The organism is Cupriavidus oxalaticus, from assembly GCF_016894385.1.
GTDB lineage: Bacteria > Pseudomonadota > Gammaproteobacteria > Burkholderiales > Burkholderiaceae > Cupriavidus > Cupriavidus oxalaticus.
Map to the genome: position 1 here is coordinate 2,026,358 of NZ_CP069812.1, position 56,266 is coordinate 2,082,623.

Here is a 56,266-nt window from a genome sequence, read left to right on the forward strand (position 1 = left end):
CGGCCTACTGATCGGTCATTCCGCGATTGACGACGAACATCAACGGTTTGCGGCATGCATCCAGTCGTTGCGCGAAGCGCCTGCCGACCGCCTGGCGCAGAGGCTGGAAGAACTGCTGCAACTGGCACGAACGCATTTCCTGCACGAGGACAGGCTGATGGAGGCAACGGCCTTTCCACCGCGCAAGTGCCACATCGGCGAACATGCGGCCGTGCTGGCCTCGATATCCGGCGTGCAGGCAAGGCTCGAACGCGGGGAGGTGGCGGTCGCGCGCCGGCTGGCGGAAGAACTGGAGCACTGGTTCCCCGCGCATGTCCAGCACCTGGATTCGGCGCTGGCGCACTGGATCTGCAAGCAGCACGTCGGCGCCAAGCCGGTCGTCCTGCGCAGGAACCTGGAAACCCGTCGCACCGCGGAGCCTGCGTGAAGCACAGGCAAGCCATGGCAGAATACGCCTTTGCCCTTGCTTCCCGCCCTTATGTCGAAAGCCTCCGAACTCAGAGAACAGGAGATTGCCCAGCGCGTCCTGCGCCGCTGGCACGACGACGTGCCCAATGACCGCCTTGCACACCTTGTGAAAGACGCGACGCGGGTCTTCCTGCGCGCGCTGCAGCACCGGCTCTCCCAGCATGACGTGCAGCTTGGCCACTGGACCTTCCTGCGCATCCTCTGGGAACGCGACGGCATCACCAAGCGTGAACTCAGCATCGAAGCGGGCGTGATGGAGCCGACCACATTCGCGGCCCTGCAAGCCATGGAGGCGCTCGGCTATGTCACGCTGGAGCGCCGGCCGAACAATCGCAAGAACATCTATGTGTTCCTCACGCCGTTGGGCAAGCGGCTGCGCAAGACGCTGGTACCGTTGGCCGAAGAGGTCAATGCCGTGGCGGTCCAGCATCTCGCCGCGGATGATGTCGCCACCACGCGCCGCGCGCTGCTGGTGATGATCGACAACCTGACCCGCGACCAGCAGGGGATCGGGCAGGCTTAAGCGACTACATCTCCCAGCCGTCCCCCTCCCTTTTAATACCCAAGGCTGCGACCCGCTTCGCGGCCGCCGGCACGGCCGACAGCGCATGCCGGCGTACCGGGCGGCTGTTTGTGATAGTGTGCCGTTCTCATGGCGCGGCGCGATGCCGCGGCCGGCTTTTCAGGAACGACAAGGAAGCAAGACATGGCCGCAGAAGGGAATGCAAGCCAGCTGGTCGGCATTGTCACGCTGCTGGGCGCAGCAGTGGTGGCGGTACCGCTGTTCAAGCGCATCGGGCTGGGCTCGGTGCTGGGATACCTGGCCGCGGGGCTGGCCATCGGGCCCTACGGCCTGGGGCTGGTGACCGACGCGCAGACCATTATCCATGTCGCCGAGCTCGGCGTGGTGATGTTCCTCTTCGTCATCGGGCTGGAGATGAACCCCTTGCACCTGTGGAACCTGCGCGGCCAGATCTTTGGGCTGGGCAGCATGCAGGTGGGGCTGTGCGCGCTCCTGCTTACCGGCGTGGGCATGGCCTTCGGCTTTCCGTGGCAGGTCTCGTTCGTCAGCGGCGCGGGCTTCGTGCTCACGTCGACGGCCATCGTCATGCAGGTACTGGCCGAGCGCGGCGACATCCTGGCGCCGCGCGGCCAGCGCATCGTCTCCATCCTGCTGTTCGAAGACCTGCTGATCGTGCCGCTGCTGGCCGTGGTGGCCTTCCTGGCGCCGGCCGACGCGGCGCTCGCGCCCAGCTCGTCGCTGTGGCAGCGCATCGGCATCGCGGCGCTGTCGCTGGGTGCGCTGGTGGCGGCGGGGCTGTGGCTGCTGAATCCCATGTTCCGCGTGCTGGCCAGGGCCAAGGCGCGCGAGGTGATGACGGCCGCCGCGCTGCTGGTGGTGCTGGGCGCGGCACTGCTGATGGAACTGGGCGGCCTGTCGATGGCGATGGGCGCGTTCGTCGCCGGCGTGCTGCTGTCCGAGTCCACCTTCCGCCACCAGCTGGAAGCGGACATCGAGCCATTTCGCGGCCTGCTGCTGGGCCTCTTCTTCCTGGGCGTGGGCATGGCGCTCAACCTGGACGTGGTGGCGCGCAACTGGCAACTCGTCACCGCCGGCGTGGTGGCGCTGATGGTCGCGAAGGCGCTGTGCATCTACGTGGTGGCGCGGCTGACCCGAAGCGACCATGCCGAAGCGGTCGACCGCGCCATCCTGATGGCCCAGGGCGGCGAATTCGCCTTCGTGCTGTTCACCGAGGCGCTCAAGCTCCAGGTCATGAGCCCGGAGGTCAATGCCAGCATGACGGCCATCGTCGTGCTCTCGATGGCCATCACCCCGCTGGTGGTGGTTCTCCACAAGCGCTTCAGGCGCGCCGACGCGGTGCGGCTCGACGGCGTCGAGGCGCCGCGGGACCTGCAGGGCAACGTGCTCATCATCGGCTTCGGCCGCGTCGGGCAGATCGCCACCCAGGGGCCGCTCGCCAAGGGCGCGCAGTTGTCCATCATCGACAACGATCCCGACGTGATCCGCGCCGCCGAGCCCTACGGCTTCAAGGTCTACTACGGCGACGGGGCCCGCGCCGACGTGCTGCACGCCGCCGGCGCGCACCGCGCCCGTGCCATCGTGGTCTGCGTCAACGACAAGGACGCGGCCACCCGCATCGTCGAGAACGCGCGGCGCGAATGCCCGCAGGTCAAGCTGATCGTGCGCGCCTTCGACCGCGAGCACGCGCTGGAACTGGTCAGGAGCGATGCCGACCACGTGGTGCGCGAGACCTTTGAATCGGCGCTGCAGATGGGCCGGCAGGCCGTGCTGGCGCTGGGCGCCACCGAGGACGAGGCCGACGCGCTGACCGAGCAGGTGCGCAGCCGCGACGCCGAGCGCTTTGCGCTGGAAACCGCGGGCGCCGCCTTCGCCGGGCGCGCGCTGGTGCTGGGCAATATCGAATACATCGAGCCGCCGCGGCACGACAAGAAGCCGGCGGCGGCGAATCCGGCGGCGCAGGGAGCGTCCGAAGCCTGAAGACTGGCCCACCGGGCGACCGCACGGGGACTGTGGCTGGCAGCCCCGTTTCCTCCAACACATCGCCGGCCGCTCCCCTCCCCCTTTCCCCTTCCCCTCCCGATCTTCCCGGCTGCGACCTGCCTGCTTCGCGCCGGCACGTTTTCGCCCGTCCACCGAGCATCTCGCAAGCCGATACCTTGCGTCCCCGCCGGCCGCCTACGCCCTCCTTTAATTAGCCCCCTAAGTATTTTCCCTTGGTTTCCCAATCCAGCCTTGCCATCGATGTTCACGCTGATTATTCTTAGGCCACTAAGTATTTTTCAAGCAAAGCCAGAACGCCAGACCGGCCAGCGCCCGGGATGCGATGGCCAGGAGCCCCCCAATGATGACGAAGGAAGAAAACGATCTGCTGTGCCGTGTGGAAGGCGATGCCCCGATGGGGCAGCTGATGCGCCGGCACTGGACGCCGGTTTGCCTGCTAGAGGAAGTGACGGAGCCCGATGGCGCGCCGGTGAAGGCGCGCGTGTTCGGCGAGGACCTGGTCGTGTTCCGCGACAGCGACGGCCGCGTCGGCGTGATGGACGAGTACTGCCCGCACCGCAGGGCATCGCTGGTCTTCGGCCGCAACGAGGAAGGCGGCCTGCGCTGCCTCTATCACGGCTGGAAGATGGACGTGGAGGGCAACGTGCTGGAGATGGTCTCCGAGCCCGCATCCAGCGGCATGGCGGAGAAAGTCAAGCACAAGGCCTATCCCGTCAAGGAATGGGGCGGCATGGTGTGGGCGTACATGGGACCGGCGGACGCGGTGCCGGAATTCGTGCCGCCACGCTGGGCGCCGACCGAGGATGCCCGCGTCAGCATCGCCAAAGTGCTGCTGCCCTGCAACTGGGCACAGGTGCTGGAGGGCGCGATCGATTCCGCGCATAGCTCGAGCCTGCACAGCTCGGACATGGTGCCGGCGCGCGTGGACTGCGCCAAGGCAACCGACAGCCTGTGGCTGCGCCCTTCGACCGACAAGGCGCCGCGGCTGCAGGTGCAGCGCGGCGGCTACGGCTTCCGCTACGCCGCCATCCGCAGGCCGATCCAGCAGGCGCAGACGCATGACTATGTGCGCTCCACGGTCTTCGTTGCGCCGGCGACCGCGCTGATCCCGCCGAACAACCTCTACAACGTCGCCAACATCAACGTGCCGATGGACGACACCAACACGGCGTTCTACTTCATCGCCTGGGGCCATCCGGCACAGACGCCTGAAACGGAGACGTGGCGCAAGTTCCTGCGCCAGACCGTCGGCGTGGACCTGGACGCGTACTACCGCCCGCTGCGCAACGTCGACAACCGCTTCTGGCAGGACCGCCAGGCGATGAAGGCGGGCAACTTCACCGGGATTGCCGGCTTCCCGAACCAGGACGTCGCGATGTGGCTGACGATGGGCCCGATCGCCGACCGCAGCCACGACCGGCTGGGCGCGAGCGATCTCGCCATCGTCGAGTTCCGCAAGCAGATGCTGGACGCCGTCAGGGCCTTCCAGCAAGGCGGCGAAGCGATCGGCACGGGCGCCAATACGATTCCCGCCGACGTCTGCGCATTCCAGGCGATCGTGCCGAAGGCCGATGACTGGCGTACGTTCAACGTGCAATACGTCTGGGCCGGCGGGCAGGACCTGCCCGAGCTGGAGCCGTCGTACTCCGTCACGGCGTGAGGCGCCCATCTCTCCATATCCCCGCTGGGCACTACCCGCATTCCCCCGAGCCCCCACTCCATCACCGATGACCAGACTCCGCCTCTCCGTCGCCATGGGCGACTATGACCGTACCCGCGCGCTGCTCGATGGCCGCGTCCAGATCGACGGCGTCGATCCCGTCTACATGACGCTCAACCCCGAGGAAATGTTCTTCCGCGCCATGCGCAGCCAGGACTTCGATATCAGCGAGCTGTCTTTCTCCAGCTACCTGGTCAGGCACGCGCGCGGCGACTGCCCGTACATCGCGGTGCCCGTGTTCCTCTCGCGGGCGTTCCGCCACACCTCCATCTACGTGCGCAAGGACCGTATCGGACGTCCCCAGGACCTGAAAGGCTGCCGCATCGGCATTCCCGAGTACCAGCTCACCGCGATCGTGTGGGCGCGTGCGATCCTGCAGGACGACTTTGGCATCCACCCGTCCGATGTGACCTGGGTACGCGGCGGCATCGATACGCCGGGGCGTCCTGAGAAGGTGAAGCTGCAGCTTCCCGCCGATGTCCGCGTCGAGGCAGCGCCCGAAGGCCGCACGATCTCCGACCTGCTCGACAGCGGCGAGATCGACGGCTTCATCGCACCGCGGCCCCCGGGCGCGGCGGCCCTGCGCAACGAAAACGTGGGCTGGCTCTTCGACGATCCGACCGCCGAGGCGAAAGACTACTTCCGGCGCACCGGCGTGTTTCCCATCATGCATGTGGTGGGCATCCGCAAGACCCTTGCCGAGGCGCAGCCGTGGTTGCCGGGCGCCGTATTCAAGGCGTTCAGCCAGTCCAAGGCGTACGCGCTGGCGCAGTTGTCCGATACCTCCGCGACCAAGGTGACGATGCCGTTCGTGGAGGAGATGCTGAAGGCCGCGCGCGAGACGCTGGGCGAGGACTACTGGTCGTACGGCGTGCAGGCGAACCTGCGCACGCTGGAGACGTTCTCCCGCCATCACCATGGCCAGGGCCTGTCCGAGCGGCTGGTACCGGTGGCGGAAATGTTCCATCCCGCCACCTACGAGTCCTACAGCATCTGACGAACGCGCGGGCGCCCCCCTGCCCGCGCACATCCAGGAGCAAAGATGTTCGAGTACAACGAAACCCTCGAGCAGGCGCTGCGCCGCAACGTCGACGACGCGCTGCGCGAGGACATCGGGCGCGCCGACTGGACGGCGCAGCTCGTGCCTGCGGCCAGGCACGTGCAGGCGCGCGTGGTGGCGAAGGAAAACGCGGTGATCGCGGGCCAGCCGTGGTTCGACGCATGCGTGGCGCGGCTCGATCCGGACGCGTCGATCGCATGGCGGATTGCCGAGGGCGAGGCCGTGCTGGCCGGCGCCGAGGTCTGCCGCATCACCGCAGACGCGCGGGCACTGCTGTCCGCCGAACGCCCGGCGCTGAATTTCCTGCAGACGTTGTCCGGCGTCGCCACCGTGACGCGCCGCTACGTCGAGCGGATCGCCGGGGTATCGCCCAATCCGAACGGCTGCGCGATGCTCGACACCCGCAAGACGCTGCCCGGGCTGCGCCTGGCGCAGAAATACGCGGTCCGCGTGGGCGGCGGCGCCAACCATCGCCTGGGGCTGTGGGACGCCATCCTGATCAAGGAGAACCATATCGCCGCGGCCGGCGGCGTGCGCGAGGCGCTCGAACGCGCAGCGCAGCTGGGTGCCGGCGTGCCGGTGCAGATCGAGGTGGAAGACCTGGAGGAGCTGGCGGCAGCCCTGGCCGCCGGGGCCACCAGCATCCTGCTGGACGACTTCAGCCTCGACGACATGCGGCGCGCCTGCGCGCTGAACGCCGGGCGGGCGCTGCTGGAGGTCTCCGGTGGCGTCGACCTCGAATCGCTGCAGGCCATCGCCGCCACCGGCGTGGACCGGATCTCCAGCGGCAAGCTGACCAAGGACGTGCGCGCGATCGACCTGTCGATGCGCATCGTCGACTGACAGGAATGCGCATCATGACTACCACACCGCACCATCCCGAACCCCATGCAGACACGCCGATGCTGCTGCGCATCGCGCGCATCCACGACGCCGCGCAAGGCATCCGCAGCTTCGAGTTCGTGCAGGCGGACGGCACCGAACTGCCGCCGTTCACGCCGGGCTCGCACATCAAGGTGCAGGTGCCCAACGGCATGCTGCGCAAGTACTCGCTGTGCAACGACCCCGCCGAGCGTCACCGCTACGTGATCACCGTGAAGCGCGACGAACAGGGACAGGGTGGCTCGAAGAGCCTGTGCGACGACGCCGGCGAGGGCGACCTGATCCCGGTCGGCCTGCCTGACAACGCCTTTCCGCTGCAGGAGGATGCCAGGGCATTCGTCTTCATCGCCGGCGGCATCGGCATTACGCCGATTCTCTCGATGATCCGCAGCTTCGACGAGCTTTCCACCGCAAAGTGGCGGCTCTATTACTTCACGCGCTCGCCGGAAAGCACGGCTTTCCTGGACGAACTGCAGGCGCCCGAACTCAAGGGAAAGGTGAAGATCCACCACGATTTCGGCGATCCTGCCAGGGCCTTCGATCTGTGGCCGGTGCTCGAGCGCCCGTGCGACACCCACATCTACTGCTGCGGCCCGCGCGGCCTGATGGAGGCGGTGCGCGACATGTCGGGGCACTGGCCCGCCACCCGGATCCACTTCGAAAGCTTCAACGAGGGCGGCGGCGTGCGCGCCGATGACAAGCCGTTCGACGTGGTGCTCAGCCGCAGCGGGCAACGCTACGAAGTGCCGGTCGGGGCGAGCATCCTGAACGTGCTGCGCCAGCATGGCTGCAATGTGCCGTCATCCTGCGAGAGCGGCACCTGCGGCACCTGCCGCACCGGGCTGGTCTCGGGCGAGGCGGACCATCGCGACATGGTGCTGATGCCGGAGGAGATGGACCACCAGGTGATGATCTGCGTCTCGCGGGCAAAGTGCGCGGAACTGGTGATCGACCTATGAGCGCCAACGCAACCCGGCAAGTACGCCTGGGCGTGGTCGGGCTCGGCCGGGCCTTCTCGCTGATGCTGCCCACGTTCCTCGCGGACCAGCGCGTGCGGCTCGCCGCCGCCTGCGATCCGCGCGAGGCGGCACGCCAGCAGTTCGCGCGCGATTTCGATGCGCCTGTCTATGAGGATTTGGCGGCAATGGTGACGTCGCCCGACCTCGATGCCGTCTACATCGCGAGCCCGCACCAGTACCATGCCGCGCATGCGTGCCTGGCGGCGGAACACGGCAAGCACCTGCTGGTGGAAAAGCCGATGGCGATCTCGCTGGCCGAGTGCGACCGGATCATCGAGGCTTGCGGGCGCGGCGGCGTACGTGTGATCGTGGGGCATTGCCACAGCTTCGATTCGCCATACCTGCACGCGCGGCAACTGATCGCGTCAGGGCGCTTCGGCGCGGTGCGCATGATCCACGCGCTGAACTACACCGACTTCCTGTACCGCCCGCGGCGCCCGGAAGAATTGCAGACGGAGGCCGGCGGCGGCGTGGTATTCAGCCAGGCCGCGCACCAGGTCGACGTGGTGCGGCTGCTGGCAGGCGCTCCCGCCACACGTGTGCGCGCGACACTGGGCAGATGGGACCCGGCCCGTCCGACCGAGGGCGCCTATGGCGCCATGCTCTGGTTCGAGGACGGCGCCTACGCGTCGCTCACCTACAGCGGCTATGGCCGGTTCGACACGGACCCGTGGAACGGCGGCTTCAGCGAGATGGGATTCGCCACGCGCGAGGCGGACTACGGCCGCGCGCGCCGCAAGCTGGCGTCGATCGGCTCGGCGGACGCGGAGGCGCGCCTGAAGGCGGATGGCACCTATGGCGGCCCGTCGTGGCAGGCACCCGCCGGCGCCGAACGCGCCCTCTCAAACCAGCACTTCGGCCCCGTCATCGTGAGCTGCGAGCATGCCGATATCCGGCCGATGCCGGACGGCATCTGGGTCTACGCCGACTCGCAGCGCGAGCACATCCCCCTGCCGGCACCGGCGGTGCCCCGCTTCGAGGTCATCGACGAACTGGTCGATGCCGTCGTCCATGGGCGCGAGCCGCTCCATGATGGCGCGTGGGCACGCTCCACGCTCGAGGTCTGCCTGGCAATGCTGACCTCGGCGCGCGAGGAGCGGGACGTGACGCTCACGCGCCAGGCAAGGGCTTCGCCACATCCGGCCGACGTATCACCGGTCGCCTGAACCCATGGCTCGCCCAAGACCACCATCCGGATAACCCCAGCGCAGCGAGCCCACGAATGCCGTCGTCAGAACGGCATCGCCAGGGGCCGCCGCATGCACTACGATCGTAACGTGGAGACAACACATGAACCGCCCCCAAACCCGGCTTGCACGACGCAGGCTTTGCCTCAGCCTGGGCCTCGGCCTCACCGCAGCCTTCGTTCCCGCATTGGCCATGGCCAGCACCGATGCCTGGCCCGCCAAGGCCATCCGCTTCATTGTTCCCTATGCGCCCGGCGGCTTGCCTGACACCGTTGCACGCGTTCTGTCCCAGCAGCTCACCCAACGACTGGGCAAGCCGGTCGTCGTCGACAACCGGCCCGGCGCCAATGGCGTGGTCGCCGCCCAGGCGCTCATGACGAGCCCTGCCGACGGCTACACGTTCCTGGTGACCGACGGCTCGATGATGTCCATCAATCCGGCGATCTACAAGAACCTGTCCTATGAACCCAAGCGCGATTTCGTACCCGTCTCGCTTGCCGCCAGGTCCCCGCTCTTCCTCGCCGTCAATGCACGCGTTCCAGCCAACTCGCTCAACGATTTTGTCGCGCTGGCGAAATCCAGATCGGGTGCGCTGAACTACGGATCTTCCGGCATCGGCAGCACCCATCACCTGTCGATGGAAGCACTGAAAACCGCCCTCAAGCTGGATATCAAGCACGTGCCGTTCCGTGGCTCCGGCCAGTCCGTTCCGGCTTTGATCGGGGACCAGGTCCAGGTGGTGTTTGCCGCCTTGCCTTCGCTATCCGGCTTCGTCAAATCGGGGCAAGTCAAGATTCTGGGCACCAACTCGCTGAAGCGCTCCGATCTCGCGCCGCAGATTCCGGCGATCTCCGAGGTGGTGCCAGGCTACGACTTCGCCGTGACGGTCGGATTGCTTGCCGCAAAGGGAACCCCGGACGCCGTGGTCAAAAAAATGGCCAGCGCGGTTTCCGAGGCAGTCAAGATGCCCGAGGTGGTCTCGCAGTTCCACGTTGCCGGTATCGAACCCGTGGGAGGATCGAGCGCGGACTACGCGAAGGTCATTGCCGACGAGGCGGCTCGCTATGCGCAGACCATCAAGGTTGCGCATGTCATTGCCGAGTAAGAAGTAAGCGAAGCCCGTCCGCCGCTGTTCCTGAGCTGCCCGTCACGGGGCCGGCCGACCGTGCAATGAAGCCTCCCGATGCGCCGCCGCCCGGACGCAGTCCGCCAGCGCCTCGGCCATCGGCGTCAGCGTGCGGTCCTTGTGCCGCAGCAGGCCGACCGGTTCCTCGGTGCCGAGGGTATCGATCGGCAATGACACCAGGCCGCCTTCATCCATCGCGCGGCGGGCGGCGGACATCGGCGCTGCCCAGACGCAATCGCTCTGCTCGGCCAGCAGCCGCCCCAGGTAGGCGTCGGAGGTTTCCACGCATCCGTCCGGCAGGCGCAGCCCGTGGCGCGCCAGCAGGCTTTCGGTGTTGTGCCGGGGTATCGAACCCACGGCGGGAATCACCAGCGGCCACGCCAGGCAGTCCAGCATCGTGGGGCGCGAGGCCTGTGCCAGCGCATGGCCGGGACGCACGGCCAGCACCAGGGAGTCAGGCCCCAGCGACTCGAACCACAGGCTTTCCATGGCCATCGGATCGTCCATGCGGCCGATCACCAGGTCCAGCACGTCAGCCTTGAGCTGGTCGATCAGGTTGCGGTTCATGCCGGTCCGGATGTCCAGGCCGACCTCCGGAAAGCTGGCGCGAAACCGCAGCACGGCATCGGTGAGCACGGCGGGTACCACGCTCGGCAGCGCCCCCAGGCGGATGCGCTCGTGCGTCTGCGACGCTTCGCCCGTGACGCTGCCGGCGGCGGCATCGATGTCGGCCAGGATGCGCAACGCATGCTGCAGGAAGCGCGTGCCGGCGGTGGTCAGTTCGGTGCCCGCACGCCGCCGCACCAGCAGCCGGGTGCCGGCCAGCTCCTCCAGTTCGCTCAGTGTCTTGGAAACGGCCGGCTGGGTCAGCCCGAGACGGTCAGCGGCGCGTGCGAGATGCTGTGTTTGCGACACGGCCACGAAGCAATACAGGTGGCGCAGCCGCACACGGCTGCGAAAGATATCCAGGATGGCCTGCCCTTGCGGTTCCATATCAAAAATTCATCTAACTTTCCGAATATCTCAATTTACTTGAATTTAAGCGTGTCTTAAAGTCATTGCAACCCCCACAACACGGAGACGAACAGCATGCCCAGCCTTGCCCAGTACCGCCGTCCCTACTGGGACACCCAGCCCGAATACCGCTTCGATCCCTATGGCTCGACCGTGCTGCGCTCGCCGTCGCAGCCGCTGGTAAGGATTCCGCAGTCGTTGTCCGAAGTGACGGGGCCGACCTTCGGCGCCGAGTTTATGCGTGAGGGCGACAACGACCTGACCGTCGGCAATGGCGGCGAGCCGATCGGCGAACGGATCCTGGTCACCGGCCGCGTGCTGGACGAGAACGGCCGCCCGGTCCCCCATGCGCTGATCGAGGTCTGGCAGGCCAACGCCGCCGGCCGCTACGTGCACAAGCGCGACCAGCACGATGCCCCGCTGGACCCGCATTTCTCCGGCGAAGGCCGCACGGTGACCGACGCCGACGGCCGCTACCAGTTCAAGACCATCAGGCCGGGCGCCTATCCCTGGCGCAATCACCACAACGCCTGGCGGCCGCAGCATATCCACTTCTCGCTGTTCGGCAACGCGTACGCGACGCGCCTGGTGACGCAGATGTATTTCCCGGGCGACCCGCTGCTGCCGTTCGACCCGATCTTCAACTGCGTGCCCGACGAGAAGGCACGCCAGCGGCTGATCGCCGCGCTTGACTGGGAAACCACGCAGCCTGAATACGCGCTGGGCTACCGTTTCGATATCGTGCTGCGTGGCCGCGATGCCACGCCGATGGAGTAAGACCATGCTGTATGCCACCGCTTCCCAGACTGTCGGCCCCTACCTGCACATCGGCCTGACCGGCCTGAACTGCGCCGACCTCACCGCCGACGCCCCTGAACTGGCCGGCCAGCGCATCGTCATCGAAGGCCGCGTGACCGACGGCACCGGCGCCCCGGTGCCCGACGGCATGGTCGAGATCTGGCAGGCCAACCCGGCCGGCCGCTACCGCCACCCGGAGGACACGCGCGAGCTGCCGCTGGTGCCGGGCTTCACCGGCTTCGGCCGCGTGCCCACCGCCGAGGATGGTTCGTTCCGCTTTGTCACCGTCAAACCGGGCGTGGTGCCGGGCGAAGACGGCAAGCCGCAGGCGCCGCACATCATGGTGTCGGTGTTCATGCGCGGCCTCGTCAAGCATGTGGCCACGCGCCTGTACTTCCCGGACGAAGCCGAGGCCAATGCCGCCGACAGCGTGCTGGCACAAGTGCCAGCCGGGCGGCGCGGCACGCTCGTCGCTTCGGCCCAGGGCAATGGCACGCTGCGCTGGGACGTGGTGCTGCAGGGCCCGTGCGAGACGGTATTCTTCGACATCTGACGCATCACGCAACATCGTGCCGCCGATGTCGCGGCGGCACACATTTTCCACGCCCCCAATGCCAAGCTCGACCCGCCTCACCGATTCCATGTTCGGCAGCCCGGCCGCGCTGGAGATCTTCTCCGATACCGGCGCCGTGCAACGCATGCTCGCCGTCGAAGCGGCGCTGGCCCGTGCCGAGGCCCGCTGCGGCGTGATTCCCGCGGCGGCTGCCCCGGTCATCGCCGAAGTCTGCGCGGACCGTGCCGTCATCGACCTGGATGCGCTGGCCCAGGCCGCCGTGGCTGCCGGCAATCTCGCCATTCCCTTCGTGAAACAGCTGACCGCCGCCGTGGCGGCGCGCGATGCGGAAGCCGCGCGCTTCGTCCACTGGGGCGCTACCAGCCAGGACATCCTCGACACCGCGCTGGTGCTGCAACTGGGCGATGCCCTCCCCGCGCTGCAGGCAGACCTGCTTGCACTGGGCCATGCCTGCGCCGCGCTGGCCACGGCGCATCGCGGCACGCCAATGGTCGGCCGCACCTGGCTGCAGCACGCCTTGCCCACCACCTTCGGCCTGAAGGCTGCTGGCTGGCTGGATGCGCTGCGCCGCGACCTGGGCCGGCTGGACGCGGCCCAGGCGCGCGCCCGCGCGCTGCAGTTCGGCGGTGCAGCCGGCACGCTGGCCAGCCTCGGCGTTTCTGCTCCCGACGTGGCCCGCGGCCTGGCGTGCGAGCTGGGGCTGGACCTGCCCGCCCTGCCCTGGCATGCGCATCGCGACCGGCTGGTCGAGGTGGCCACCACCCTCGGCATGCTCACCGGCACGCTGGGCAAGATGGCGCGCGATATCTCGCTGATGATGCAGACCGAGGTGGCGGAGGTCGCCGAGCCCGCCGGTCCCGGCCGCGGCGGTTCCAGCACCATGCCGCACAAGCGCAATCCGGTCGGCTGCGCGGCGGTGCTGACGGCATCGGTGCGCGTGCCGCCGCTGGTAGCCACCATGCTGTCAGGCATGGTGCAGGAACACGAGCGCGCGCTGGGTGGCTGGCAGGCGGAATGGGATACGCTGCCACAGATCGTCACGCTGGCAGCGGGCGCGCTGCGCCAGATGGGCGAGGTGGTGGCAGGGCTGCAGGTCGATGCGGCGCGCATGCGCGCCAACCTCGGCCTCACGCACGGCCTGATCCTCGGCGAGGCCGCCATGCTGGAACTCGGCGGCCGCATCGGACGGCTTGAAGCGCACCATGTGGTCGAGCAGGCATCGCGCCGCGCGGTGGCGCAAGGCACCACCCTGCGCGAGGCGCTGGCGCGGACGCTCGGCGAGAACCCCGCCCACGCGGGGCTGCTCGACGATGCCGCGCTCGACCGCCTGGCCGATCCCGCCAACTATGCCGGCCAGTCCGCGGCCTTTACCGATGCCGCTGTGCAGGCCTGGCACGCGGCGCTGGCGCAGCGCGGCGCCGGCTGATTGCACACCACCACAGACAGGATTCCCGGAGACAGCATTGCCCTATCTCGATCACGCCGGCGCCCGGCTCTTCTATACCGTGGATGGCCCGGACCATGCGCCGGCCATCGTCTTTTCCAATTCGCTCGGCACCGACCACACCATGTGGCAGCCGCAGGCCGACGCCCTGGCCGGGCGCTTTCGCGTGGTGCGCTATGACACGCGCGGCCACGGACGCTCGACCGCGCCCGGCGATGCCTACACCATGGAGCAGCTGGGCGGCGACGTGCTGGCCATCCTGGACGTGCTGGGCATCGCGCAGGCCGTCTTCTGCGGCGTGTCGATGGGAGGCCTGACCGGCATGTGGCTGGGTGTGCATGCGCCGCAACGCTTCCCGAAGATTGTCCTGGCCAATACCGCGGCGAAGATCGGCAATGCCGACGGCTGGAATACCCGCATCGACAGCGTGCTGCGCGACGGTATGGACATCATGGTGGAGCCGTCCATTCAGCGCTGGTTCACCCCGGGATTTGCGGCCACCGCGGAGCGCGCGCTCGACCCGCTGCGCGCGGTGCTGGTGGCACTCGACCCGCGCGGCTACGCCGCCAGCTGCGCCGCGGTGCGCGATGCGGATTTCCGCGAAGCCGTGCGCACGATCCCCGTGCCGGTGCTGGTCATCGCGGGCAGCGACGACCCGTCCACGACGGCGCAGGAAGGCCGCGATCTTGCCGCCGCGATGCCGGATGCGCGCTTTGTCGAACTGCCGGCGGCGCATATCTCCAGTTTCGAGCAACCGGGCCGCTTTACCGCCGCGCTGCTCGACTTCATTCTGGGCCGCCTGCCCGTCACCGACGACCCGGCCCGCTACGAGGCCGGCCTGTCCGTGCGGCGCGCGGTGCTGGGCAGTGCCCACGTAGACCGCTCGCTGGCGCGCCTGACACCTTTCAACGAGGAATTCCAGAACCTGATCACGCGCTATGCCTGGGGAGAGATCTGGACCCGTGAAGGGTTGCCGCGGCACACGCGCAGCCTGCTGACCATCGCGATGATGGTGGCGCTGAACCGCGCCGAGGAACTGAAGCTGCATCTGCGCGCCGCCGCCAGCAATGGCGTGACGCGCGACGAGATCAAGGAAGTGCTGCTGCAGACCGCCATCTATTGCGGCGTGCCGGCCGCCAACTCGGCGTTCCACATGGCCGAAGAAGTGTTTGCGGCAATGGATGCAGCGAACCGCGGGCCGCAGGCCTGAGCTGGAACTACGGGAAGTGCCAGGCGCCCGGCGGTCGCAACGCATCTGGCCTCAGACCGATGGGCCGCTTCCCCTCAGCGGCCAGCGCCCTTTTACGTCATAGTGCGTCTTGCCAAACCAGCTGTGGATCAGGACAAATTCGCGTACGGTCCAGTTGATCGGTTCAATCGCACGCGGAGCGAACCTGCTTTCGTCGTACAGCAACGTGAGGTGGGGCGTGAAACGCGCGCGTGACACGCGCAGGCCGGCCCCTCTGAGAGCGTCCCCAAGTCCTTGCTGAAAGCCGATCAATGCATCCAGTCCGGCGCTCCCGGTCAGCACCAAAGGATGATGTCCCGGCCGCCCATTGAAGCTGGAGATCCGATCCAGCGTCACGCCGAATGGCGGCAGGTCAAGGCTTGTGGCCGCGGCGCATGCACGCGCGACGATTACCTCCGGCACACGTGCAAAGTCGCCAAGATGGTGCAGCGTAATGTGCAGGCGCTCCGAGCGCAGCGGCCTGGCCTTGACATGCATCTCGACCCGCAGCCCTCCGGCTATCTCAGCCATGCGCGCAGCGGCGTCCGGATCGGGCATCGCGGCAAAGAACAAGCGATGTTCCGCAGCCAGCTGGGGTGCCTCGAATCCTGGTAGCGTAAGTTGGGTCACGGCAGCATTGCAGGGATGCCGGTAGGGGAGCATCTATTATCGTCAACCGGCGTCCGGTATTGCTCGATTTGCTTCTGGACCTGCGCCACCTGCTGAATCGCGGTGACAGTGGTTTGCGACAGGTTGGTGCCGTCGGATTTACTGATGGTTCCAAGGATTGATAACAGTAAGCCCAGCGGCTTCGAAAGGGCTGGTGTCGCGTGTTGCTACGATAAATCCCTTGGAAGCCGCAATAGCCCCAATATATCCGTGGGGTGTTGGAAAACCCTTCCCGGCTGTGCGGGCCTTCGCCGCCAGCTCGGCATAATGGCGAGCTGCTTCGGTGTCGAACATCAGCACCCGCTCGCCGAACAGTTCGAGCAAGCCGTCCAGGGCTTCGCCCAGGCCTTTCTTACGTTTCCCGTTCGGCAGCGCGCCGATGCCGAACAGCAGTTCGGCCAGCGTCACGCTGGACAGGTAGAGGGTTTCCGCTACCTGCTCATTCAACCAAGCTTGCACGGCCGGGCTAGGTTCGGGCTTCATCGCCTCGGAGACGACATTCGTATCCAAGACAATCATTCAAACCTCATGGGTTCTGCCGGCACCTTGTCGCGCACCTGGTCCAACACTGCAAAATCATCGTTTGTCAGCCCTACGCGACGGCCAAGCTCCGCCAGAGCGTCGCCCATGCGGATGCGCTTTTCCGACTTCACTGCACTTTCCAGAATCGCGCGCACCTCCGCCTCTGTACTGCGGCCATGCTCGGCGGCCCGTAAGCGCAGCGCGCGATGCACCTCATCGGGCACATTCCGCACTGTCAGGATTGCCATAGTCAAAATCTCATTTATGACTTCATTGACTGCAATCTTACAAAATCGACAGCATAGAGGCAAGGGCGGCTGCGCCCTTCTCTCCGGGCGCTCCCGGTCTTCGGCGGTGGGGACTTGCCCCCGAACCGTTGGGCATGCTCGGCACACATGAAAAAAGCCCGCAGTTACGCGGGCTTAGAGGTGCTTTCGTGCTATTTGGTGCCAGCTCAGGCCGGACGTGGGATCACTCCCACTCGAACATCAACAAGACGCCCAAACCCGCGTGGTTAAAGGGATTGGCAGAGATCGACATGGAGCCTCAGTCGCTTTTACCGTCAGAAGCGCGCATCTTTTGCTGGCGCGGAAGATGGAGCGATTTGCGCGGCGACGACCCTAGCGACACCATCATCAATCGCTATAAGCGATAGCGCAGACGAAGAAGCGTTGTCATCCTCCCTAGACACCGCTTGTACGGCCGGATGCTTTCTCGATGGAGGCGAGGGATGCGGTGTTGTCGCCGCGGATTGCGGCTTCGTGCTCCCTTACCAACTGTTGGAAAGACTCAAACGCTCGATGGGCTCGATCGCACTGGGTCTCCAGCAACTCGACGACGCGCAGCAACGTCAGGGCCGGCGTCTCACCGAAGCCATAGGACACGGAGCCTGTGGCCTTGTTTACCCGTCGCGTTACGAGATTGGAAATCCCGATCACGATCCGGGGAGAGAACCGATGGTTGTAGGCGTTTCGGAAGTCGTGGGTGGCCGTCTGGTAGTCCTTAGCTCCGACCTTCTCCAGCCGAGCCTTGAAAGTGCTGTAGCGCTTCCAAGGCTTCCCATACTTGTCTGCCGCATCGAACCAAACCTCTCCATCCAAGGGAAACTCGTCCTTCCACGTGGCCCCTTGTTTCGCGTGATTGGCTTGGTGGCACAGGTGTGCCGACGCAAAAATGAAGCGCGAACGGATCACATACGGCAGATTGAGCGCCACGGTAGCAACCGGATCAATGAAATCCACAGCCGCATCCAGTTACCGCTGCTGATCCATCGGAGCCAGAAGATCGCGCCAAGCCGCCAACTGATGCGTGTAGTTAGCAAGCCCATTCAGCGCATTCGCCAACTCTCGGGAGAATTCGTCGAACATCTGGCTATAGGGTAGCCAGGCAATACACAGAGTCTGAGGAAGCTCCCCCCACCCATACGGAGCGTACTTTCCCTTGAAAGGAATGGTCTTCAGTATGCGGCGGTACCGGCGGTAGGTCTCGATCGTCATATGCTTTGCGATGGGGGGCTCGTTCTTGTTTTTCGTCGCCCACCGTCGTGCCTTGGAGGGAGATTTCCCCCTCCGCGGGCAACTCAAGTCAGGGAGCGATCGACGCCTCTGCGGCAGTTTTTGCAGCTTGCGCCACGCTCTCTCGAAGCCGCAGAGAGGCGGCAGCATCAGGAGCAGAACGGCTCAGCTTGATGGCGGCCTGCGACGGCCAGTCCGTAGAGCCAGCCGGAATGACCCCAGGCTTATCGCCGTACTCCTTGGCGAGCCGCTGTCGGATCGACTCGGGGATAAAGCCAGCGCCGAGCAGCGCATACGCCAGGTACTCCACGAAGTATGGGTGCTTGTGCCAGCGCCCGCCGTCGACGGCGCGCTCCATCGAACGCTCAAAGTGGGACAGCAGAACAGCCAGCGCACCTTGCCGCTGAGTTCCCGGATCGGGCGAACGCATCCATTCGTACCCGGTGCGCTTGACCTGCTCGCGCTCTTTGTACGGCATGGGTACGAAGCCCAGCGCCGCCTGCGCTTCCTCGAAGAGCTGATGCCGCTCGCTGTGCGCCTTGATGTCAGCTGGCAGCGTCCCATCAAAGGTGAAGGAGCAGAAGCGGCAGTGGTCCGCACCGCCGTCCACGTCAACGTGGCTGGCCACTTGCGCGTCGTAGCGCTTCTCCAGTTCGTGGAAGTGGCGCACTCCATACTCGGCCGCGGCAATGGCATTGAGCCGTTGCATATGCGTCAGGTCGGGGAGTATGGCTTTGGCCGCCTTGGCGGCCTTCTTGAGGCGGGCCAGATCGGCCCATGTGATGGTGCTCATCTTCATTGGTTCTCAATCGAAGACTCCTAGGGTCCGCTCGGTAGGAATCCGATCAAGGTTCCAATGGAAATCGCCATTGGTAGTGAGTGAACTTTGCCATTGCGGACGGCCAGCACCTACCCGTGCATGGCGCCATTTTAGCAAGTTCAGGTTGGAGCGCGCACCGGCAGGCTCTTCTGCGCTTTGCGGCGAAAGCCCCGATCCCCCGCCATGAAAGCCTCCAGCATGTGCGGGATCAGCGTGGCCGCATCGACCGCTTCGCCGTAGGTCTGCGCGTGCGTTGTCATTCATGATTGGCTCCGCTCCCAGTCAACCGGAGCATCGGTTCACTCGCTGTCTGCCTGTCGGCGCAGAGCATCGTCCTGCAACCCATGTCTCGGCCTAACTCATAGACCAGTGTGAAATCGTGAGCCATCGCGTCAGCCCTCCTCATCATCTGCCGCCTGCAACCCGTGCCAGCGCTTCTTCAAGCGCCTGGCGGTCTGCCGCACGCTTGTCTGCCGTGCGCTGCGCGAGGTTGTGCAGCTTGCGCCGCACACCCGGCAACTCCGCCGCATGCGCAAGCCCGATCAGGCCGAAGTCCGGCTGCTCGTTCTCCACGGACCACAGGAACGCACACGACGGCTCATCCAGCCAGGCTGCCACACGCGACAACAGGCGCTCGCGGCTTTCCAGCAAGGCTCCGACCTCAATGGGCTCGGTCGTCATGCCCTTGAAATGCGCCTCAAAAGTGGCCTCGAAATCCGCAGGCGCGCGCGGCGCCAGCATCTCCCGCGCCGGTTTGGGGCTGCAAGTCAGGTACACGAGGAAGGTGCGCCAGAGCATCTCATCCGCCCGTTCATCGTCCAGTAGGAAGCCCACATCGAAAAGATCGCGCGGATGCTGCCGCGACAGCGCCGCCGCGAGCTTGCCGGCATAGAGGTCGGCGAAGTCCAGCACCTGCACCTCGGCGAAGCCGAATGCGTCCTCCACCCGCGGGCGCACCACCATTCTGCGCACCGGATGCACCGTGCCGCGCATCACCGGCGTCGTCTCGATCTGCACGCGCGCGCGGCCGCGGCTAGCCACCAGCCGCGTGACCGTCCCTGCGCCCTCGCCCGCCGAGGTTTGCACCTGCAGTTGCAACGGGCGGGCGCGCAGCACATCTGCCAATCGCCCAAGGGCTTCGGCAATCAGCTTCGCATCCTCGGCGTAGTCGTGGACAGGCAGCCAGGCCAGATCGATATCCACCGACAAGCGCGGCAGGTCGTGCTCGAAGAGGTTGATGGCCGTGCCGCCCTTGAGCGCAAAGCGCGGCTCCTGCGCGAGCACCGGCAGGATATCGACCAGCAGCCGCACCCGGTCGGTGTAGCGCCGATCCCAATGGTCAAGCCAGGTGCTCATCGAGGTCTCCCGGTAGGGTGATCTGGTAAGTCGGATGCAAGCGCCCGCCGGGCACCAGCGCGCGCTTGCCCCGGCCCAGCTCGACCCCATCGAGGGGCACATGAGACAGCCACGCATGCTTGTGGCGTTCGGCCAGGGCCAGGAACAGCCGCTTCGCCTTGATGCTGCGGCAGTGGCGCAGCATCAGACCGACACGCTGCGGCCGCAGCGTCGTCATCGCCTGCATCAGCGCATCAGCCTCATAGACCAGCGCCGCATCCGACACGCCATCGCACAGCTCCAGCATGGCCCGCTCGGGCGTGGAGCACACCAGTGCCGACTCGGCACCCGAGTCCATCCGATGCCACGCCAGCCCCTGCCCGGCCAGCACGGACTCGGACACCTCGGCCGTGAACGACACGGCAGGCAAATCGAACGGACCCTTGCCCAGGAACGCGAAGCGCTCCTGCAGCGGCAGCTTGCTCATCCAGCCTGGCGGCCGCTCCGGCCCATAGAGGGTAATCGTCCCGGCATCGCCCAGGCGCAGGTAGTGCTCGTGCCCCTGCAGGGTCAGCGCGAAGCGCCCACCCACATGCAGCGGCATCCCTTCCCCGGCCTGCAGGCTGCGCACCACACCATCCCACTGCAGACGCCCGCCCTGGCGCATATACACGCCACGGGCCGGCGACACCAGCCAGCCACTGCCCACATAGCGTGCGACGAGGCTGTTCGAGTAGCTGTGCGCCCGTAGCCAGCGACTGGAAACCAGGCGCGTGTCGCCCAGATCAGCCAATAGGCGGTTCAGTTTTCCTGCATTTTGGTCACTCATAGTGCTCAAAATACAGCTTTCTCGAACTTCTGCCAAGACTCGATGGTTCGGCAAACGAAAAATTCGATCACTTACGGTGATCTTTTTACGACAATGGCAAACCACCCGCCGTCCATCAGCGGCACATTCCAAGAGGATCTGCATGCGCCCCCCTGTCACACGGTCGCACTCAGTACCGGCACCACCACGTTCTCCGGCATCAGCTTCGGCACGTAGGTCTGGCCATCGATCCAGGCATCGATCATGTTGGCCCACTCCTGCAGCATGTGGCGCCGCTGCTCGGCGTACTCGGCCTTGTTGTAGATCGAGCGCGAGGAACCGCAGCGCCAGCCGGATGGTCGGATAGGTCGCCACCGATTCCATCTGCCGCGCCATCAGCCGGATCTCTAGCGGCGACAAGGCGCGATCCTTCGGCACGAATGTCGCAATCGACGCGGCCCTTACATCCTCAGCCGGGTTGTCCACCTTCTCGCCGTGCAGGATGGCGAAGGCATAGACCTGCTTCACGATGTCGCGGACGTGTACCGCAGTGGCTGGAGCACCGCGCGCCTTCACCTTATTGCAGAGGGCGCGCAGGTCATCAGCGGTGATTTCGTTGAGCTGCCTGTTCTGGAAGGCCGGCAGGATGTCCCGATCGACGATGCTCTTGCGCATCGCCTTGGTGCTGTCGGCCATCCGGGCGCCAACCAGCCATTTCTCGGTCACGTCGCCAAAGGTCTTGGCGGCGGTCAGCCGGCGCTTCTCGCGCTGTTTCTCCAGAGCGGGGGCTTGCCCTGAGCAACGGCCTTTTTGGCGTCGATCAGCTTTTCGCGGGCCATCACCAGCGAAATACCCGCCGGCCCGTAACGGCCAATGGTCAGGGTCTCACGACGACCGTTGAGACGGTAATCGTATCGGAAGGTGACGGTACCGGTGGGCGATACCGTCACGTACATCCCATCACGGTCAGAAGCCTTATAAGTCAATGACTTAGGCTTCAAATTACGCAGTGCGGTGTCGGTAAGCATCGAGGTTTTCCTCCTGTTGGTGACGGCTTTTACCGTCAAGGGTCAGGAGACCTGCTGATGCCCGGAAAGCCGCATGAAATCAGCTTTCCAGACGAGACTTTTACCGTCAAAGACCGGTTTGGTCTCAATAGTGAACGGGAGGGTCTTAATCCGGCCTCCGGTTCTTACCGCCACATTTACCGCCAACCTGTTCCGCTGGCCGGCGATAGCTGCCGTAACGTATTTCTTTTTAAATCAATATGTTACGGCAGTTTTTCGATAACTGGCGATAGTCCCGAAGGACGTCAACTCACTCCCACTCAATCGTCGCCGGCGGCTTCCCCGACACGTCATACACCACCCGGTTCAACCCCCGCACCTCATTGATGATCCGGTTCGAGCAGCGACCCAGCAGCGCATACGGCAGGTGCGCCCAGTGCGCGGTCATGAAGTCGGTGGTCTGCACTGCGCGCAGCGCGACGACATAGTCGTAGGTGCGGCCGTCGCCCATCACGCCCACGGACTTGACCGGCAGGAACACGGCAAAGGCCTGGCTGGTCAGGTCATACCAGCTCTTGCCGACGTGCTCAGGCTCGCACAGGCCCGCGGCGGCGTCCTGTTCGGTGGCGATGGTCTTGCGCAGTTCTTCGATGAAGATGGCATCGGCGCGGCGCAGCAGGTCGGCGTAGTCGCGCTTGACTTCGCCCAGGATGCGCACGCCCAGGCCCGGGCCCGGGAACGGGTGGCGGTAGACCATTTCCGGCGGCAGGCCCAGTTCGACGCCGAGTTCGCGCACTTCATCCTTGAACAGGTCGCGCAGCGGCTCGAGCAGCTTCAGGCCCAGCGTTTCCGGCAGGCCGCCGACGTTGTGGTGGCTCTTGATGGTGGTGGCTTTCTTGGTCTTGGTGCCGCCCGATTCCACCACGTCCGGGTAGATCGTGCCCTGCGCCAGCCACTTGGCGTTGGTCAGCTTCTTGGCCTCGGCCTGGAACACTTCGACGAACTCGCGGCCGATGATCTTGCGCTTCTGCTCGGGGTCGGTCACACCGGCCAGGTGGCCGAGGAACTGCTCGGAAGCGTCGATGTGCACGACCTTGGCATGCAGGCGGCCGGCGAACATCTCCATCACCATCTTGCCTTCGTCCAGGCGCAGCAGGCCATGGTCGACGAAAACGCAGGTGAGCTGGTCGCCGATGGCACGGTGGATCAGCGCCGCGGCCACGGACGAATCGACGCCGCCGGACAGGCCCAGGATCACCTCTTCGTCGCCGACCTGTTCGCGGATCTTGGCGACGGCTTCTTCGATGTGGTCGCGCATGACCCAGTCAGCCTTGCAGCCGGCGATCTGCAGCACGAAGCGCTCCAGCATCTGGCGGCCCTTGACGGTGTGGGTGACCTCGGGGTGGAACTGCACCGCATAGTAGCCGCGCGCCTCGTCGGCCATGCCGGCGATCGGGCAGCTGGGGGTCGACGCCATCAGCTTGAAGCCCGGCGGCAGGCCGGTGACCTTGTCGCCGTGGCTCATCCAGACCTTGAGCATGCCGTGGCCTTCCGGCGTGCGGAAATCCTCGATGTCCTTGAGCAGCGCGGTATGGCCGTGGGCACGCATCTCGGCATAGCCGAACTCGCGCTGATCGCTCCACTCGACCTTGCCGCCGAGCTGCACGGCCATGGTCTGCATGCCGTAGCAGATGCCAAGCACCGGCACGCCGAGGTCCCACACCGCCTGCGGCGCGCGCAGCTGGTGGTCTTCGTAGGTGCTGGCGTGGCTGCCCGACAGGATGACGGCCTTGGGCGCGTACTCGCGCACGAAGTCGTCGGAGACGTCGTTCGGGTGGATTTCGCAGTAGACGTGCGCCTCGCGGACGCGGCGGGCGATCAGCTGCGTGACCTGCGAGCCGAAATCAAGAATGAGGATTTTGTCGTGCATGATGGGCCGATGGCGTGTCTTCCGTTGCGGGCTCGGCCATGACTTCCGTGCCGGGGCCATAGCCCGGCGGCGGCGTGATGACCGGCTCGCGCCGGTATTCTGGGGGTTTCGTTGGGCGCGCCGCGGGGGCGACGCCGGGTTCCTTCCTGGTTTCCTGTTCCTTCAGCGCGCGTTCCATCTTCAGCTGCTGCTCGCGCACGCGCACGCGTTTCGCCGCGGGGATCTGCACCGCGGCAAAAAACAGCAGCACCACCGCCATGGTCGGCAGCCAGATCTTGCCGGCGCCTTCGAGCGGCAGCTCCAGGAACACCATCCAGGCAATGATCAGCATCGCGCTGGCCAGGTTCACATAGCCGGCCGTGCGTGCCACCGGTACCGTCAGCTGGCCGTTGAACGCGGCCTGCCACAGCAGCACCGACAGGCCGGCCAGCGCCACGCCCAGCAGTTGCCCGAACAGCGCGGGCTGCGGCTGCGGCAGTTGCAGCGCCGCGTACAGCGTGGTGAACGGGGACATCAACAGCAGGACGCCCAGCAGCAGGTCCACCAGGGCATCCAGAAACAGCACGGCTCGCAGCAACACCTTCATTGGCGCTCCTTGTCTTGGGCCCCGCCGGTGGTGCGGCTGGCAGCAAGGCACGCCGGGACAGGCAACGCCGGCGTGGCGCGCGGCCGGGGCCAGGGTCGGGGCCGGCTTGTATTCCGGTCAGACCAGGGCGGCGCTGCGCGACGCGCGCCCTGCTCCCGATGATCGCGGGTTGGCGCCCCGCCGCCGCGGCGGACGGCGGGCGCAGCCGCTGCGCGTCAGTCGATATGGTAGTTCGGCGCTTCCTTGGTGATCTGCACGTCGTGCACGTGCGATTCACGCATGCCGGCTGCCGTGATCTGGACGAACTGGGCATTCTCGTGCCAGTCGGCGATCGACTTGCTGCCGCAGTAGCCCATCGAGGCACGCACGCCGCCGGTCAGCTGGTGGATGATGGCCATCACCGAGCCCTTGTACGGCACGCGGCCTTCAATCCCCTCGGGGACCAGCTTGTCGACGTTGGCGGTGTTGTCTTCCTGGAAGTAGCGGTCAGCGGCGCCGTCCTTCATCGCACCGACCGAGCCCATGCCGCGGTAGCTCTTGAACGAGCGGCCCTGGTACAGGAATACTTCGCCCGGCGCCTCTTCGGTGCCGGAGAACATGCCGCCCATCATCACGGTGTGGGCGCCGGCCGCCAGGGCCTTGGCCACGTCGCCCGAATAGCGGATGCCGCCGTCAGCGATCAGCGGCACGCCGGTGCCCTTGAGCGCCTCGGCCACGTTGGAAACGGCGGTGATCTGGGGCACGCCCACGCCCGCCACGATACGCGTGGTGCAGATCGAGCCCGGGCCGATGCCGACCTTGACGCCGTCGGCGCCATGCTCGACCAGCGCACGGGCGGCGTCGCCGGTGGCGATGTTGCCGCCGATCACCTGCACCTGCGGGAAGTTCTGCTTGACCCAGCGCACGCGGTCCAGCACGCCCTGGCTGTGACCGTGCGCCGTATCGACCACAATCACGTCGACACCGGCCTTGACCAGCAACTCGACGCGCTCGTCGTTGTCCGGGCCCACGCCGACTGCGGCGCCTACGCGCAGCTGGCCGTGGTCGTCCTTGCTCGCCAGCGGGTTCTCGACCGCCTTCTGGATATCCTTCACCGTGATCAGGCCGCGCAGCTCGAAGGCCTGGTTGACCACCAGCACGCGCTCCAGGCGGTGGCGGTTCATCAGGCGCTTGGCTTCTTCGAGCGGCGCGCCCTCGGCCACAGTCACCAGCTTCTCGCGCGGGGTCATCTTGGCACGCACCGGGGCCTCGAGCTCTTCCTCGAAGCGCAGGTCACGGTTGGTGATGATGCCGACGACGGTCTTGCCTTCCAGCACCGGGAAGCCCGAAATGCCATGCTGCTGCGACAGCGCGATCACATCGCGGATCTTCATGTCCGGCGAAATGGTGATCGGATCACGCAGCACGCCCGACTCGTAGCGCTTGACGCGCGACACTTCGCGGGCCTGGTCAGCGGGCTTCAGGTTCTTGTGGACGATACCGATGCCACCGGCTTGCGCCATGGAGATCGCCAGGCGTGCCTCCGTCACCGTGTCCATGGCAGCGGACACCAGCGGAATGTTCAGTTCGATCGAACGGGACAGGCGAGTGCGGAGGGAAACATCCCGGGGAAGGACGGCCGAATAGGCCGGGACGAGCAGCACGTCATCGAATGTGAGTGCTTTCTGGACAAGACGCATAGCAAATCCTCTAGGCGCAAAAGCGAATTATACAGGAATGCACGGCTGGCTGATGCACGGCAACGGGTTTTCCGGCGCTCTTCCGGCGTGGTCTGCTATGCTCGTCGTCCTTTTAACCGGGCGTTGAAAAGCATGGGAATCGGCGTATTGTGCGGGCTGCTGGCGGGCGCGTTCTGGGGCATGGTCTTTATCGCGCCCAAGCTGCTGCCGGTGTTCTCGCCGTGGGAGCTGGCGATCGGGCGCTACCTGGCGTATGGCCTGGTCGCGCTCGTTGCCGCCCTGCCGCTGATGAAGCGCATCGCCCGCAAGCTGACCCGCGCCGACTGCGTGGCACTGCTGCGCCAGGCCTTTACCGGCAACCTGCTCTACTACGTGCTGCTGGCCTTCGGCGTGCAGCTGGCCGGGGTCGGACCGACCTCGCTGATCATTGGCATCCTGCCGATCTCGGTCACCATCATGGGCCGGCGCGACCACGGCGCGGTGCCGCTGTCGCGGCTGCTGTGGCCGCTGCTGGTGGTGGCAGTGGGCATCGCCTGCATCAACATCGACCTGTTCGGCGGCGGCCAGAGCGCACATGCCGCCGCGGCCGGCGACGCCGTGCGGCCGGGCTGGCAGAAGCTTGCCGGCGTCTGCGCCGCCGCCGGCGCGCTGGTCTGCTGGACCCTCTACGCGGTCGACAACGCGCGCTACCTGCAGCGCAACCCGCACTACAGCGGCAATGAATGGTCGGCGCTGTACGGGCTGTCGACCGGCGCGGTATCGGCCGTGCTGGCCGTGATCGGCTGGCTGGTGGCGGGCGACGCCCTCACCTCCGGCGACAGCGGCCGCGACTGGCAGTGGTTCTGGATGGTCAACGCCGCGGTGGCGCTGGGCGCGTCGCTGATCGGCAACAACCTGTGGAATATCGCCAGCCGGCGCCTGCCGCTGACGCTGTCGGGCCAGATGATCGTGTTCGAGACGCTGTTCGCGCTGGCCTATGGCTTTATCTTCGACCACCGCTGGCCGCGGCCGCTGGAAATCGCCGCCATTGTGTTGCTGATGGTCGGCGTGGCCTGGTCGGTGCGCTTGCACGCCAGCGACAAGTCTGCGTAGACTAGCGGACGATGGCGCGGGGGTCACACGCGCCACATCAGAACAGCCACATCAGAACAGCCACATCAGAACAGCAGAACAGAAACACCAGGGTCAAACCGGCGCCATGCCTTGGCGCCAAGCCATCGCCCGCGGCAGGCCTGCCGCGGCATTGCCTCGCGCGCAGCCGGCGGCCCAGCAGTCTTCCAGCCGCACCCGTTCCTTACCAGCCACTTTGAGACGCCTCGCCATGAAACGATCGTCCGTGCTGTGCCTGCTTGCCGCCGCCGTCACGGCTACCGCCTCGGTCCACGCCCATGCCTACTGGCAATGGCGCGATGCCAACGGCCGCATGGTCTACAGCGACGTGCCGCCGTCCGGCGCAGCCCCAAGGGCGCTGCGCGCCCCTGGCCGTTTTGCCGGCGAGTACCAGCCGGTAGCGGCGGCCAGCGCGGAAAGCGCCAATGTCCCCGCAGCCGCGCCAGCCCATACCAAGGCCGCAGGCAAGCCCAAGGAGGCCGCCCCGCCGCCGACGGCCGAAGAGGCCTTCCAGAAGCGCCGCGAATCCCGCCTGAAAGCCGCGGCGGAAGAGGCGCGCAAGGAAACCGAGGCTGCCGACCGCGAGGCCCGCTGCGCCCAGCTGCGCAACTACGCCGCCGGCCTGCAGCAAGGGATGCGCGCGGCGGTAGCGGGTCCGGATGGCTCGCTGCAGCACCTGAACAGCGATCAGCGCCAGGCCGAGCAGGTCAAGACCAGCGCCAGCCTCGACAAGAACTGCAGCTGAACCGAAAGCAAAAACGGGGCGTCATGCCCCGTCTTGCTGTCAGTGTTGCCATCAGCGGCGCAAGCCTTCCGGCTCAGCCATTGCCGCGCAGCCATTTCTGTCCTTCCCGCGCCCCGCCCTCGCGCAGCTTCTGCACGCGCTTGCGCCGCGCCTGCTTGGGGTCGGCAGTCAGCGGCCGGTACACCTCCACGCGGTCGCCCTCGCGCACCACGGTATCGGGCGTCTTGAGCTTGCCGAAGATGCCCACCCGCATGGTCGACGGATCCACTTCCGGGCACGCCTGCTGCAGCCCCGAGCCGACGATGGCCGCGGCGATCGTGGTACCCGCGGGCACGTCGATCTCCTTCAGGAATACCGCATCGGGCCGCGCATAGCACACCGCGACATGCACGGTGCCCGCGCCTTCAGCTGGCGCCATATACCACCTCGGCGCGCTTGACGAAGGCATCGACGAAGGTATTCGCGATCATGCTGAACACCGGGCCGATGAGTTTTTCCAGCAGCAGGCTCGAAAACTCATAGTGCAGGTGGAATTCGATCTTGCAGGCGTCTTCGCGCAGCGGCGTAAAGCGCCACGCGCCATTGAAGGTCTTGAAGGGCCCGTCGGCAAAGGTCATGTCGATGCGGGTCGGGCGCTCCTGCGTATTGCGGGTGTGGAAGAACTGCTGGATGCCCTTGAAATGGATATGGATCTTGGCGTCGAGCGTGGTTTCGGTCTGCTCGAACACCTCCACGCCACCGCACCATGGCAGGAACTTGGGATAGTCCTCCACGCGCGTGACCAGGTCGTACATCTGCGCGGCGGAATAGCCGAGCAGCACGGATTTATGGACGTCTGCCATGTATTGGGAAATCTGGCTCCCGGCCATGCCGCGCGTATCGCGCCAGGACATCAGCCGGTGCCGGGGCTGGTTTGCTAGAATTCCGATTTTAGCCGACGCTGGTCGCTGGCGGCACTTCGCCATGCGGCACTGCAGCGATCCGGCCTGCTTTCACCCATTGCTCCCCTACCCGCACGCATGACCATCGCTGACAACAAGAAGGCCTTTTTCGACTACTTCATCGAAGAGCGATATGAGGCCGGGATCGTGCTGGAAGGCTGGGAAGTCAAGGCGATCCGCGCCAACCGCGTACAGATCAAGGAAGGCTACGTGGTGGTGCGCGACGCCGAGATGTTCCTGATCGGCGCCCATATCAGCCCGCTGCAGAGCGCCTCCACGCACGTCAAGCCCGACCCGGTGCGCACGCGCAAGCTGCTGCTCAAGGCCGACGAGATCAAGAAGCTGATCGGCAAGGTCGAGCAGCGCGGCTACACGCTGGTGCCGCTGAACCTGCACTACACGCGCGGCCGCGTGAAATGCGAGATCGGCCTGGCCAAGGGCAAGAAGCAGTTCGACAAGCGCGAGACAGAAAAGCAGCGCGACTGGCAGCGCGAGAAGGCGCGCATCATGAAGGGCGACACCAAGGAGTAACGGCGCGCCCCGCCCGCGCCTGCCCGATCAGGCGCCGGCCTTCTGCCCCTTCACGATCTGCAGCGCAGATGCAATCATGCTGCTCATCTCGCCCATATTCCCCGGCACGATCAGCGTATTGCCCTGCTTGGCCAGGTTGCCGAACGCGGCGACATACTCTTCGGCCACCTTCAGGTTGACCGCATCCATGCCGCCTTCGCTGCGGATGGCGTTGCCCACCTTCTGGATCGCCTGGGCATTGGCTTCTGCCACTGCCAGGATCGCCGCCGCCTCGCCCTGCGCCTTGTTGATCGCGGCTTGCCTCTCGCCTTCCGACTTCTGGATCGCCGCTTCACGCGCGCCCGTAGCCAGGTTGATCTGCTCCTGGCGCTTGCCCTCGGACGCGGCGATCAGCGCCCGCTTTTCGCGCTCGGCGGTGATCTGCGCCTGCATGGCGTGCAGGATTTCCTTGGGCGGGGTCAGGTCCTTGATCTCGTAGCGCAGCACCTTGACGCCCCAGTTGGCGGCCGCTTCATCGAGGGCGTTGACCACGCTGTGGTTGATGAACTCGCGCTCCTCGAAGGTCTTGTCCAGCTCCAGCTTGCCGATCACCGAGCGCAGCGTGGTCTGCGACAGCTGCGTGATCGCCACGACGAAATTGCTCGAGCCGTAGGATGCCTTCATCGGGTCGGTCACCTGGAAGTACAGCACGCCGTCCACCTGCAACTGCGTGTTGTCCTTGGTGATGCAGACCTGGCTGGGCACGTCCAGCGGGATTTCCTTGAGCACGTGCTTGTAGGCGACGCGGTCGACGAACGGCACCACGATCGACAGCCCCGGCGTCAGCGTCGCATGGTAGCGGCCCAGGCGCTCGAGCACCCAGGCGTGCTGCTGCGGCACGATCTTGATGCCCCTGGCGATCAGCACGATCACGGCAATAAGGATGATCAGCGGCAACAGGCCAAGCTGAAAAGCGAGCATGTAACAACCCTCCGGTCAGGAAACAGCGGTACGGCGCCGCCGGAACGGCGGCAGGCGGATGGTTGCACGGCTGGCGCCGGGCAACCCTTGGATACGGTCAGCGCGGCGAAACGACCAGCGTGCTGCCGCGTATTTCGACGATACGGTAACGGCCCGGTGCCGCGGCGCAGTTCGGCGCGAGCTCGACGGTCCAGTCGGCGCCACGATACGGGACGCGTGCGCGCCCGTTGGCGTCCCAGGCGGGGACGTCGAGTTCCTGGCCGATATCGAGATTGACGGCGGGGTCGGCTGAGGCATTGCCGCGCCGCAGCTTGCCGAAACGGGTACGACGCAGTGCGGCGATCAGCACCGCGGCGACCAGCGCCGCGGTCACGGTCTGCGCGGCGGGCGACAGGCCCAGCAAGGCGGCGATGCCGCCGGCGGCCAGCCCCACGGCCACCATCAGCAGGTAGAACGTGCCGGTATTCAGCTCGACGATCACCAGCGCGACCGCCGCCACGAACCAGATGTAGTACGCCATCCGAACTCCCCGTCCAATCGATCTCTGAAAACGATTCCCGAAAACAAAAACCCCGCAGCGCCAGAGGCGCCTGCGGGGCCGATTCAACACCTGACGCAGGGGCCGGTGCCAGCCGGCTGCCCGAAGGCGCGCCGGCTAATGTCGTTATTGTGACGTCAAAAGCCTCAGGAGGCCAGCTTCTGCCAGGTGTCGACCACCGAATCGGGATTCAGCGAGATCGACTTGATGCCTTCCTTGGCCAGCCAGGCGGCAAAGTCCGGATGGTCCGAAGGGCCCTGGCCGCAGATGCCGACATACTTGTCGAGGCGGATGCATGCCGCAATGGCGCGCGACAGCATGAAGCACACCGCCGGGTCGCGCTCGTCGAAGTCCTTGGCCAGCAACTCCATGCCCGAATCGCGGTCCAGGCCCAGCGTCAGCTGGGTCAGGTCGTTCGAGCCGATCGAGAAGCCGTCGAAGTACTGCAGGAACTCCTCGGCGAGGATCGCGTTGGACGGCACTTCGCACATCATGATGATGCGCAGGCCGTTCTCGCCGCGCTTCAGGCCGTGCTTGGCCAGCAGCTCGATGACCTTCTCGGCCTGGCCCAGCGTACGCACGAACGGCACCATGATCTCGACGTTGGTCAGGCCCATTTCATCGCGCACGCGCTTCATGGCCTTGCATTCCATCTCGAACGCTTCGGCGAAGTCCTCGGCGATGTAGCGCGAGGCGCCGCGGAAGCCCAGCATCGGGTTTTCCTCATCCGGCTCGTAGCGCGAACCGCCGATCAGCTTCTTGTACTCGTTCGACTTGAAGTCCGACAGGCGCACGATCACGGACTTCGGGTAGAAGGCCGCACCGATGGTGGCGATGCCTTCGGCGAGCTTGTCGACGTAGAACGCACGCGGGCTGGCGTGGCCACGGGCCACGCTTTCCACGGCCTTCTTCAGGTCGGCATCGACTTGCGGGTAGTCGAGGATGGCCTTCGGGTGGACGCCGATGTTGTTGTTGATGATGAATTCCAGGCGCGCCAGGCCGACCCCGCAGTTCGGGATCTGCGCAAAGTCGAACGCCAGCTGCGGGTTACCCACGTTCATCATCAGCTTGACGTCGATTTCCGGCATCTCGCCACGCTGGACCTCGGTCACTTCGGTTTCCAGCAGGCCGTCGTAGATGCGGCCTTCGTCGCCCTCGGCGCACGACACGGTTACCAGCGTGCCATCCTTCAGGATGTCGGTGGCGTCGCCGCAGCCGACCACGGCCGGCACGCCCAGTTCACGCGCGATGATCGCCGCGTGGCAGGTACGGCCGCCACGGTTGGTGACGATCGCCGAAGCGCGCTTCATCACCGGCTCCCAGTTCGGGTCGGTCATGTCGGCCACCAGCACGTCGCCGGGCTGCACGCGCTCCATCTCGGACGGGTCGTTGATGACGCGGACCGGGCCGGTGCCGATCTTCTGGCCAATGGCGCGGCCGCTGGTCAGCACGGGAGCGGTGCCCTTGAGCTTGAAGCGCTGCTCGGCCTTGCCGGCCGACTGGCTCTTCACCGTTTCCGGGCGGGCCTGCAGGATGTAGATCCTGCCGTCCTTGCCGTCCTTGCCCCACTCGATGTCCATCGGGCGGCCATAGTGCTTCTCGATGATCATCGCGTAGCGGGCCAGCTCGGTCACGTCCTCGTCGGTGATCGAGTAGCGGTTGCGCAGTTCGGCCGGCACGTCGACGGTCTTCACGCGGCCTGCTTCGCCCGGCTTGGTGAATTCCATCTTGATCAGCTTGGAGCCGATCGAGCGGCGGATGATCGGGTACTTGCCGGCCTGCAGCGTCGGCTTGAAGACGTAGAACTCGTCCGGGTTGACCGCGCCCTGCACCACCGTTTCGCCCAGGCCATAGCTGGAGGTGATGAAGACCACGTCGGGGAAGCCCGATTCGGTGTCGATGGTGAACATCACGCCGGAAGCGGCCAGGTCCGAGCGGACCATGCGCTGGATGCCGGCGGACAGCGCCACCACGTCGTGGGCAAAGCCCTTGTGCACGCGGTAGGAAATGGCGCGGTCGTTGTACAGCGAGGCGAACACGTGCTTGATCTTGTCCAGCACGTCGTCGATGCCGCTGACGTTCAGGTAGGACTCCTGCTGGCCGGCGAACGAGGCGTCGGGCAGGTCTTCGGCCGTGGCCGACGAACGCACCGCGAACGAGGCCTCGGCGCCTTCGCGCTCGGACACGCGGGCATAGAACTCACGGATTTCCTGTTCCAGGCGCGGCTGGAACGGGGCCGTGGCGACCCAGCCGCGGATCTCGGCACCGGCCTCGGCCAGGGCCTTGACGTCGTCGACGTCAAGCGTCTTCAGGCGCTGGGAGATGCGCTCGGTCAGGTTGTTGTGGGCGAGGAAGTCGCGGAAGGCAAGCGCGGTGGTGGCAAAACCGCCGGGAACGCGCACGCCGGCTTGCGCCAGCTGGGAGATCATCTCGCCCAGCGACGAATTCTTGCCGCCGACGATTTCCACGTCAGCCATGCGCAACTGCTCGAACGGCAACACGTAGGCGCCGTTATCTGCCTGGTTAGTCATGAGAGCCTCAAAACAAAGTAGAAAACTTGCTGCGCATGCCCGGTATGTTGTTCGTGTTCTGGTCCCGGACCGATCGCTTGGCTAAGCAACCCCATGCTCGTGGTGCTGCAATGTTGCGGACGCGGCGCTACGGCTCTCATCGCGCAGCGCATATTGTCGACAATTCCGGGCCTGAGTTGGTACAAAAGGGGCCCCTCGCGGAATTGCTTAGCGAAAAGATCGCCGCTATTCTACCGTGCTGCGCCGCACTTTTCTGCGGAAGATTGAATCTATTTATTGCGCAACCCTCATGTCCCAGCCAGAAGCGCCCGGTACAGCCAATTCCGGGACCCAGCCTGGAACGCAGCCTGCCTCCCCGTCCACCCAAGCGACCGCGGCGGCGCCCGCCGCAGCGGATCGCCCGCCGGTGCGAACGGTCTTTATTGTCTCGGATGGCACCGGGATCACTGCGGAAACCTTCAGCCACTCGATCCTGGCGCAGTTCGAAATGCGCTTCCGCAAGGTGCGGATGCCATTTGTCGATACCCCGGAAAAAGCACATATCGCGGTCGGCAAGATCAACGAGGCTTTCCACAACGAAGGCGTGCCGCCCATCGTCTTCACCACGCTGGTCAACCAGGAAGCGAACAAGGCACTGCGCCGTGCCAAGGCGATGATCCTGGACATGTTCCAGACCTTCATCGAGCCGCTCGAGAAAGAACTGGGGCTGAAGTCGACCCACGCCATCGGCCGTTTCCACCAGAATGCCGATACCGAGGCGTACAAGAACCGGATCGAGGCGATCAACTTCTCGCTCGCGCACGATGACGGTCAGTCCCACAAGAATCTCGAAGAAGCCGATGTGATCCTGGTGGGCGTGTCGCGCAGCGGCAAGACCCCGACCAGCCTCTACCTGGCGATGCAATACGGCCTGAAGGCGGCCAATTACCCGCTGATCCCGGACGATTTCGAGCGCGGCAAGCTGCCGTCGGCGCTGTACGCGTTCAAGAGCAAGATCTTCGGGCTGTCGATCGACCCGCAGCGCCTGACCGAGATCCGCAACGAGCGCCGCCCCGGCAGCAAGTACGCGGCGGTGGAAAACTGCCGCTACGAGGTCAACGAGGCCGAAGCGATGATGCGGCGCGAAGGCATCAAGTGGCTGTCGTCGACGCACAAGTCGATCGAAGAGATTGCGACCACGATCCTGCAGGAGATCAAGGTCGATCGCGACAACTACTAAAAAATTGGCCGCCGATTTGCGGAGACGGTGATGCGTTACCCTTTGGGCACTGCGGTGGCCCAATCGTGCCGATTGTTTGCTCCCTCTCCCGCTTGCGGGAGAGGGGAGCAAACAGGCAGGAAGATCCAGGCAACAGGCACACCAGCGGCGACGCCCAGCCCTTTATTTTATCGCCGCTGCCGCACCGCCTCGAACAGGCAGATCGCGGTGGCAGCCGCCACGTTCAGCGATTCCAGGCCGCCCGGCTGGGGAATGCCGACCTTGCGCTTGACGTGCTGCATCCACGCATCGCTGACGCCGGCGCCTTCATTGCCGACCACCCAGGCCACCGGTGCGCGCAGGTCGGTATCGAACACCGCGGCGTCGGCATGCGAGGACGTCGCCAGCAACGGCAGCGCCAGCCGCGGCGCCAGCGACTCCACGGTGCAGTGCTCGACGATGTTCAGGTGGAAATTGGCGCCCATGCTGGCGCGCAGCGTCTTCACCGACCAGGCGAACGCACAGCCCGTCGCCAGGAATGCATGGCGGATGCCCGCCGCCGCGGCGCTGCGCAGGATCGAGCCGACATTGCCGGCATCCTGCACGCCGTCGAGGATGATGCAGTCCTCCTCGATGCGCGCCGGCAGGTGGCCGGCAGGCGTCTCGATCACCAGCATCAGGTCGATGCCGTTGACCACGCCGGAAATCTGGGTGAACAGCGTGTCGGCCAGCACTACCAGCCGCTCCGCGTCGATGCGCGCCAGCAAGGGCGCCACCTCGGCATGGTCGTAATGACGCTCGGACACCACGCAGGTGACTGGCTGTCCCAGTGCATCCACATAAGCCTCGGCCAGGTGCACGCCGTCGAGCAGCGACTGCCCGGCCTTGCGGCGCTGGTGGGTGGAGGTGGCGAGCGCCTTCAGGTGCTTGAACAGCGCGTTGTCGCGCGAGGTGACGTGCTTCACGGTGCGTCGGTTTGCAGGGTGCCTGACGGCGCCGCCTGGATCGGGGTGGTGAGTTCGCTGACTTCGATGCTTTCGATATTTTCGACGACCTCGGCAACTGCCGTCACCGCGGTAAACATCGGACGCTGCGCCAGCGCCTCGCGCACCGGCGCGAACGAGCGGCGGTGATGCGGCGTCGCGCCGAATTCGGCCAGCGCGGCCAGATGCTGCGGCGTGCCATAGCCGACATGCGAATCGAAGCCGTACTGCGGATAGCGCTCGTGCAGCGCCATCAGTTCGCGGTCGCGCGCCACCTTGGCCAGGATTGACGCAGCCGAGATCGCCCTGACCAGCGCGTCACCCTTGACGATGGCTTCCACCGGGAACGGCACCTGCGGGCAGCGGTTGCCATCGACCTGCACCAGGTCCGGCACCACGCCGCTGGCGGCCAGCCCCTGCACCGCGCGCTGCATCGCCAGCATGCTGGCGTGCAGGATATTGATCGTATCGATTTCCTCGACCGTGGCGAAGGCGATATGCCAGCCCAGCGCACGTTCGCAGATCTTCTCGTACAGCGCCTCGCGCCTGGCGGCGGTCAGGATCTTGGAGTCGGCCAGGCCGCGGATCGGGCGCTTCGGATCGAGCACCACCGCGGCGGCATACACCGGCCCCGCCAGCGGGCCGCGGCCCGCTTCATCGACGCCGCACAGCCGCTGGATCGCTGCGGCGGCCGGCGCCAGGTCCAGGCCCATCTGCGGTGAAGCCGCATTGCGACGCGCCATCAGACGGTCCCCCGGCTGTGCATCAGGTCCACCACCACATCGGCGGCCAGTTGCGCGGTGTTGCACTTGAGCGTCTCGTGCATGCGGGTGAAATGCTCGTACAGGAAGGCAATGTTGCCCTCGTCGTTGAGCTGCAGCAGCGTTTCGCGGGCCAGCGCCTCGGGCGTGGCGTCGTCCTGCAGCAGTTCGGGCACGACAAAGCGCCCTGAAAGGATATTAGGCAATCCCACGTACGGCAGGTAACCCTGGCGCTTCATGATCTGCGCGGTCAGCCAGGGCACCTTGTACGAGATCACCATCGGCTTCTTGTACAGCGCCGCCTCCAGCGTCGCGGTGCCGCTGGCCAGCAGCACCACGTCGGCGGCTTCCATGGCCTGGTGCGACTTGCCGTCGACAATGGTCAGGCGCAGTTCCGGATACTGCCGGTGCAGGTCTTCGACGATGGCGCGCAGCGGCGCGCTTGCCGCCGGCAGCACGAACGCCAGGTTCGGGTCCATGCGCTGCATCTGCGCCATCGCGGCAAAGAAGGTGGCGCCAAGGTTGCGCACCTCGGACTGCCGGCTGCCAGGCAGCACCGCGACCACGCGGTGGCCGGCAGGCAGCCCCAGCTCGGCGCGCGCCCCCGCGACGTCAGGCACCATCGGGATCACGTCGGCGAGCGGATGCCCGACATAGGTGGCGGGAATGCCGGCCTTGGCGTAGATCTCGGGCTCGAACGGGAACAGGCACAGGATGTGGTCCACCGCGCGCGCGATGGTGCGGATGCGCCCGCCGCGCCAGGCCCAGATCGACGGGCTGACGAAATGCACCACCGGAATGCCGGCGCGGCGCAGCGGCACTTCCAGGCCGAAATTGAAATCCGGGGCATCGACCCCGATAAAGCACTGCGGCGGCTCGGCCAGCAGCCAGTCGCGCACCGCGCGCCGGGTGCGCAGGATCTCGCGCAGCGAGCCCAGCACCTCGACATAGCCGTTGACCGACAGCGTTTCCATCGGCCAGCGCGAGGCGAAGCCCTGCGCCATCATGCGCTTGCCACCGATGCCGGCGTACGCCATGGTATCGCCCAGGCGGGCCTTGAGCCCGCCCATCATCAGCGATGCCAGCAGGTCGCCGGAGGCCTCTCCGGCCACCATGGCGATGGTGCCGCGCCTGGCGGCGGCAGAACCGTTGCCCGTGGGCAAGCCACCCCGAATCGCGGCGTCGACCATGTGGAGCCCGGTCTCAGCGCACGATGCCGCGCTGGGTGGCGGCAAGGAAGTCGACGAAGGCCTGCAGCGGCACCGCGGTGCCGGCATCGGACTGGCCCAGCAAGGCGGAGATCTCGTTGCGTGCCTCGTCGAAGCTGAGGTCGGACTTGTAAAGCAGCTTGTACGCCTGGCGCAGCGCGGCGATCTGGGCCGCATCGAAGCCGCGGCGGCGCAGCCCCTCGACGTTGATGCCGTGCGGCGTGGCCTTGTTGCCGCCCTTGTCGCTGGCCGCGATCACGAACGGCGGCACGTCCTGCACCAGCGCCGAGGCGCCGCCCAGCATCGCGTGGGCGCCGATGCGCACGAACTGGTGCACACCGCTCATGCCGCCGAGGATGGCCCAGTCGCCCACGTCGACGTGCCCGGCGATCTGCGCGTTGCTGGAAAACACGGTGTGATTGCCGACCGAGCAGTCATGCGCGATATGCACATAGGCCATGATCCAGTTGTCGCTGCCGATGCGGGTCAGGCCGCGATCCTGCACCGTGCCGGTGTGGATCGTGGTGAATTCGCGGATGGTGTTGCGGTCGCCGATCTCGAGCCGGGTCGGCTCGTTGCGGTACTTCATGTCCTGCGGCACGCCACCGACCGACGCATAGGGGCCGATGTTGTTGCCCTCGCCGATCGTGGTATGGCCCTCGACCGTCGTATGCGAGCCGATCCGGGTGCCGCTGCCGATCCGCACGTTGGGGCCGACGATGGAGAATGGGCCGACGGTCACGTCGGAGCCCAGTTCGGCCTTCGGGTCAACCAGTGCGGTAGGGTGGATTTGCGTCATACGTCTGTCCTGTGTGTGTCTGGTGAAGAATGGGGCCTCCTGCGCGGGGCAAAGGTTCCCGTCGGTGCCGCCGGGCTGGCCAGCCTGCGGCGGCCGGCCTCACTCAGCCTGCTTCACGGTGCACATCAGCTCCGCCTCGCAGGCGACCTTGTCGTCCACGGTGGCGAATGCCTTGAATTTCCAGATGCCGCGGATATAGCGCTCGACCGTCACATTCATGTGCAGCTGGTCGCCCGGGTACACCACCTGCTTGAAGCGGGCGCCGTCGATGCCGACGAAGTAGTACAGCGCGCCTTCCTTGCGCTCCATGTCGGCACCGAACGTCAGCAGGCCGGCCGACTGCGCCAGCGCCTCCAGGATCATCACGCCCGGCATCACCGGCTGTTCCGGGAAATGGCCCTGGAAATACGGCTCGTTGATGGTGACGTTCTTCAGGGTCTTGATCCGCTTCTGCGCCTCGAACTCCAGCACGCGGTCGACCAGCAGGAACGGGTACCGGTGCGGCAACAGCTTGAGGATCTTGCGGATATCGATTTCGGCCGCGCTCATGATGATTTCTCTTTAGTCTTGTGAGGTTTGGGACCCGGCGGACTGGCCGCGCAGGCGACGTTCCAGCGCCACCACCCGTTCGCGCAGCTTGCTCAGGCCGCGCACGATGGCTGCGTTGCGTTCCCACTCGCCGTGCGGCAGGAACGGGAAGACGCTGGTGAAATGGCCCCCGGGCTTGGTAATGGATTTGGTAATCGAAGTACCGCCGGACACTGTGGTCCGGTCGGCAATGGTCAGGTGGCCGGCAAAATTGGCCGCGCCCCCGATCACGCAGAAACGGCCGATGCGCGTGCTGCCCGAAACCGCGGCACAGCCAGCGATGACCGTATGGGCCCCGACCCGCACGTTATGCGCGATCTGGACCTGGTTGTCGATCTTGCAGCCGTCTTCGACCACGGTGTCGGCCATGGCGCCGCGGTCGATCGCCGTATTGGCGCCGACCTCCACGTCATGGCCCAGCACGGCGCGTCCCGTTTGCGGGATCTTCACGTATTCGACGCCGGTGGCGCTGATATCGGGCGCGAAACCGAAGCCATCGGCGCCGATCACCACGCCGCTGTGCAGGATGGCGCGCGCGCCGATCACGCATTGATGGTAGACCGAAACGTTCGCGTACAGCAGCGAATCGTCGCCGATCTCGGCCCCGGCACCGACGTAGCCGTTGGCCAGGATGCGGACGCGCTCGCCCAGCCGGGCGCCGCGCTCGATGACCACGTTCGGGCCGATATAGCACGACGCCGGCACCACCGCGTCGGGCGACACGCTCGCGCGCGGATCGATGCCGACGCGTGGGTCGGCATTGGCCTCGCGGTCAAAGCGCTGCGCCACGCGGGCAAAGCAGACGTAGGGATTGCGCGCCACCAGCCAGTTGCGGCCGTCGGCACGGCCCTCGGCACGGATGCGCTCGAGGTCGGCCTGCGACACGATCACGGCGCCGGCTTGCGAATCCAGCGCCTGCTGCAGGTAGAGCGGATTGGACAGGAACGAGAGTTCGCCCGCCGAAGCCTGGTCGAGAGGAGCCAGGCCAACGATCGCCAGGTCGGGATCACCCACAACCTGCGCGCCGTTCTCGGTGGCGAGCTGACCCAGTGTGGGTGTCTGCATGGCGGTACTTCCTGAAAAAGGGACGAAACGAACAGCGGCGGCTTAGCGGGCGCCGGCGTTCAGCGCCTTCATCACGTCGTCGGTGATGTCGATGCGCGGGTTCACGTAGACCGCTTCCTGCACGATCAGGTCGTACTTGCGCTGCTCGGCCAGCTGGCGGATCACGCGGTTGGCGCGCTCCAGCACCTGCGCCAGCTCTTCATTGCGGCGCTGGTTCAGGTCCTCGCGGAATTCGCGCTGCTTGCGCTGGAATTCGCGATCGAGGTCGGCCACCTCGCGCTGGCGGCGCTGGCGGTCGGAATCGGCCAGCACAGCGGTGTCCTTGTCGAGCTTGTCGGCCATGCCCTTGATCTTCTGGGCCATGTCCTGCAGCTCACGGTCGCGCTTGGAGAATTCCTGCTCCAGCTTCACCTGGGCCTGCTTGGCCGGCTGCGAATCGCGCAGGATGCGCTCGGAATTGACGGCGGCAATGCGCGCCTCCTGGGCCATGGCCGGCATCGCGGCGCACAGCGCAGCGGTGGCGAATGCGGCGGCGCCCAGGGATTTGACCAGTTTGGATGTTGTCATCATGAAAACAGATCCTTTTACAGAATCAGAATGCCGTCCCGATCTGGAACTGGAAGCGCTGAACCTTGTCGGTCTCTTCCCGGTTGAGCGGGAAGCCCATGCTGATCTTCAGCGGGCCGATCGGCGACAGCCACGACATGCCGAAGCCGGTCGAGTACTTGAGATCGCTGAACGAAATCGGCGCGCCTTCCTGGTAGACGTTACCGAAGTCGAAGAACGTGAACAGGCGCAGCGTGCGGTCGACGCCCGAGCCCGGCAGCGGGAAGATGAATTCCACGTTACCGATCATCTTGGACGCACCACCCACCGGGTTGCCGTTCTGGTCCTTCGGGCCCAGCGTGCTGGTCTGGTAGCCGCGCACCGAGCCGATACCGCCGGCGTAGAAGTACTTGAACACCGGGAACGGCGTGCTGCCGTAGCCGTGGCCGTAGGCCACTTCACCGTTCAGCGCCAGCGTGAACGCCTTCGAGATCGGGTAGAAGTACTGCTGCTGCACGCTGGCGCGGTAGTACTGCGTATCGCCGCCCGGCAGGCCGACTTCCAGGTTGGCCTGGGTGTACGGGCCCTTGGTCGGGACCAGCGCGCTGTCGCGGCGGTCGCGTGCCCAGCCGATCGTGAACGGGAAGTTGTTGATGCCGTCGCCGCTCTCCTTGCCGATCGCGTTCAGCCACTGCGTGTACTGGCTCGGCGTGTTGACCGAGGTGTAGACCTGCGTGCGCTCGTAGCCGATACCGAAGAACACGGTGTCGACTTCCGAGAACGGCACGCCGAACTTGAAGCCGCCGCCGGCGGACACGATCTTGTAGTCCTGGTCACCGGTGTAGTACAGCGGCCGCGAGGTACGGTAGTAGATGTCGGTCGAGCGGCTGATGCCGTCCACCGTGAAATACGGGTCGTACTGCGTCAGGGCAATGGTACGGAACGACTTGGCGGTGTTCACGTCCAGGCCCAGGCTGGTACCGGAACCGAACACGTTGTCCTGGCGCAGGCCGGCCTGCAGCACCAGCTTGTCGGTGGACGAGAAGCCCACGCCCAGGCTGATCTGGCCGGTGGGCTTTTCAGTCACGTTGACGTTCACATCGACCTGGTCGGGCGCGCCCGCCACGTCCTCGGTGGTGATGTTGGTGTCGGTGAAGTAGCCGGTCCGGTTGATACGTGCCTGCGACTGCTGCAGCTTCTCGCTGTCGAACCACGAGCTTTCCATCTGGCGCATCTCGCGGCGCACCACTTCGTCGCGGGTCTTGCTGTTGCCCACCACGTTGACGCGGCGCACGTAGACGCGCCGTCCCGGGTCGACCATCAGCGTCAGCGCGACCTCGCGCTTTTCCTGGTCGATGTTCGGCTGCGGGTTGATCGTGGTGAAGGCGTAGCCATAGGTGCCCAGCAGGTCGGTAATGGCCTTGGTGCTGGCGGTCAGCTTTTCGGACGAGAAGATGTCGCCCTTCTTCAGCTGCAGCAGCTTTTCCATTTCCTCCTGCTTGCCCAGCAGTTCGCCGGCCAGGCGGATGTCGGACACCTTGTACTGCTCGCCTTCCTTGATGTTCAGGGTCAGGTAGATATCCTTCTTGTCCGGCGTGATCGACACCTGGGTCGATTCGATCGCGAACTCGAGGTAGCCGCGGTTCAGGTAGTAGGAACGCAGCGCCTCCAGGTCGGCCGTCAGCTTCTGCTTCGAGTACAGGTCATTCTTGGTGTACCACGACAGCCAGTTCGGCGTGGACAGCTGCATCTCGTCGCGCAGCGTGCTTTCCTTGAATGCCTTGTTGCCGACGATATTGATCTGGCGGATCTTGGCGACCGGGCCTTCCTCGACGTTGAACACGACCGAGACGCGGTTGCGGTCCACCGGCGTGACCGTGGTCTGCACGTCGGCGGCATAGTAGCCGCGCGCGACGTACTGGCGCTTGAGCTCCTGCTCCGCCTTGTCGATCAGCGCCCTGTCGTAGTAACGCGCTTCGGCGACGCCGACCGCGCGCAGCGAGCGGCGCAGCGTGTCCTTGTCGAATTCCTTGATGCCGACGAATTCCAGCTGCGAGATCGCCGGGCGTTCTTCCACCTGCACGACCAGCACACCGTCTTCGGCGCGGATCTGCACGTCCTTGAAGAAACCGGTATTGTAGAGGGCACGGATCGCATCGGCGCCCTTGTCGTCGGTGAAGGTTTCACCGACGCGCACGGGGAGGTAGCCAAACACCGTACCCGGCTCGACGCGCTGCAGGCCCTCAACGCGGATGTCCCTGACGACGAACGGATCGGCAGCCCAGCCCGCCGGGCTCCAGGCTGCAATAACGGCACTCGCCAGCAAGCCCAGCGAAATGCGCTTATGTCTGATCAATGTTGATCCCCTCTTTGATTCCATCCAGGATTTTCCGATGCCTCGTGGGACTGCGCTTGGCAACGGCGTCCCCGGCGACGGTGTCCGACGACACGACCGCCCCTTTTGCCGACATGCGTTTCTAGCCGTTCGCCAGAAACATTCGGCTGACGTCATTGAACAAAGCGAGCGAGGTCAGGAGCAAGATGCAGGCGATGCCAACCTTCTGCAGCATTGCCTGCCAGTGGTCTGGGACGGGCCGGCCAGTCAAAAATTCCACGCAATAATACAGCAAATGCCCCCCATCCAGAACCGGAATAGGTAACAAATTCAGTACACCGAGGCTGACGCTGACCAGTGCCAGGAAGCTGACAAAGGCCTGCACGCCGAGGTTTGCGGCACGCCCGGCGTAGTCCGCCACGGTCAGCGGACCGCTCAGGTTCTGCAGCGACGCCTGCCCCACCAGCATCTTGCCCAGCAGCTTCAGCGACAGCGCGCTGGTGTCCCACACCTGGCCGAACGCACGGACCATCGCTTGGTCTGGACGGTAGCGCACCGTCTCCATCTCCACTGCCTGGCTGAGCGCCGCACCCAGCTTGCCCGCCGGCGGCGCCGGGGCGCCGCTGGCATCCTTTTCGCCGTCGCGCGGGGCGGCAGCGTCCAGCGTCACCGGCACGTCCAGGCGCTTGCCGTCGCGCTCGATGCCGAGCGTCACGGCCTGCCCGGGCTGGCTGCGCACCGCCTTGATCAGCTCGCTGGCCTGGGTCAGCGGGGTGCCCTGCCACGCGACGACGCGGTCGCCCTTCTTCAGCCCGGCGCGCTCGGCGGCCGAGTCCGGCAATACCTCAGTGATGGTGACCGGCCCGCCCTTCAGATGCAGGCCGAGCGTGCTGAGCGGATCCTGCTCCGGGTTGCCGCCGGTATTGGGCAGGCGTGCCAGCGTGACGTCCCGCTCGGCACCGTCGGCGGCGCGCACGCGCAGCACGGCGCGCGCATCGCCGAAGCCCCCGGCGAAGACCGCCATGCGCAGGTCGTTCCAGGAACGCACCGCTTCGGTATGGCCGTTGGCGGTCAGCGACAGCACCCGGTCGCCTTCGCGCACGCCGGCCTGCTGGGCCATGGTGCCGGCCGCCGGTGCGGCGACGATCGGTGCGGGTTCGCGCATGCCGCCGGCGAACAGCGCGAAGTAGAGCACGATCGCCAGCAGGAAATTGGCCAGCGGCCCGGCCGCGACAATGATGAAGCGCTTGCCGACCGGCTGGCGGTTGAACGCGCGCGGCAGGTCGGCCGGATCGATCCGGGCGTCGCGATCGGGGTCAAACTCGCGCTCGTCGAGCATCTTGACGTAGCCGCCCAGCGGAATGGCCGCCACCGTCCATTCGGTGCGGTCGCGGCTCTTCGAGATCCAGCGCAGCAGTGGCCGCCCGAAACCGATCGAAAAGCGCAACACCTTCACGCCGCAGGCGCGCGCGGCGAGGTAATGCCCCATCTCGTGCACGTAGATGAGCACGCACAGGGCAACAATGAAAGCGAGTACGGTTTGCATGGCGTCGGGACGTCAGTAACAGTGGCTGGACCGGTGAGTGGCTGGACCGGTGCGCCGGCTCCGGGGGTTCCGGCATGTCCGGGGCCGCCGCAACCGCTATTGTCGCAGATGCGGCAGGCGGGCCCGCAGGATCAGTGGCGCAGCGCCAGTCCGGCAACGGCCGCGCGCGCTGCCGCGCGCGCCATGCGGTCGGCATCGAGGATGGCGTCAAGCGTGTCCGCCGCGCCGGCTGGTGCTGCCTGGAGCACCTGAGCCACCAACTGCGCGATATCGGTGAAGCGCACTTTCCCGCCCAGGAATGCCTCGACCGCCACCTCGTTGGCCGCATTGAGCACGGTCGGCGCCACGCCGCCGGCGCGCAGGGCGTCGAAGGCCAGTCCCAGGCACGGGAAGCGCTGCAGGTCCGGCTTCTCGAAATGCAGCCCGCCTGCCAGCGTCAGGTCGAGCGGCGTCACGCCGGCATCGATGCGCTCGGGATAGGCCAGGCCGTAGGCGATCGGCGTGCGCATGTCCGGGTTGCCCAGCTGCGCCAGCACCGAGCCGTCGTGGTAGGCCACCATCGAATGCACGATGCTCTGCGGGTGGATCAGCACCTCGATGCGCTCGGCCGGCGCGCCGAACAGCCAGTGCGCCTCGATCACCTCGAGGCCCTTGTTCATCATGGTGGCCGAGTCGACCGAGATCTTGCGGCCCATGACCCAGTTCGGGTGGGCGCAGGCCTCGTCGGGAGAAATGTCGTGCAGCGTGTCGGGATCGCGCGTGCGGAACGGCCCGCCCGAGGCGGTCAGCAACACCCTGGCCACCCCGCCGCCGTAGCGCGGGTCGTCGGCAGGCAGGCACTGGAAGATAGCGTTGTGCTCGCTGTCGATCGGCAGCAGCGTGGCGCCGTGCTCGCGCACCGCGTCCATGAAGATGCGGCCGGACATCACCAGCGCTTCCTTGTTGGCGAGCAGCACGCGCTTGCCGGCACGCGCGGCAGCCAGCGTCGGGCGCAGACCGGCGGCGCCGACGATCGCGGCCATCACGGCGTCGGTCTGCGCATCGGCGGCGACCGATTCCAGCTCGGCCTCGCCGTGGCTGACTTCGGTATCGACACCGGCATCGCGCAGCAGCGCCTGCAGCTCCCCGGCCGCCTCGGCGCTACCCACCACGGCGCGCGCCGGGCGGAACGCAATGCATTGCTCGGCCAGCTTGCGCACTTGCCGATGCGCCGTCAGCGCGTGCACGGTGTAGCGGTCGGGATGGCGGCGGACGACATCGAGCGTGCTTTCGCCGATCGAGCCGGTGGCGCCCAGGATGGTAATGCGCTGCATATCAGACCGCTTCAGAGAAGGCTTCAGAAAAAAATCAGCATCAGGGCCGCCAGCGGGAACACCGGCAGCAAGGCATCGATCCGGTCCAGCACGCCGCCATGGCCCGGCAGCAGCCGGCTGCTGTCCTTCATGCCGACCTGGCGCTTGAGCAGCGACTCGAACAGGTCGCCGATCACGCTCGCCGCCACCAGCAGCGTGGTCAGCCCGGCCACATAGCCCAGCCCGCCGCGGTCGCCCAGCACCGAGAACCACGTGGGCGCGAAGGCATGGGTGGCGGCCAGCACCAGGCCGATGATGAGCGCCAGCAGCCAGCCGCCGATGGCGCCCTCCCAGGACTTGCCCGGGCTGATGGACGGTGCCAGCTTGCGCCGGCCGATGGCCTTGCCGGTGAAATAGGCGCCGATGTCGGCTGCCCACACCAGCACGGCCGCGGTCAGCAGCACGCCGATGCCGGCGCCGCGCAGGACCATCGTGGCATGGGCAAACGCGGGCAGCATGACCAGGCCCAGGATGGCCCCCAGCACGGCAAAGCCCGGCGTCGCGGTGCGCACGCCGCGCGCCAGCAAGACCAGCGCCACGCCCCAGCACACCACCGCCGCCTCCAGCAGCCAGGTGGTGGCGTGCCGCAGCGGCATGTCATGCCAGGCGATGGTGGCGATCAGGCAGGCCAGCGCATAGACATAAGGCCAGGGCCCGCGCAGCCCGATCAGGCGTCCGAATTCCCAGCCCGCCAGCAGCACGATCACCCCGAGCAGCCCCGCCAGGCCGGCCGGCGGCGCCAGGAACAGGATCGGAAGGATCAGCAGCAACAGGCACAGGGCGGTGATGACGCGGGTGAGGAGCATGCGCTGCGGTCCCGTGGGAGTTGTTGTTGGAGTAGCCTGGAACGACCAGGGTGTCAGGCCGTGCCCGATAGCCCCGGCGCAACCAGTTGCGCGCTGGTGCGGCCGAAACGGCGTTCGCGCTGGCGGTACGAGGCAAAGGCCTTGTCCAGCTCGGCGGCGTCGAAATCCGGCCAGTACACGTCGGTGAAATACAGCTCGGAATAGGCGAGCTGCCACAACAGGAAATTGCTGATGCGCTGTTCGCCGCCGGTGCGGATGAACAGGTCGGGCTCCGGCGCGTAGGCCATGGCCAGGTGCGGCGCGAGCATGGATTCGTCGATCGACTCCGGATCGAGCATCGGCGAGCGCGCCAGCATCTTGCGCATGGCCTGCAGCAGGTCCCAGCGGCCGCCATAGTTGGCGGCGATGGTCACGGTCAGGCCGGTGTTGCCGGCGGTGCGCGCCTCGGCATCCTTGATCAGCTGCTGGATGCGCGGGCTGAAGCGGCCCAGGTCGCCAACCACCCGCAAGCGGATGTTGTTGGCGTGCATCTTTACCACTTCGCGCCGCAGCGACATCATGAACAGCCGCATCAGGAACGACACCTCGTCCGCCGGCCGGCGCCAGTTCTCGGAACTGAACGCGAACAGCGTCAGGTACTGCACGCCCCGCGCGGCGCTGGCTTCCACCACCGCGCGCACGGCATCCAGGCCCCGGGAGTGCCCGGCAACGCGCGGCAGGTGCCGCTGGGTCGCCCAGCGGCCGTTGCCGTCCATGATGATGGCAACGTGGCGGGGCACGTAGGAGGAATCGGGTACGGCGAGCGTTGAACTGATGTGCTGCATGATGGCAGACGGTCTCGGGCAGCCCCGGCAGGTGCCGGGACGGCGTCAGACCGTCATGATCTCCTTCTCTTTTTCGGCGACCATCCTGTCGATCTCGGCGACGTACTTGTCGGTCAGCTTCTGCACCTCGTCCTGGCCGCGGCGCTCGTCGTCCTCGGAAATGGCCTTGTCCTTGACCAGCTTCTTGAACTGCTCATTGGCATCGCGGCGCAGGTTGCGCACCGCGACCTTGGCACCCTCGGCCTCGCCCTTGACGACCTTGGTCAGCTCCTTGCGGCGCTCTTCGGTCAGCGCGGGCATCGGTACGCGGATCACGTCGCCCATGGTGGCCGGATTCAGGCCCAGGTCGCAGTCGCGGATCGCCTTCTCGACCGCACCCACCATTTTCTTTTCCCACGGCTGCACCGTGATGGTACGCGCATCGGCCAGGCCGACGCTGGCGACCTGGCTGATCGGCACCATCGAGCCGTAGTAATCCACCTGAACGTGGTCGAGCAGGCCGGTGTGGGCACGGCCAGTGCGGATCTTCGCCAGATCGGCCTTGAAGGCTTCGATCGACTTCTGCATTTTCTGCTCGACGCTCTTCTTTGTGTCGGCGACGCTCATGTTAACCTCCGGAAATCAGCCAACCAGGATCCCGCCGGGCGGGATCGAAAATGAATCATTCTACTCTTTGCCCGGCCAGACACCAGCGCCGTGGCGCGGAATCGGGGGGGCGCCGGGCTCAGACGTGGACCAGGGTACCCTCGTCTTCGCCCAGGATCACGCGCTTGAGCGCGCCCGGCTTGACGATCGAGAACACCCGGATCGGCAGCTTCTGGTCGCGGCACAGCGCGAAGGCGGTGGCGTCCATCACCTGCAGGTTCTTCGAGATCGCCTCGTCGAAGCTGATGGTGGTGTAGCGCGTGGCACTCGGGTCCTTCTTGGGGTCGGCGGTGTAGACGCCGTCCACCTTGGTCGCCTTGAGCACGACCTCGGCACCGATTTCCGAGCCGCGCAGCGCGGCGGCGGTGTCGGTGGTGAAGAACGGGTTGCCGGTGCCGGCCGCGAAGATCACCACCTTGCCCTCTTCCAGCTGGCGGATGGCGCGCGGGCGGATGTACGGCTCGACCACCTGGTCCATGCGCAGCGCGGACTGCACGCGGCCTTCGATATTGGCGTGGCGCATCGCGTCCTGCAGGGCCAGCGCGTTCATCATGGTGGCCAGCATGCCCATGTAGTCGGCCGTGGCGCGATCCATGCCGGCCGCGCCGCCCGCGACGCCGCGGAAGATATTGCCGCCGCCGATGACCACCGCGACCTGGACGCCGAGCTTCACGATCTCGGCAATGTCGTTCACCATCGCCTCGATGGTGGAGCGGTTGATGCCAAAGGCATCGTCGCCCATCAGGGCTTCACCGGACAGTTTCAGAAGGACGCGCTTGTAGGCTGGCATGTTTACCCTCGGGCAGGAGCAAGTCGCTCGTTTGGGACCGAACACAAATGAGACGATTGATTTTTTGACACCGGCGACGCGGATCGGCGCGCCGCCAGCGGGAGAAAGCCGGTTTTCGGGGTCGCCCCACCCCTGGCGGCAGGCGACAGGAAGACGACCGCGAAAACTGACTGCTGCAGTGCAACGTGCTGCAAGGTGCAATATGCATCACCGCACTACATCACCGCACTACATCACTGCACTACTTATGCAGAGGGGCACCTTGCGGCGCCCCTGCGGCATTATAGGCGCCCGACCCCGCCCGCAAGGGCCGGCCGGCGCGCCCCGGACATCAGCCCTTCTGGGCAGCGGCCACCTGGGCGGCCACTTCAGCGGCGAAGTCGTCCTGCTTCTTCTCGATGCCTTCGCCCACGACATACAGGGTGAAGCCCTTCACGGTCGTGTTGGCAGCCTTGAGCATCTGCTCGACGGTCTGCTTGTCGTTCTTCACGAACGGCTGGTTGAACAGCGACACTTCCTTCAGGTACTTCTGCACCGAGCCCTCGACCATCTTGGCGACGATCTCGGCCGGCTTGCCCGACTCGGCAGCCTTCTGCTCGGCGATGCTGCGCTCCTTGGCGATCAGGTCGGCGGGGACCTGCTCGGCCGACAGCGACACCGGCTTCATGGCGGCCACGTGCATGGCGACGTCCTTGGCGGCGGCTTCGTCGCCGTCGAACTCGACCATCACGCCGATACGGGTGCCGTGCAGGTACGAAACCAGCTTGCCGCCGTTGGCGTAGCGGACAAAGCGGCGGATCGTCAGGTTCTCGCCGATCTTGCCGATCAGGGCCGTGCGGGTGGCTTCAACGCTGGCGCCGTCGAGGTCCAGCGCCGACAGGGCAGCCACGTCGGCCGGGTTCTGCTTGGCGATCAGTTCGGCAACCTTGGCCGAGAACGCCAGGAAGTCGTCGTTCTTGGAGACGAAATCGGTCTCGCAGTTCAGTTCGACAAGCACGCCGGTGGTGCCGTCGATGAACGAGGCGACCACGCCTTCGGCGGTCACGCGCGATGCGGCCTTGCTGGCCTTGTTGCCCAGCTTGACGCGCAGCAGCTCTTCGGCCTTGTTCAGGTCGCCGTCGGCCTCGGTCAGGGCCTTCTTGCATTCCATCATCGGCGCGTCGGTCTTCGCGCGCAGTTCTGCAACCATGCTTGCGGTAATTGCCGCCATTTGTCACTCCTTGAATGGTTCGCGCCGGGCCCCGGCAGTCTTGCCCGCGGCACCCGGTCGGTGGGTCTACAGCGCACCCGCGGCAGATATTGCCTGCGGCGGATGACAACAATTCAAATTCGAAAAAAGGGGGCGCCAGATGTGCCCCCCTTTTTGCCCTGCTGCCGAAGTGCCCCGGCTTGCGCCCTGCGCGCTGCCCGGCGTGCCGGGCGGCAAGCGATGCCTGCCTGTCGTGTGTTGACGTGCGCGCTATCGGGTTCCTTTCGGGTTCCTTTCAGGCAGCGGGCCGGAGGCTATCAGCCTTCCTGCACTTCGACGAATTCGTCGTCACCGCCGCGGGCGGCTTCAACGACTTCCTGCACCGCGTTGGCACGGCCTTCCAGGATCGCGTCAGCCACGCCGCGCACGTACAGGGCCACGGCCTTGCTCGAGTCGTCGTTGCCCGGGATCACGTAGTCGATGCCGTCCGGCGAGTGGTTGGTATCGACCACGCCGATGACCGGCACACCCAGCTTCTTGGCTTCGGTCACGGCAATCTTGTGGTAGCCGACGTCGATCACGAAAATGGCGTCAGGCACGCCGCCCATGTCCTTGATGCCGCCGATCGACTTTTCCAGCTTGATCATCTCGCGCTCGAACATCAGCGCTTCCTTCTTGCTCATGGTTTCCAGCGCGCCGGCTTCCTTGGCGGCTTCCATGTCCTTCAGGCGCTTGATCGAGGTCTTGACCGTCTTGAAGTTGGTCAGCATGCCGCCGAGCCAGCGGGCGTCGACGTAAGGCATGCCGGCGCGGCCGGCTTCTTCAGCCAGGATTTCGCGCGACTGGCGCTTGGTACCCACGAACAGGACGGTGCCGCGATTGGCTGCCAGCTGACGCACGTACTTCATGGCGTCCTGGAACATCGGCAGCGTCTTTTCGAGGTTGATGATGTGGATCTTGTTGCGATGACCGAAGATGAAGGGGGCCATCTTCGGGTTCCAGAAGCGGGTCTGGTGGCCGAAGTGGCAACCGGCTTCCAGCATTTCGCGCATGGTAACGGACATGTGATTCTCCAAAGGGTTAGGTCTGAAGCCCGCCCCGACATTCCTGAAAAGGAACACCCCGGATAGGCGGGCCAGCGATTTCCAAAAACGATTTCCAAGAAACCGTGCAGCAGATGCAGATGCTGCAAAATACCGGCCTGGCGGGTGCAATGCTGCGCCGCAACCAAGTCAGCCCGCTATTCTAGCAAGAAAAGCATCGGGCGCTCAAGCCGCCCAGATCCCCGCCGCGGGACAAGCATTGGAGGCGCGCCGCCCAAAAGCGCCTCGGCACAGGCTGCTATCAGGCTCCGATGGTGCGATAATCCCACATTGACCTTTCGAATTCGGCGCGGCCAGTGGCCCCGCCATCACTTTTGGCGACGCAGCATGAGCATTTACCTGAACACCGCCGAAGACATCGCCCAGATGCGCGTGGCTTGCCGCCTTGCCTCCGAAGTCCTCGACTACATCACGCCCTTCGTCCAGCCGGGCGTCACCACGGGCGAACTGGACCGCCTGTGCCACGCCTATATGCGTGACGTGCAAGGCACCGTGCCGGCGCCGCTGAACTACGCGCCCCCGGGCTACCCGCCCTTCCCCGGCGCGATCTGCACCTCGGTCAACGACGTGATCTGCCACGGCATCCCCGGCGAGCGCGTGCTCAAGAGCGGCGATGCGGTCAACCTGGACATCACCGTCATCACCAAGGAAGGCTATTACGGCGACACCAGCCGCATGTTCATCGCCGGCGAGGGCTCGATCCTGGCCAAGCGCCTGGCGCAGGTGACGTACGAATGCATGTGGAAGGGCATCGCGCAGGTGCGCCACGGTGCGCGCCTGGGCGATATCGGCCATGCCATCCAGGGGCACGCCGAAGCCGCCGGCTACAGCGTGGTACGCGAATACTGCGGCCACGGCATCGGCAAGAACTTCCACGAAGACCCGCAGATCCTGCACTACGGCCGCGCCGGCACCGGCGCCGAGATCAAGGCCGGCATGATCTTCACCGTGGAGCCGATGATCAACGCCGGCAAGCGCGATATCCGCACCATGCCAGACCAGTGGACGGTCAAGACCCGCGACCGCAGCCTGTCGGCGCAGTGGGAGCACACCGTGCTGGTCACCGAGACCGGATATGAAGTGCTGACGGTATCGGCCGGCACCCCGGCGCCGCCGGCCTTCATTACGGAATCCGTCGCGGCCTGAGGTCGCACACCTGCCAGGGCGCCTGACCGGCGCCCTTATTTTTCCAGCCGTGCCGACGAACCACCCCGCCCTCTCCATGGACACCACGCCGGAACTGCTGCTGGCCGCGCGCGTGCGCGACCAGCTCAAAGCCGACAAGCAGGCCCTGTTTGCCGACTTCAACGCCAGCGCCCACGTCGGCACGCTGATCACGCGGCTGCGCCGCGCCGTCGACGCCGCGCTGGTGGAAGCCTGGCGCGGCCTGGGGATGCCCGCGGGCGCCGCGCTGGTGGCGGTGGGCGGCTACGGCCGCGGCGAGCTGCTGCCTTTTTCGGACGTCGACGTGCTGCTGCTGCTGCCCGCCGAGCCCGACCACGACACCACCGGCCGGCTGGAGCGCTTTATCGGCCTGTGCTGGGACCTGGGGCTGGAGATCGGGTCTTCCGTGCGCACCGTGGACGATTGCCTGCGCGAGGCGCGCCAGGACATCACCATCCGGACCTCGCTGCTGGAGGCGCGGCTGGTGACCGGCAGCCGCAAGCTGTTCGAGTCGATGCGCACGCGCTACCTCGCCGACCTGGACCCGGCCGCGTTCTTCCAGGCCAAGCTGCTGGAGATGCGCCAGCGCCATGCCAAGTACCAGGACACGCCCTACGCGCTCGAGCCCAACTGCAAGGAGAGCCCGGGCGGCCTGCGCGACCTGCAGGTGATCCTGTGGATGACCAAGGCCGCGGGCCTGGGCGACAGCTGGAAAGAACTGTTCGAGCGCGGCCTGCTGACGCAGCGCGAAGCGCAGGAGCTGGCGCGCAACGAGCGCCTGCTCAAGACCATCCGCGCGCGCCTGCACCTGGTGGCGGGCCGGCGCCAGGACGTGCTGGTATTCGACCTGCAGACCGCGCTGGCGGAATCCTTCGGCTACCGGCAGACCACCAACAAGCGCGCCAGCGAGCAGCTGATGCGGCGCTACTACTGGGCGGCGAAGGCGGTCACGCAGCTCAACAGCGTGCTGCTGCTGAACATCGAGGCGATGCTGTTCCCGAGCGAGTCGCAGGTCACGCGCGTGCTCAACGAACGCTTCGTCGAGCGCCAGGGCATGCTGGAAATCACCAGCGACGACGTCTACGAGCGCGATCCGCACGCGATCCTGGAAACCTTCCTGCTGTACCAGCGCACGCCCGGCGTGAAAGGCCTGTCGCCGCGCACGCTGCGCGGGCTGTACAACGCGCGCACCGTGATGACCGCAAGCTGGCGCAACGACCCGGAGAACCGCCGCCTGTTCCTGGCCATCATGCAGGAACCGCAGGGCATCACCCACGCGCTGCGGCTGATGAACCAGACCAGCGTGCTGGGCCGCTACCTGATCAACTTCCGCCGCATCGTCGGCCAGATGCAGCACGACCTGTTCCACGTCTACACCGTGGACCAGCATATCCTGATGGTGGTGCGCAACATGCGCCGCTTCGCCATCGTCGAGCACACCCACGAGTTCCCGTTCTGCAGCCAGCTGATGGCGAGCTTCGACAAGCCGTGGGTACTGTGGGTGGCGGCGCTGTTCCATGACATCGCCAAGGGCCGCGGCGGCGACCATTCCAGGCTCGGCACGCACGACGCGCGCCGCTTCTGCAAGCAGCATGGCATCGCGCGCGAAGATGCCGACCTGATCAGCTGGCTGGTCGAGCACCACCTGACCATGAGCCACGTGGCGCAGAAGCAGGACCTGACCGATCCGGAAGTGGTGCATGCCTTCGCGCGCGTGGTCGGCAGCGAACGCTACCTGACCGCGCTGTACCTGCTGACGGTGGCCGATATCCGCGGCACCAGCCCCAAGGTCTGGAACGCGTGGAAGGGCAAGCTGCTCGAGGACCTGTACCGGATCACGCTGCGCGTGCTCGGCGGCGCCAGGGTCGATTCGCACTCGCTGTGGGCGCAGCGCAAGGAAGAAACCATCTCGACGCTGCGGCTCAAGGCGTTCGACCCGGAGCTGGGCAAGCCGCTGTGGGCGCAGCTCGACGTGGCTTTTTTCCTGCGCCATGATGCGCGCGATATCGCCTGGCTCACGCGGCACCTGTACGACAAGGTCGACAGCCCCACGCCGGTGGTGAAGGCACGCATCTCGCCTGCGGGCGAAGGCCTGCAGGTGGCGGTCTACGTGCAGGACCAGCCCGACCTGTTCGCGCGCATCTGCGGCTATTTCGAGCGCAAGGCGTTTTCGATCCAGGACGCCAAGATCCACACCACCCGGCACGGCTACGCGCTGGACACGTTCCAGGTCACGGACCCCGGCATGGCGGGTAATGACAACTACCGCGGCAACTACCGCGACATCATCGCGCTGGTGGAACACGAGCTTTGCGAAAAGCTGGGCCAGCCGGGCGCGCTGGCCGAACCGACGCAAGGACGCCTGTCGCGCCAGTCGCGCAGCTTTCCGATCAAGCCGCGCGTGGATCTGCGCCCGGACGAGCGCGGCCAGTATTACCTGCTGTCGCTGTCCGCCAACGACCGCACCGGCCTGCTGTACGCCATCGCCCGCGTACTGGCACGGCATCGCGTGTCCGTGCATTCGGCACGCATCAACACCCTGGGCGAACGCGTCGAAGACGTGTTCCTGGTAGACGGCAGCCGCCTGGCCGCCGACAACCGATTGCAGATTCAGCTTGAACAGGACTTGCTCGCCGCCCTCGCGATCTGAGGCGGCGGACAGCATCAACGATATGACCGACAGCAATTCGCCGAAGCGCAAGACGCTAGGCATCAAGGCCGCCAGCGATACCGGCACGGCCGCGCGCAAGACCGGCAACCGCCCGGTGCGGGTTTCGGACCTGAACCGCAACCGCGTGCGGGCCGTGACCGAAGGCATCAAGCGTGCGCAGCAGAGTGACGGTGGCAAGCGTGACGGCCGCCGCGCCCCAGTCGAAGCGCAAGCCGGCGGCGACGTGCGCAAGCCGCGGCCGCCGCGCCCCGCTGACGGCGAGCGCCAGGCACGGCCGCGCCGTGCCGAAGGTGAAGCCCGGCCGCCGCGGCGCTTTGGCGATGACGACAACCGTCCCCGCCGCTATGGCGACGATCGCGGCGAAGCCCGTCCGCGCCGCTTCGAAGGCAATGAATCGCGGCCGCCGCGGCGCTTCGGCGATGACGATAACCGTCCGCGCCGCTATGGCGACGACCGCGGCGAAGCACGTCCGCGCCGCTTCGAAGGCAATGAATCGCGGCCGCCGCGGCGCTTCGGCGATGACGACAACCGTCCGCGCCGCTATGGCGACGACCGCGGCGAAGCGCGTCCGCGCCGCTTCGAAGGCAATGAATCGCGTCCGCCGCGGCGCTCTGGCGATGACGAAAACCGCCCGCGCCGCTATGGCGACGACCGCGGCGAAGCGCGTCCGCGCCGCTTCGAGGGCAATGAATCGCGGCCGCCGCGCCGCTTCGGCGATGACGACAACCGTCCGCGGCGTTACGGCGACGACGAAAACCGTCCCCGCCGCCCTGCCCCCGCCGGCGAACGCCGCCGCGAGGGCTCGGCGCCGGCACGCCGCTTCAGCGATGCCGCCGACCGCATCCGCACCGCCGGCACCTCCGGCACCTCCCGGCCGCAGGCACCGGCCCCGCGCCCGCAGAAGCCCGCACGCGACGCCACGCCTCAGGCTACCCATGACGACGGCCTGGTGCGCCTGTCCAAGCGCATGTCCGAACTCGGCTTGTGCTCGCGCCGCGAAGCAGATGAATGGATTCCGCGCGGCTGGGTGCTGGTCGACGGCAAGCCGGTGACCGAGCTGGGCAGCCGTATCCGCCCGGATGCCGAGATCGAGATCCTGCAGGAAGCGCGCTCCGAACAGGGCGAGCGCGTCACCGTGCTGCTGCACAAGCCGGTCGGCTACGTCTCCGGCCAGGCCGAGGACGGCTACGAGCCCGCCGCAGTCCTGTTCACCGCCGAGAACCAGTGGGAAGGCGACCCCTCGCGCAAGCGCTTCGCGCCGTGGCAACGCAAGAGCCTGGCGCCCGCCGGCCGCCTCGATATCGACTCCACCGGCCTGCTGGTGCTGACGCAGGATGGCCGCGTCGCGCGCGCGCTGATCGGCGAGGATTCGAACGTCGAGAAGGAGTACCTGGTGCGCGTG

53 protein-coding genes and 2 pseudogenes (2 of these 55 cut by a window edge) are annotated in these 56,266 nt (G+C 66.2%); 20 read left to right on the forward strand and 35 right to left on the reverse strand.

Going from position 1 to position 56,266, the window contains the following annotated elements; genetic code table 11:
- The 9 genes from JTE92_RS21740 to JTE92_RS21780 all read left to right on the forward strand — a co-directional run.
- Positions 1-427, forward strand: partial view of a bacteriohemerythrin gene (locus JTE92_RS21740; RefSeq protein WP_232353297.1) — the 3' portion only. 35 nt of this gene lie to the left of the window's left edge; 427 of the gene's 462 nt are visible here — the last part of the coding sequence; its start codon lies beyond the left edge, outside the window; it ends in the stop codon at positions 425-427.
- A 51-nt stretch (positions 428-478) separates the two neighbouring features.
- The gene (locus JTE92_RS21745; protein WP_063237830.1) at positions 479-991 is read left to right on the forward strand and encodes a MarR family winged helix-turn-helix transcriptional regulator; all 513 of its coding nucleotides are present in this window, start codon (positions 479-481) and stop codon (positions 989-991) included.
- 183 nt (positions 992-1,174) lie between these two features.
- Positions 1,175-2,989, forward strand: coding sequence for a monovalent cation:proton antiporter-2 (CPA2) family protein (locus JTE92_RS21750; RefSeq protein WP_063237831.1), 1,815 nt, complete (start codon positions 1,175-1,177; stop codon positions 2,987-2,989).
- Between the two features lie 364 nt (positions 2,990-3,353).
- The gene (locus tag JTE92_RS21755; protein ID WP_063237832.1) at positions 3,354-4,673 is read left to right on the forward strand and encodes a Rieske 2Fe-2S domain-containing protein; all 1,320 of its coding nucleotides are present in this window, start codon (positions 3,354-3,356) and stop codon (positions 4,671-4,673) included.
- Positions 4,674-4,740: 67 nt separating this feature from the next.
- Positions 4,741-5,730 carry a hypothetical protein gene (locus JTE92_RS21760; protein WP_063237833.1) on the forward strand — a complete coding sequence of 330 codons (990 nt, stop codon included), beginning with the start codon at positions 4,741-4,743 and terminating at the stop codon, positions 5,728-5,730.
- 45 nt (positions 5,731-5,775) lie between these two features.
- Positions 5,776-6,636 carry a carboxylating nicotinate-nucleotide diphosphorylase gene (gene nadC, locus JTE92_RS21765; RefSeq protein WP_063237834.1) on the forward strand — a complete coding sequence of 287 codons (861 nt, stop codon included), beginning with the start codon at positions 5,776-5,778 and terminating at the stop codon, positions 6,634-6,636.
- Positions 6,637-6,650: 14 nt separating this feature from the next.
- Positions 6,651-7,634 carry a PDR/VanB family oxidoreductase gene (locus JTE92_RS21770; RefSeq protein WP_063237835.1) on the forward strand — a complete coding sequence of 328 codons (984 nt, stop codon included), beginning with the start codon at positions 6,651-6,653 and terminating at the stop codon, positions 7,632-7,634.
- Positions 7,631-8,860 carry a Gfo/Idh/MocA family protein gene (locus JTE92_RS21775; protein WP_063237836.1) on the forward strand — a complete coding sequence of 410 codons (1,230 nt, stop codon included), beginning with the start codon at positions 7,631-7,633 and terminating at the stop codon, positions 8,858-8,860. Before JTE92_RS21770 ends, JTE92_RS21775 begins: the two co-directional genes overlap by 4 nt.
- A gap of 124 nt (positions 8,861-8,984) precedes the next feature.
- Positions 8,985-9,986 carry a Bug family tripartite tricarboxylate transporter substrate binding protein gene (locus tag JTE92_RS21780; RefSeq protein WP_063237837.1) on the forward strand — a complete coding sequence of 334 codons (1,002 nt, stop codon included), beginning with the start codon at positions 8,985-8,987 and terminating at the stop codon, positions 9,984-9,986.
- 42 nt (positions 9,987-10,028) lie between these two features.
- Here JTE92_RS21780 and JTE92_RS21785 read toward each other — a convergent pair whose 3' ends face one another.
- Positions 10,029-11,000 (reverse strand): LysR substrate-binding domain-containing protein, encoded by a 972-nt coding sequence (locus tag JTE92_RS21785; RefSeq protein WP_063237838.1) that lies wholly within the window; start codon positions 10,998-11,000, stop codon positions 10,029-10,031.
- Between the two features lie 96 nt (positions 11,001-11,096).
- Between JTE92_RS21785 and pcaH the strand changes: the two genes are divergently transcribed.
- From pcaH to pcaDC, 4 genes are read left to right on the forward strand one after another with little or no spacing between them, the layout of a single operon-like run.
- Complete coding sequence (gene pcaH / locus JTE92_RS21790; RefSeq protein ID WP_063237839.1) at positions 11,097-11,798, forward strand: protocatechuate 3,4-dioxygenase subunit beta; 702 nt, start codon at positions 11,097-11,099, stop codon at positions 11,796-11,798.
- Between the two features lie 4 nt (positions 11,799-11,802).
- A complete protein-coding gene (gene pcaG, locus JTE92_RS21795; protein WP_063237840.1) occupies positions 11,803-12,372 on the forward strand; it encodes a protocatechuate 3,4-dioxygenase subunit alpha in 570 nt (189 codons plus the stop codon).
- Between the two features lie 58 nt (positions 12,373-12,430).
- On the forward strand, positions 12,431-13,819 hold the full coding sequence (locus tag JTE92_RS21800; protein WP_084254485.1) for a 3-carboxy-cis,cis-muconate cycloisomerase: 1,389 nt from the start codon (positions 12,431-12,433) through the stop codon (positions 13,817-13,819).
- Positions 13,820-13,856: 37 nt separating this feature from the next.
- Positions 13,857-15,047, forward strand: a complete 1,191-nt coding sequence (gene pcaDC, locus JTE92_RS21805) for a bifunctional 3-oxoadipate enol-lactonase/4-carboxymuconolactone decarboxylase PcaDC (protein WP_063237842.1) — start codon at positions 13,857-13,859, stop codon at positions 15,045-15,047.
- 51 nt (positions 15,048-15,098) lie between these two features.
- Here the strand turns inward: pcaDC and JTE92_RS21810 are convergent, their stop codons facing one another.
- The 13 genes and pseudogenes from JTE92_RS21810 to guaB form a co-directional block, all read right to left on the reverse strand.
- Positions 15,099-15,695 (reverse strand): 2'-5' RNA ligase family protein, encoded by a 597-nt coding sequence (locus tag JTE92_RS21810; protein WP_063238080.1) that lies wholly within the window; start codon positions 15,693-15,695, stop codon positions 15,099-15,101.
- Between the two features lie 138 nt (positions 15,696-15,833).
- Positions 15,834-16,253, reverse strand: a complete 420-nt coding sequence (locus tag JTE92_RS21815) for a type II toxin-antitoxin system VapC family toxin (protein ID WP_063237843.1) — start codon at positions 16,251-16,253, stop codon at positions 15,834-15,836.
- Positions 16,250-16,504 (reverse strand): FitA-like ribbon-helix-helix domain-containing protein, encoded by a 255-nt coding sequence (locus JTE92_RS21820; RefSeq protein WP_063237844.1) that lies wholly within the window; start codon positions 16,502-16,504, stop codon positions 16,250-16,252. The genes JTE92_RS21815 and JTE92_RS21820 overlap by 4 nt, the downstream gene beginning before the upstream one ends.
- A gap of 435 nt (positions 16,505-16,939) precedes the next feature.
- Entirely contained in the window at positions 16,940-17,497 is a 558-nt protein-coding gene (locus JTE92_RS21825; protein WP_174544843.1) for a hypothetical protein, read from the reverse strand.
- A gap of 12 nt (positions 17,498-17,509) precedes the next feature.
- Positions 17,510-17,752, reverse strand: a complete 243-nt coding sequence (locus JTE92_RS21830; RefSeq protein ID WP_174544844.1) for a hypothetical protein — start codon at positions 17,750-17,752, stop codon at positions 17,510-17,512.
- Between the two features lie 88 nt (positions 17,753-17,840).
- Positions 17,841-18,569 carry a hypothetical protein gene (locus JTE92_RS21835; protein WP_063237845.1) on the reverse strand — a complete coding sequence of 243 codons (729 nt, stop codon included), beginning with the start codon at positions 18,567-18,569 and terminating at the stop codon, positions 17,841-17,843.
- A 140-nt stretch (positions 18,570-18,709) separates the two neighbouring features.
- Positions 18,710-18,841: pseudogene (locus JTE92_RS21840) on the reverse strand (DUF2274 domain-containing protein); the annotation flags it as partial.
- A gap of 154 nt (positions 18,842-18,995) precedes the next feature.
- Positions 18,996-19,946 carry a nucleotidyl transferase AbiEii/AbiGii toxin family protein gene (locus JTE92_RS21845; RefSeq protein ID WP_063237846.1) on the reverse strand — a complete coding sequence of 317 codons (951 nt, stop codon included), beginning with the start codon at positions 19,944-19,946 and terminating at the stop codon, positions 18,996-18,998.
- Positions 19,930-20,754, reverse strand: a complete 825-nt coding sequence (locus tag JTE92_RS21850) for a type IV toxin-antitoxin system AbiEi family antitoxin domain-containing protein (RefSeq protein WP_063237847.1) — start codon at positions 20,752-20,754, stop codon at positions 19,930-19,932. The genes JTE92_RS21845 and JTE92_RS21850 overlap by 17 nt, the downstream gene beginning before the upstream one ends.
- A gap of 300 nt (positions 20,755-21,054) precedes the next feature.
- A pseudogene (locus JTE92_RS21855) lies at positions 21,055-21,761 on the reverse strand (tyrosine-type recombinase/integrase); the annotation flags it as partial.
- A gap of 289 nt (positions 21,762-22,050) precedes the next feature.
- Complete coding sequence (gene guaA, locus JTE92_RS21860) at positions 22,051-23,670, reverse strand: glutamine-hydrolyzing GMP synthase (RefSeq protein ID WP_063237848.1); 1,620 nt, start codon at positions 23,668-23,670, stop codon at positions 22,051-22,053.
- Complete coding sequence (locus JTE92_RS21865; protein WP_063237849.1) at positions 23,645-24,256, reverse strand: hypothetical protein; 612 nt, start codon at positions 24,254-24,256, stop codon at positions 23,645-23,647. The genes guaA and JTE92_RS21865 overlap by 26 nt, the downstream gene beginning before the upstream one ends.
- A 215-nt stretch (positions 24,257-24,471) precedes the next feature.
- Positions 24,472-25,935: an IMP dehydrogenase gene (guaB, locus tag JTE92_RS21870; RefSeq protein WP_063237850.1), complete on the reverse strand. Its 1,464-nt coding sequence runs from the start codon at positions 25,933-25,935 to the stop codon at positions 24,472-24,474.
- Between the two features lie 132 nt (positions 25,936-26,067).
- Here guaB and JTE92_RS21875 point away from each other — a divergent pair, with 132 nt between their 5' ends.
- Complete coding sequence (locus JTE92_RS21875; protein WP_063237851.1) at positions 26,068-27,027, forward strand: DMT family transporter; 960 nt, start codon at positions 26,068-26,070, stop codon at positions 27,025-27,027.
- A gap of 229 nt (positions 27,028-27,256) precedes the next feature.
- Entirely contained in the window at positions 27,257-27,790 is a 534-nt protein-coding gene (locus JTE92_RS21880) for a DUF4124 domain-containing protein (protein WP_063237852.1), read from the forward strand.
- A gap of 73 nt (positions 27,791-27,863) precedes the next feature.
- On the opposite strand, the gene JTE92_RS21885 is transcribed toward JTE92_RS21880, so the two are convergent.
- Both JTE92_RS21885 and JTE92_RS21890 read right to left on the reverse strand, forming a co-directional pair.
- On the reverse strand, positions 27,864-28,208 hold the full coding sequence (locus tag JTE92_RS21885; RefSeq protein ID WP_029045871.1) for an RnfH family protein: 345 nt from the start codon (positions 28,206-28,208) through the stop codon (positions 27,864-27,866).
- On the reverse strand, positions 28,195-28,632 hold the full coding sequence (locus JTE92_RS21890; RefSeq protein WP_029045870.1) for a type II toxin-antitoxin system RatA family toxin: 438 nt from the start codon (positions 28,630-28,632) through the stop codon (positions 28,195-28,197). Before JTE92_RS21890 ends, JTE92_RS21885 begins: the two co-directional genes overlap by 14 nt.
- Before the next feature lie 177 nt (positions 28,633-28,809).
- On the opposite strand from JTE92_RS21890, the gene smpB reads away from it, so the two are divergent.
- Positions 28,810-29,262 (forward strand): SsrA-binding protein SmpB, encoded by a 453-nt coding sequence (smpB, locus tag JTE92_RS21895; protein WP_063237853.1) that lies wholly within the window; start codon positions 28,810-28,812, stop codon positions 29,260-29,262.
- A gap of 27 nt (positions 29,263-29,289) precedes the next feature.
- Here smpB and JTE92_RS21900 read toward each other — a convergent pair whose 3' ends face one another.
- From JTE92_RS21900 to ppsA, 3 genes are all read right to left on the reverse strand, one after another.
- A complete protein-coding gene (locus JTE92_RS21900; protein WP_063237854.1) occupies positions 29,290-30,222 on the reverse strand; it encodes an SPFH domain-containing protein in 933 nt (310 codons plus the stop codon).
- 97 nt (positions 30,223-30,319) lie between these two features.
- Complete coding sequence (locus tag JTE92_RS21905; protein WP_063237855.1) at positions 30,320-30,742, reverse strand: NfeD family protein; 423 nt, start codon at positions 30,740-30,742, stop codon at positions 30,320-30,322.
- Positions 30,743-30,906: 164 nt separating this feature from the next.
- Positions 30,907-33,291: a phosphoenolpyruvate synthase gene (gene ppsA / locus JTE92_RS21910; RefSeq protein ID WP_063237856.1), complete on the reverse strand. Its 2,385-nt coding sequence runs from the start codon at positions 33,289-33,291 to the stop codon at positions 30,907-30,909.
- Between the two features lie 406 nt (positions 33,292-33,697).
- Between ppsA and ppsR the strand changes: the two genes are divergently transcribed.
- Entirely contained in the window at positions 33,698-34,510 is an 813-nt protein-coding gene (gene ppsR, locus JTE92_RS21915) for a posphoenolpyruvate synthetase regulatory kinase/phosphorylase PpsR (RefSeq protein WP_063237857.1), read from the forward strand.
- Between the two features lie 167 nt (positions 34,511-34,677).
- Here the strand turns inward: ppsR and JTE92_RS21920 are convergent, their stop codons facing one another.
- The 16 genes from JTE92_RS21920 to rpsB form a co-directional block, all read right to left on the reverse strand.
- The gene (locus JTE92_RS21920; RefSeq protein ID WP_063237858.1) at positions 34,678-35,454 is read right to left on the reverse strand and encodes a TrmH family RNA methyltransferase; all 777 of its coding nucleotides are present in this window, start codon (positions 35,452-35,454) and stop codon (positions 34,678-34,680) included.
- The gene (gene rnhB / locus JTE92_RS21925) at positions 35,451-36,185 is read right to left on the reverse strand and encodes a ribonuclease HII (protein WP_232353359.1); all 735 of its coding nucleotides are present in this window, start codon (positions 36,183-36,185) and stop codon (positions 35,451-35,453) included. The genes JTE92_RS21920 and rnhB overlap by 4 nt, the downstream gene beginning before the upstream one ends.
- Positions 36,186-36,214: 29 nt before the next feature.
- Positions 36,215-37,423 (reverse strand): lipid-A-disaccharide synthase, encoded by a 1,209-nt coding sequence (gene lpxB / locus JTE92_RS21930; protein WP_063237860.1) that lies wholly within the window; start codon positions 37,421-37,423, stop codon positions 36,215-36,217.
- Between the two features lie 13 nt (positions 37,424-37,436).
- Positions 37,437-38,240, reverse strand: coding sequence for an acyl-ACP--UDP-N-acetylglucosamine O-acyltransferase (lpxA, locus tag JTE92_RS21935; protein ID WP_063237861.1), 804 nt, complete (start codon positions 38,238-38,240; stop codon positions 37,437-37,439).
- 99 nt (positions 38,241-38,339) lie between these two features.
- Entirely contained in the window at positions 38,340-38,789 is a 450-nt protein-coding gene (gene fabZ / locus JTE92_RS21940; protein ID WP_010809590.1) for a 3-hydroxyacyl-ACP dehydratase FabZ, read from the reverse strand.
- A 12-nt stretch (positions 38,790-38,801) separates the two neighbouring features.
- Complete coding sequence (gene lpxD / locus JTE92_RS21945; protein ID WP_063237862.1) at positions 38,802-39,893, reverse strand: UDP-3-O-(3-hydroxymyristoyl)glucosamine N-acyltransferase; 1,092 nt, start codon at positions 39,891-39,893, stop codon at positions 38,802-38,804.
- A gap of 42 nt (positions 39,894-39,935) precedes the next feature.
- Complete coding sequence (locus JTE92_RS21950; protein ID WP_029045859.1) at positions 39,936-40,463, reverse strand: OmpH/Skp family outer membrane protein; 528 nt, start codon at positions 40,461-40,463, stop codon at positions 39,936-39,938.
- A 22-nt stretch (positions 40,464-40,485) separates the two neighbouring features.
- Complete coding sequence (bamA, locus tag JTE92_RS21955) at positions 40,486-42,819, reverse strand: outer membrane protein assembly factor BamA (RefSeq protein WP_174544845.1); 2,334 nt, start codon at positions 42,817-42,819, stop codon at positions 40,486-40,488.
- A 97-nt stretch (positions 42,820-42,916) separates the two neighbouring features.
- Positions 42,917-44,320 (reverse strand): RIP metalloprotease RseP, encoded by a 1,404-nt coding sequence (gene rseP, locus JTE92_RS21960; RefSeq protein ID WP_063237864.1) that lies wholly within the window; start codon positions 44,318-44,320, stop codon positions 42,917-42,919.
- 131 nt (positions 44,321-44,451) lie between these two features.
- Positions 44,452-45,633: a 1-deoxy-D-xylulose-5-phosphate reductoisomerase gene (ispC, locus tag JTE92_RS21965; protein ID WP_063237865.1), complete on the reverse strand. Its 1,182-nt coding sequence runs from the start codon at positions 45,631-45,633 to the stop codon at positions 44,452-44,454.
- Positions 45,634-45,656: 23 nt separating this feature from the next.
- Complete coding sequence (locus JTE92_RS21970) at positions 45,657-46,478, reverse strand: phosphatidate cytidylyltransferase (RefSeq protein ID WP_063237866.1); 822 nt, start codon at positions 46,476-46,478, stop codon at positions 45,657-45,659.
- A gap of 53 nt (positions 46,479-46,531) precedes the next feature.
- The gene (gene uppS, locus JTE92_RS21975; protein ID WP_063237867.1) at positions 46,532-47,302 is read right to left on the reverse strand and encodes an undecaprenyl pyrophosphate synthase; all 771 of its coding nucleotides are present in this window, start codon (positions 47,300-47,302) and stop codon (positions 46,532-46,534) included.
- A gap of 45 nt (positions 47,303-47,347) precedes the next feature.
- Positions 47,348-47,908 (reverse strand): ribosome recycling factor, encoded by a 561-nt coding sequence (frr, locus tag JTE92_RS21980; RefSeq protein WP_063237868.1) that lies wholly within the window; start codon positions 47,906-47,908, stop codon positions 47,348-47,350.
- 118 nt (positions 47,909-48,026) lie between these two features.
- A complete protein-coding gene (gene pyrH, locus JTE92_RS21985) occupies positions 48,027-48,737 on the reverse strand; it encodes a UMP kinase (protein ID WP_063237869.1) in 711 nt (236 codons plus the stop codon).
- Positions 48,738-49,068: 331 nt separating this feature from the next.
- Positions 49,069-49,947, reverse strand: a complete 879-nt coding sequence (tsf, locus tag JTE92_RS21990; protein WP_063237870.1) for a translation elongation factor Ts — start codon at positions 49,945-49,947, stop codon at positions 49,069-49,071.
- Positions 49,948-50,243: 296 nt separating this feature from the next.
- On the reverse strand, positions 50,244-50,990 hold the full coding sequence (gene rpsB / locus JTE92_RS21995; protein ID WP_063237871.1) for a 30S ribosomal protein S2: 747 nt from the start codon (positions 50,988-50,990) through the stop codon (positions 50,244-50,246).
- Between the two features lie 366 nt (positions 50,991-51,356).
- On the opposite strand from rpsB, the gene map reads away from it, so the two are divergent.
- The 3 genes from map to JTE92_RS22010 all read left to right on the forward strand — a co-directional run.
- Complete coding sequence (gene map / locus JTE92_RS22000; RefSeq protein WP_063237872.1) at positions 51,357-52,175, forward strand: type I methionyl aminopeptidase; 819 nt, start codon at positions 51,357-51,359, stop codon at positions 52,173-52,175.
- Positions 52,176-52,251: 76 nt separating this feature from the next.
- Positions 52,252-54,843: a [protein-PII] uridylyltransferase gene (locus JTE92_RS22005; RefSeq protein ID WP_063237873.1), complete on the forward strand. Its 2,592-nt coding sequence runs from the start codon at positions 52,252-52,254 to the stop codon at positions 54,841-54,843.
- A gap of 22 nt (positions 54,844-54,865) precedes the next feature.
- Positions 54,866-56,266, forward strand: partial view of a pseudouridine synthase gene (locus JTE92_RS22010; protein ID WP_063237874.1) — the 5' portion only. Its footprint extends 309 nt past the window's final position; the window shows 1,401 of its 1,710 coding nt (coding positions 1-1,401); its start codon is at positions 54,866-54,868; its stop codon lies off the right edge, out of view.

Bases quoted from the DNA above. Each gene is read 5' to 3' on its own strand.
- JTE92_RS21745 (WP_063237830.1), top strand. From the start codon at position 479: ATGTCGAAAGCCTCCGAACTCAGAGAACAGGAGATTGCCCAGCGCGTC.
- JTE92_RS21750 (WP_063237831.1), top strand. From the start codon at position 1,175: ATGGCCGCAGAAGGGAATGCAAGCCAGCTGGTCGGCATTGTCACGCTG.
- JTE92_RS21755 (WP_063237832.1), top strand. From the start codon at position 3,354: ATGATGACGAAGGAAGAAAACGATCTGCTGTGCCGTGTGGAAGGCGAT.
- JTE92_RS21760 (WP_063237833.1), top strand. From the start codon at position 4,741: ATGACCAGACTCCGCCTCTCCGTCGCCATGGGCGACTATGACCGTACC.
- nadC (WP_063237834.1), top strand. From the start codon at position 5,776: ATGTTCGAGTACAACGAAACCCTCGAGCAGGCGCTGCGCCGCAACGTC.
- JTE92_RS21770 (WP_063237835.1), top strand. From the start codon at position 6,651: ATGACTACCACACCGCACCATCCCGAACCCCATGCAGACACGCCGATG.
- JTE92_RS21775 (WP_063237836.1), top strand. From the start codon at position 7,631: ATGAGCGCCAACGCAACCCGGCAAGTACGCCTGGGCGTGGTCGGGCTC.
- JTE92_RS21780 (WP_063237837.1), top strand. From the start codon at position 8,985: ATGAACCGCCCCCAAACCCGGCTTGCACGACGCAGGCTTTGCCTCAGC.
- JTE92_RS21785 (WP_063237838.1), bottom strand. From the start codon at position 11,000: ATGGAACCGCAAGGGCAGGCCATCCTGGATATCTTTCGCAGCCGTGTG.
- pcaH (WP_063237839.1), top strand. From the start codon at position 11,097: ATGCCCAGCCTTGCCCAGTACCGCCGTCCCTACTGGGACACCCAGCCC.
- pcaG (WP_063237840.1), top strand. From the start codon at position 11,803: ATGCTGTATGCCACCGCTTCCCAGACTGTCGGCCCCTACCTGCACATC.
- JTE92_RS21800 (WP_084254485.1), top strand. From the start codon at position 12,431: ATGCCAAGCTCGACCCGCCTCACCGATTCCATGTTCGGCAGCCCGGCC.
- JTE92_RS21815 (WP_063237843.1), bottom strand. From the start codon at position 16,253: ATGATTGTCTTGGATACGAATGTCGTCTCCGAGGCGATGAAGCCCGAA.
- JTE92_RS21820 (WP_063237844.1), bottom strand. From the start codon at position 16,504: ATGGCAATCCTGACAGTGCGGAATGTGCCCGATGAGGTGCATCGCGCG.
- JTE92_RS21830 (WP_174544844.1), bottom strand. From the start codon at position 17,752: ATGACGATCGAGACCTACCGCCGGTACCGCCGCATACTGAAGACCATT.
- JTE92_RS21835 (WP_063237845.1), bottom strand. From the start codon at position 18,569: ATGAAGATGAGCACCATCACATGGGCCGATCTGGCCCGCCTCAAGAAG.
- JTE92_RS21845 (WP_063237846.1), bottom strand. From the start codon at position 19,946: ATGAGCACCTGGCTTGACCATTGGGATCGGCGCTACACCGACCGGGTG.
- JTE92_RS21850 (WP_063237847.1), bottom strand. From the start codon at position 20,754: ATGAGTGACCAAAATGCAGGAAAACTGAACCGCCTATTGGCTGATCTG.
- guaA (WP_063237848.1), bottom strand. From the start codon at position 23,670: ATGCACGACAAAATCCTCATTCTTGATTTCGGCTCGCAGGTCACGCAG.
- JTE92_RS21865 (WP_063237849.1), bottom strand. From the start codon at position 24,256: ATGAAGGTGTTGCTGCGAGCCGTGCTGTTTCTGGATGCCCTGGTGGAC.
- guaB (WP_063237850.1), bottom strand. From the start codon at position 25,935: ATGCGTCTTGTCCAGAAAGCACTCACATTCGATGACGTGCTGCTCGTC.
- JTE92_RS21875 (WP_063237851.1), top strand. From the start codon at position 26,068: ATGGGAATCGGCGTATTGTGCGGGCTGCTGGCGGGCGCGTTCTGGGGC.
- JTE92_RS21880 (WP_063237852.1), top strand. From the start codon at position 27,257: ATGAAACGATCGTCCGTGCTGTGCCTGCTTGCCGCCGCCGTCACGGCT.
- JTE92_RS21885 (WP_029045871.1), bottom strand. From the start codon at position 28,208: ATGGCGCCAGCTGAAGGCGCGGGCACCGTGCATGTCGCGGTGTGCTAT.
- JTE92_RS21890 (WP_029045870.1), bottom strand. From the start codon at position 28,632: ATGGCAGACGTCCATAAATCCGTGCTGCTCGGCTATTCCGCCGCGCAG.
- smpB (WP_063237853.1), top strand. From the start codon at position 28,810: ATGACCATCGCTGACAACAAGAAGGCCTTTTTCGACTACTTCATCGAA.
- JTE92_RS21900 (WP_063237854.1), bottom strand. From the start codon at position 30,222: ATGCTCGCTTTTCAGCTTGGCCTGTTGCCGCTGATCATCCTTATTGCC.
- JTE92_RS21905 (WP_063237855.1), bottom strand. From the start codon at position 30,742: ATGGCGTACTACATCTGGTTCGTGGCGGCGGTCGCGCTGGTGATCGTC.
- ppsA (WP_063237856.1), bottom strand. From the start codon at position 33,291: ATGACTAACCAGGCAGATAACGGCGCCTACGTGTTGCCGTTCGAGCAG.
- rnhB (WP_232353359.1), bottom strand. From the start codon at position 36,185: ATGGGCCTGGACCTGGCGCCGGCCGCCGCAGCGATCCAGCGGCTGTGC.
- lpxB (WP_063237860.1), bottom strand. From the start codon at position 37,423: ATGGTCGACGCCGCGATTCGGGGTGGCTTGCCCACGGGCAACGGTTCT.
- lpxA (WP_063237861.1), bottom strand. From the start codon at position 38,240: ATGACGCAAATCCACCCTACCGCACTGGTTGACCCGAAGGCCGAACTG.
- fabZ (WP_010809590.1), bottom strand. From the start codon at position 38,789: ATGAGCGCGGCCGAAATCGATATCCGCAAGATCCTCAAGCTGTTGCCG.
- lpxD (WP_063237862.1), bottom strand. From the start codon at position 39,893: ATGCAGACACCCACACTGGGTCAGCTCGCCACCGAGAACGGCGCGCAG.
- JTE92_RS21950 (WP_029045859.1), bottom strand. From the start codon at position 40,463: ATGATGACAACATCCAAACTGGTCAAATCCCTGGGCGCCGCCGCATTC.
- bamA (WP_174544845.1), bottom strand. From the start codon at position 42,819: ATGGAATCAAAGAGGGGATCAACATTGATCAGACATAAGCGCATTTCG.
- rseP (WP_063237864.1), bottom strand. From the start codon at position 44,320: ATGCAAACCGTACTCGCTTTCATTGTTGCCCTGTGCGTGCTCATCTAC.
- ispC (WP_063237865.1), bottom strand. From the start codon at position 45,633: ATGCAGCGCATTACCATCCTGGGCGCCACCGGCTCGATCGGCGAAAGC.
- JTE92_RS21970 (WP_063237866.1), bottom strand. From the start codon at position 46,478: ATGCTCCTCACCCGCGTCATCACCGCCCTGTGCCTGTTGCTGCTGATC.
- uppS (WP_063237867.1), bottom strand. From the start codon at position 47,302: ATGCAGCACATCAGTTCAACGCTCGCCGTACCCGATTCCTCCTACGTG.
- frr (WP_063237868.1), bottom strand. From the start codon at position 47,908: ATGAGCGTCGCCGACACAAAGAAGAGCGTCGAGCAGAAAATGCAGAAG.
- pyrH (WP_063237869.1), bottom strand. From the start codon at position 48,737: ATGCCAGCCTACAAGCGCGTCCTTCTGAAACTGTCCGGTGAAGCCCTG.
- tsf (WP_063237870.1), bottom strand. From the start codon at position 49,947: ATGGCGGCAATTACCGCAAGCATGGTTGCAGAACTGCGCGCGAAGACC.
- rpsB (WP_063237871.1), bottom strand. From the start codon at position 50,990: ATGTCCGTTACCATGCGCGAAATGCTGGAAGCCGGTTGCCACTTCGGC.
- map (WP_063237872.1), top strand. From the start codon at position 51,357: ATGAGCATTTACCTGAACACCGCCGAAGACATCGCCCAGATGCGCGTG.
- JTE92_RS22005 (WP_063237873.1), top strand. From the start codon at position 52,252: ATGGACACCACGCCGGAACTGCTGCTGGCCGCGCGCGTGCGCGACCAG.